Source organism: Kitasatospora sp. NPDC001175 (assembly GCF_053598215.1).
The window spans coordinates 1-57671 of sequence record NZ_JBSFJU010000026.1; the positions used below are offsets into that span (position 1 = coordinate 1).

A 57671-nucleotide genomic window follows, 5' to 3' on the forward strand; every position below is an offset into this window, starting at 1 on the left:
CACGAACCACAAGGATCCGAGGCCGGGGATGTCAACATATCTGGCGTTGACTTTTGGCACGCTGTTGAGTTCTCAAGGAACGGACGCTTCCTTCGGACCGCCTTCCAGCGGAACCTCCGGGCGCTTCGTTCTTTCGTGTTTCCAGCTTATCAGATGTTTTCCGCTCCGTTTTCCAAAGCCTCATTCATCCGATTTGCTTTCCTTCGACCTTTCGGCGCTTCCGACTCTATCAGATCCCTCTGACTCGTCTTTCACGCTTCCCAGCTTTCAGGAGGCTTTTCACCGGACCCGGCCTGACGGCCCGTCCGACGTTTCAAACCTTAGCCGATCCCCGCTCCACGAAGCGAATCCCGGCCGCAATCCAGAAAAACACAACAACAATTCGCACCGAGCCTCGACAAGGCACGACCCAGCCCGAACAGAAGAAGTGGTGTTTCAGAGGATTGGCCGCCTCGGGACCGTCCGCGCCGATGCGTGTCCGGTGCTCCCTGCCAGGCAGCTCGAAGAACTTTAGACCTCTGCTTCGGTCGAGTCAAGGAGCGGCTCGGGGCTCGCGGCCGGCGGAACGTGGAAGGCGAGGACCGCGACGTCGTCGTCGTGCTCCGAGGTGACACCCATGGCTCGGAGCAGGCGGGCGCACACGATCTCCGGGTCCCCGATGGCGCCGCCGAGAGTGCGGGCCAGCAGGTCGAGGCCCTGGTCGATGTCCTCGTCGCGGCGTTCGACCAGGCCGTCCGTGTAGAGGACACCGGTCGTACCGGGGAGGAGGCGGAGGGTGTGGGAGTGGTGGGTGCCACCGCCGGTGCCCAGTGGTGGGCCGTTCTGCTCCTCGCCGCGCAGGACGGTGCCGTCGGGGCAGCGCAGCAGTAGGGGGAGGTGGCCGGCGGAGGCGTAGAGGAGGGTGCCGGGGGCCGGGTCCCAGACGGCGTAGGTGCAGGTGGCGATCTGGTTGGCGTCGATCTCCATGGCGAGGCCGTCGAGCAGGGTCATGACCTCGTGCGGCGGCAGGTCGAGCCGGGCGTAGGCGCGGACCGCCGTACGCAGCTGGCCCATGACCGCGGCGGCGCGCAGGCCCCGGCCCATGACGTCACCGATGACGAGTGCGGTCCGACCGCCTCCGAGGCCGATGACGTCGTACCAGTCGCCGCCGACCGCGGCGTCGGCTCCACCGGGCTGGTAGGTGGCGGCGACGCGGAGGTCGGCGGGCTGTTCGAGTTTCTGCGGGAGCAGGCTGCGCTGCAGGGTGACCGCGGCCGCCCGCTGACGGTGTTCGGCCTCGCGGACGCGGCTGGCGGCCTGGACCTGGTCGGTGACTTCAGCGGCGAAGACCAGGACGCCGACCGGGGCCGGCCGCTGTTCCAAAGATGCCTTCGGCTGAGATGTCCTCGCCGGGGACGCCTTCTCCTCTCCGCCGCCCAACGGTACGCAGGAGATGTTGTAGTAGCGGTTGCCGCTGAGGCCGAGGATGCAGCGGGCCTTGACGCTGCGCGGCCGACGGCTGCGGATGACCTGGTCCAGAAGGGGGAGCACCCCGAGCGCGGCGAGCTCGGGAAGGGCTTCGCAGGCCGGGAGTCCGTTGGCGCGCTCGCCGAAGAGCTCACGGTAGGCGCGGTTGGCGTAGCCGAGCTGGTGCTGCGGACCGTAGGTGACGGCGACCGGCGCGGGGAGCCGGGCGAGTACGTCCCGGAGGTCGTACAGGTCCTGGATGTCGCGCGGATCCAGCAGGCCGGGTGTCGCACTGGGGTCGCGGGGTGCCGGGACGGTGACCGGGTCGCCGGGCGGGATGGTGGGAGCGGCACGCCACGGGGCTCCGGTGAGCCGGGCGCTCCAGCGCATGAGGTTCAACTCGGCCGCTTCCTCGGTCAGTTTCCAGATGGACAATCACACTTCGTGTGTACATCGACACGCGTCGTGATGACGCGGTTGGGCAGATCCTGTCAGGCCGGGACCCGGTTTCGGAAGTCGTATGACCATTGCGGCGCGTACGGCCCGCCACGGGGCCGCCGCACGAGAAGGGTGGTGCAGATCAACAGACCGGTTCCGCCGCCGGTCACTCGCCGGCTTCGCCGACAGCGCGGCCGGCAATGCAGACGACGGGCCGGTCCGACGGATCTACGGCCCGGTCCACGCCGGTCGACTCGCCCGGCCGGGACCGGGTACGGCGGAGCGGGTCCGACCGGTTTCAGTGCTCCCGGAAACCCGCCTCGAACTCCGCGCGCGGGTGCTCGATCGAACCGAGCGAAACCACTTCCCGGTTGAAGAGGCCACCGAGCAGCCAGTCGGTCAGCACCCGCACGCGCCGGTCCAGGCTGGGCAGCCGCTGGAGATGGCGGGCCCGGTGCAGCCACCAGGCCCGACGGCCGGTGAGGTGGCCGCGTTTGGTGCGCGCGACGCCCCGGCGCAGGCCGAGAGAGGTCGAGCAGTCCTGGCGGGCGGGCCGGTAGGGCTGCTGCGGACGGCCGGCGAGCGCGGCGGCGATGTTCGCGGCCAGCAGCTCGGCCTGCGCCGTCGCGTGCTGGGCGTTGGGGGCGCAGAGTTCCACGACCGCAGGGTCGGCGGTGCGGGCGACGGGGGTGCCGACGGCGGAAGCCGGCACGGCCGCGCAGTCGCCCGCGGCCCAGGCGTCCGGGAGCGGGGCGCCGTCGGAGCCGGCGATCTGGAGCGTGGGCAGGCAGCGGACCCGTCCCACGGCGTCCAGCGGGAGGTCGGTCTCGCGGAGGAACGGCGCCGGCCGGACGCCGGCCGTCCAGACCAGGGTGCGGGCGGCGAAGCGGCTGCCGTCGGAGAGGGTCATCACCCGGTCCGCGGCGGAGTCGAGGGTGGTGCCCAGGCGTACGTCGACGCTCCGGTCGCGCAGTTCGGCGAGGGTGTGGGCGGCCAGTTCCGGGGACTCCTCGGGGAGGATCCGGTCGGTCGCCTCGACCAGCACCCAACGCAGGTCCTCGACGGCCAGGTTGTGGTAGCCCTTGACGGCGTGGCGGGCCATGTCCTCCAGCTCGGCGGTCGCGCCGACGCCCGCGTACCCCGCGCCGACGAAGACGAAGGTGAGTGCCGCCTGACGGAGGGCCGGCTCCCGGGTGGAGGAGGCGAGGTCGAGCTGTTCCAGCACGTGGTTGCGCAGGCTGACGGCCTCGCCGACGGTGGCGAAGCCGAGGCCGTGCTCGGCCAGGCCCGGGACGGGTGCGGTGCGGGAGACCGCACCGGGCGCCAGCACCAGCAGGTCGTAGGCGAGTTCGGCGGGAGCGCTGTGCTCGCCGCGCGCGGCGGTGTCGATCCAGGCTCGGCGCGCTGCGTGTTCGATCCGGGTGACCCGGGCGGTGAGGACCCGGCAGTGCGGCAGCAGCCGACGGAGCGGTACGACCACGTGCCTCGGGTCGATGGAGCCGGCCGCGACCTCCGCCAGCAGCGGATGGTAGGTCAGATAGGGTTGCGGCTCGACCACGGTGATCTCGACCCGGCGGTCGTCGAGTTGGGGCCTGAGCAGCTGCTGGAGACGGAGTGCGGCGGACGTTCCGGCGCAGCCGCCGCCGGCGATCAGGATCCTGATGAGGGCACCTCCTGCCGATTGGCTGCCGATGTGACCTGCTTCCCGGATCCATGACGCCCTGTGGGAAGGGTTTTGTCCACAGGCCGTGCCGGAAGTGGTACGGAATGCTCCGTTACGGATGGGCGAGATCTGTCCTGGCATTCGGTTTTAGGGCCACTTCTCCCCCGAACTTCCTTGAACTATGGTCGGATTGTGCGCCAGCCCGGAATCGGCCGACGCCAACCACCGTGATGGCCGACTGCGTCAGGGCCAACCGGGGAAGGGTGATCCAGGAAGGCCGCCCTGTCCTGGGCGGCGGAACTGCGCGCACCGGGGGGTGCGAACTGGCCAGGCAGCGACGCCCGATGCCGGGCGCCTGCGGGGGGAGGTTTTGGGATGACGGATCAGGAACGAGTGCTCGGCCACCAGGTGGCACCGGGAACCGGGGACGGCAGCAGCGGTCTCGACGGCACCGGTGGTCTCGGCGGAATCTCTTCGGGCCGGGCCGGCCTGCACAGCGCCGGGCAGGACCCTGGCGGTAGCGGCGCACCGGACGGCCCCGGCGGTCTCGGCACGGCCGGCGGTGTCGTGCCCGAGCAGCGCGGGCCCGGCGCAGGCGAGTTGTACGGCTCCGCCACGCACGGCGTACAGGGCGCATACGGTACGCACGGCGCGTACAGCGCGCAGACCGGGCACGGCGCGCCAGGCAGTCAGAGCGCGTACGGCGCAAATGGCACCGCAAGCGCCCCGGGCGCACACGGCGGTTACGGCGCATCCGAGGACTCACCGCGCGCTGGCGCACCCTCCCGGCTACGGGTGGACGCCCGCCGGAACCTGGAGAGCGTGCTGCGCGCGGCCCGCCAGGTCTTCGGCGAACTCGGCTATGACGCCCCGATGGAGGAGGTCGCCCGGCGGGCGGGGGTCGGGGTCGGCACGGTGTACCGGCGGTTCCCGAGCAAGGAGGTGCTGGTCCAGCGGATCGCGGCCGAGGAGGTCACGTGGCTGACCGAGCAGGCGCGCGAGTCGCTTTACGGGAGCTCCGAGCCGTGGGAGGCGCTGGCCGGCTACCTGGCGCGAGCGGTCGGTTCGGGCGCCGGCCGGCTGCTGCCGCCCTCGGCGTTCCGCTACGCGGAGGAACTCGGCGAGTCACCCGTACCGCACGTGTCTGAGCAGCGGCTGCCCGAGCACACCGTGCCGGAGCAGCACTTCGCCGAACAGCGCCTCGGCACCCCGGGCTTCCCGCCCCCGCAGGGCATCGAGGCAGCGCACCTGGGACCGGACGGCTTCGGGGCGAAGGGCTTCGGTACGCAGAGCCCGGACCGGCCGGGCTTCGGTGTTCAGGGCGGCGGCGAGCGCCGTGTCGGGGAGTTCGGGTTCACGGAGCCGTGGGTGCCCGAGCAGCGCGCCGCGGAGGCCGATGCCCACCCGGCCTACGACGCCGACCCCCGGCTGCTGCTGCACCTGCTGGCGGCGCTGGTCGCACGGGCCGGTGCCGCGGGTGAACTGCGGCCCGGAGTCACGGTGTCGGACGTGGTGCTGGTGCTGACCGCAGCCGTACCGGTGCATGTGAGCCAGGGTCATCCGGCCCGGGGCACGGCGGCCGGCTCCGGCGGTCTCGGGTCCGCAGGTGAGCGCGGCACCGGCGCGTGGGAGCCGGACGGCCGGGCGGCCGGGGAGTTGACGGAGGGTTCCCCAGGTGACCGGCTGCTGCAAATCCTGTTGAACGGTCTACGGGCCCGCTGACACACCACAGTTCCTACCCGAACGCACCCGCCAAAGGCTGCCCGGAAGGGTGGGGCGCGGACGGTCGGCTACCAGTGGCCGCTGCACTATGCCATTCTTTGGCCGTGGTTGGAGCCATTGTCCCGTTGCGTACAGTTCGCCCGACTGTGGGTGACCAGGATGCGCCCTCGGATCGGCGCACCGTTCCCTGCGGTCGCGCCGGGGGGCACGGCTCGCCGAGCCATGGCGGCGTCCGCGCCCTGGGCCGTGCCGAGCGCTGGAGGCCGCGTTGAGCGCCGAGGAGCAGAACGACCACGGCTACGGCCGCGACCTGCCGGGGCAGCAGACCCCGCCCCAGTCGTCCCAGCCGCCCCAGGTACCGGGGCCGGCACCGGAGCAGACCCCGCATCAGCAGCCTGGCCGGGGGCCCGGCCATGGGGCCGGCGAGGTCCCGGACCAGGCCGGTGCGCCGATCCGGGAGTCGCTCTCCGGGCGAGTGCCCGGACAGGCACCGGCCGGGCAGGGCGGCGTCACCCCGGAAGCCTTCGTCGCCGGCGGCCGGGACCGGAGCACGTCCGGGGACGGTGTCGCCCGCGCCGTGGTACCGGCCCCCGCCGACCCGGTGGACGGTGAACGGCCGCCCTCCGACGCCGAATTGACCGCCCTGGTACGGGCCGGCGACGACGGCGCGTACGAGGAGATCTACCGGCGGCACGCCGACGCGGTGCGCCGCTACGCCCGGACCTGCTGCCGGGACAGCTTCACCGCCGAGGACCTGGCGGGCGAGGTCTTCGCCCGCACCCTGCAGGCCCTGCGCTCGGGCAAGGGCCCGGACTTCGCGGTCCGCGCCTACCTGCTGACGGCGGTCCGGAACGTCGCCACCGCCTGGACCCGCAGCGAGCGGCACGAGCAACTCGTCGACGACTTCGGCGCGTTCGCACAGACCTCCCCCGCCACCGTGGACCTCGACCTGGCCGACCCCGGCGCGGACGCCTGGGCGATGGCGATGGCCGACCAGCGGATGGTCATGCAGGCCTTCGTCGGACTCCCCGAGGACGACCGGGTGGTGCTCTGGCACACCGAGGTCGAGCGCGAGTCCCCGAAGACCGTCGCGGTGATGCTCGGCAAGACCGCCAACGCCACGGCGGTCCAGGCGCACCGGGCCCGCGACCGGCTGGCCGTCGCCTTCCTGCAGGCGCATGTGTCGGGCAGCCAGACCCGGGACTGCGAGACGTACGCCAGCCGGCTCGGCGCGTACGCCCGCGGCTCGCTGCGCAAGCGGGGCGCGGCGGAAGTGGGCAGGCACGTCCAGGAGTGCGACCGCTGCACGGCCGCCTACCTCGAACTGACCGAGATCAACACCGGGCTGCGGGCGATCCTGCCCGGCGGCGTACTGGTCTGGGTCGGGGCCGGGTACTTCACGGCGGCCGCGGCCGCGGTCGGCCTGGGCGCCGCCGGTACGGCGGCGGTGGCCGGCGGCGCCGCGGCCGGCACGGGGGCGGCGGGTACGCCGGGCGCGGCCGGAGCCGGTGGTGCCGCGGGTACCGCCGGTGCCGGCGGGACGGCGGGAGGCGGCGGGGCTGTCGGGGCTGCCGCCGGTGAGGGCCTCGGGGTGGTCGCCAAGGCGGGCATCGCCGCCGGGGTCGCGGTGGCCGCGGCCGCGGTGGCCGCCTACGCGCTGACCGACTCGCCCACGCCGAAGGAGCCCAAGGCCGCGCCGGCGGTCTCCTCGCCCGCGCGTCCGCCGGCGGCACCCAAGCCGAGCCCGGCGCCGTCCGGCACTCCCTCGGCCGCGCCGGCGCCGGAGCCCACGCCCACCCCCGTCCCCAGCCGGAGGGCAGCGGAACCCACGCCCCGGCCGAGCCGGGCCGCCGTCGCGACGCCGGTCCCCGGACCGAGCGTGGAGCGGTCGCCGAGCCCGCAGCGGACGGCGTCGCCCACCCCGGCACCGTCCGTCCAGCCGACCACACCCCCGGAGACACCGGAACCGACTCCGACTCCGACTCCGACCGTCGAGCCGTCACCGCCGCCGTCGACCGACTTCTGGGTGAACGACCTCCCGTTCGGCCAGGGTTCGGACCGCCTGCCGTCGGCCGGGCCGAGCATCCAGGGCAGCGCGACCGACTGGGTCTGGCAGCGCGACCAGGTCTGGATCGGCGGTCAGCGCTACTGGCACGGGCTGAGCATGCACCCGTTCTCGACGGTGACCGTGGACCTCAACCGCGGCTGCTCGTCCTTCCGGGCCGTCGCCGGTCTGGACGACCTCACCGCGCGGTTCGGGGAGGTCGTCTTCAGCGTCCAGGACCGGGACGGTACGACGCTGTGGCGCTCGGCCGAGTTCGCGCAGGGCGACGACCCCGTCCCGGTACGGGTCCCGCTGGACGGCCGGCGGACGATCCGGCTGGTGGTCGCCCCGGTGCACGGCGGCTGGGGGCTGCTCACCCTGGCGGACTGGGCCGACGCGCGGTTCAGCTGCGGCTGAGCGCCCGGTCGGCCGTCAGATCGCGCAGGTGCCGTCCGCGCAGGCGGCGGTCCCGGCGGCATCCGGCCGGGGCTGCGCGGCTTCGGCGACGGCCTGCTCGGCAGCCTGCCCGGCCATCTGCTCCGTGACCTGCTCCAGGACGCGGAGGAAGGTGGACGCCTCCTGGCCGCCCTGGACGGCCCACCTGCCCTCGAAGACGAAGGTGGGCACGGCGGTGATACCGAGTGCACGGGCCTCCGCGAGCTGGGCACGGACCTCGGCGGCGCCCTCGTCCCCCGCCAGGTAGGCGGACACCCGGGCGCCGTCCAGGCCGGTGGCGACTGCGATCTCGGTGAGCCGCTCCCGGTCACCGACGTCCACGCCGTCGCTGAAGTGCGCCTTCAGCAGGCTCTCCTTGAGCTCGACCTGCTTGCGGGCGCCGTACTCGGTCTCGGCCAGGTGCAGCAGCCGGTGGGCGAGGAAGGTGTTGACGTGCAGCGCGGCGTCGAAGTCGTAGTCGATGCCGTCCGCCTTGCCGAGCTCGGTGACCCGCGCGTCCATCGCGACCGACTGCGGGCCGTAGCGCTCGGCCAGCCAGGCGCGGTGCCCGGTCGCCTGCTCGGGAGCGTCCGGAACCAGCTGGTACGGGCGGAAGACCACCTCGACCTCGTCCCCGCCCGGGAAGCGGTCGAGGGCCTGCTCGAAACGGCGCTTGCCGATGAAACACCAGGGGCAGGCGATGTCCGAGTAGATCTCGACCTTCATGACGTACGGCTCCTGTCGCGGGGCGTGGCTTGACGGAACGGGTGAACCATCAGTGACCTGCGGGAATTCCCGCTCGCTCCGGGAGTGTCCGGGAACCAGCGGAGCGCGGGCGCCGGTGTCAGCGCGCCGGCGGCGCCGGAACCACCAGGACCGGGCAGGCCGCGTGGTGGACGGCCGCCGTACTGACCGATCCGAGCAGCAGCCGGGGGAAGCCGCCGTTCCCCCGGGCGCCGACCACCAGGGTGTGCTGGCCCGGGGTGCAGGACAGCAGGACCTCGATCACGCTGCCGAGCACCACGTGCAGCGAGAGCACGCCCGTGTAGGGCCAGGTACGGGCCGCCTGGACGGTGGCGACGGACCTGCGCAGCCCGTCGGCCGTGCTGGCGGTCAGCCGCGTGACGCTCTCCCGCACCAGGTCGGCCATGCCCGGCGGGTAGCCGCCCGGGGACGGGTCGGCCACCGCCAGGACGTACAGCGGCAGGCCGAACAGCTGCGCCTCCGTCATCGCGCGGTCCAGCGCCCAGAGCGAGCCGTCCGAGCCGTCGCAGGCGGCCAGCACACCGGGCGGATCGGCGGTGGGGGGCGCACCGAGTACCGGGAGGGGTTCGGGCACGTGGGGCTCCTCTGACGGGTCCCTCCATCATGCTCGACCGCCGCGAAGCTGGGCGGAAGCACCCCCGGGGACTCGAAGGGGCGTGCCGTCGAGCCGGGGGACCGGTGCCACGCTCCCGACGGCCCCCGCCTGCCGGGTGTGCCGCGCCGGTCAGGCCGGGCGCGGCAGGGCGGGCCGGTCGGGTTGGGGGAGGCCGGTCCAGCTGGAGCCGTGGCGACGGGCGTGCACGCGACGCAACCAGAGTTCGGTGGCCACCAGTTCGGCGAGGCCGGCCAGGGTGCCGGGCGGGAGGTCGGCCGACGGGTCGGCGGCGCGGGCGAGCGCGGCCCGGACGGCGGGCAGGTCGATCAGGCCGGCCTCGGCGAGCAGCGGGCTCCGGAAGAGTTCGCTGATCCCGTCGGCGGCCTGGCGCAGGCCGGTGCGGGCAGCGCCGGTTCGGTCCGGGCGCGGTCCCCGGCCCCAGTCGGCCGGCAGGTCGGTACGGCCCGCGCCGGCCAGGACGGACCGCAGCAGGGCGTGCCGTGCGCCGGGCTGCAGCCGTATCCGGTCGGGCAGCAGCCGGGCGGCCCGCACCACCTGGTTGTCCAGGAAGGGCGCGTGCAGCCGCTGCCCGTGCTGTTCGGCGGCCTGTAGCAGGGTGCGGTACCCGGCGGCGTGCCGGTGCAGGGCGAGCCTGGCACGGCGGGCGCCGGGCTGTTCGGTGGGCACCGGGCCCCGGGCGGCGAGCCGCAGGCGCTGCGCGACGGCGGAGAGGGCGTCGTCGGACAGGAAGCGTGCGGCCGGTCCGGGGACGCACCAGGCGAGGTCGGCGGCCGAGCTCTCGCCGGCCGTCCGGCCGCGCCGGGCGGGGCGGCGGGCGACCAGCCGGACCGCGATGTCGTCGAGGGCCTCGGCGTACTGGGCCCTGGCCAGCCGGTGCGCGGCGCGCAGCACGCCGACGGGTGTGCGGACGGCGCCGTCGAAGGCGCCCGCGGTGGCGAGGTCGGTCCCGGCCAGTGCGACCACCGGGGAGAGCAGTTCGCGGGAGCGGCCGTCCCTGACCAGGTCGGCGAGCCGGGCCGGGTGGCCGTCGAGGACGTGCCGGGCGCCGTAGCCGGTGAGGTGGTCGGCGCCGCCGAGGCTGAACCGGCCGTCCAGGCGGGCGGTGGCGATCAGGGCGGGCCCGGGTTCGTCGGTGAGCGGTCCCGGCGGCGGGTCGCCGGGACCGGCCGCTGCGGTGGAGCCCGCCGGCTCGGCACCGCCTTCCGTGGGCCCGGTGAGTCCGGCGTACGGGAGCACCGGGGGCAGCACGACATGGCGCAGGCGCGGGGCCTCCACCGCGAGCGCCACCTTGTGTTCGCCCACGCCGGTGCCTGCGCCCGCTCTCGCGCCGTCGGCTCCGTCGAGGCCGTCCTCGGCGACCGTGACGGCGGTGAGCGGTTCGCCACCGGGCTGCTCCCCGGCCTGCCGGCGGCTCACCGCGGCCGACGGGCGGGCCCAGGAGCCCTTGACCGCGCCGCTCCGCGCGGCGGCGGCCGGGTGGATGGGCCCCGGTCCGGCGGGGGCCGCCGAGGGCCCGATCGGCACGGCGGCGGCGAGCAGTGCGACGGTCGCGGAGGCGGTGCCGTACGAGAGGTCCACGCCGAGCCGGGGGCGGTCGCCGGGAGGTGTCGAGGTGCGTACCCGGCAGCGGACGGACTCCAGCAGCGTGCGGGTGAGTTCACGCACTGCCGGTGCCTCCTCGCGCCGTCCGGGGGCGGGTTCCGGCTCGTACGAGGCGGTGTGGGGTCGCCCGCCGCGGATGCCCAGCACGTGGCCGGGCGGGACGCGTTGCACGCCCAGGTACGGAGTGCTCGTACCGAGCGCCTCGGGCGACTCCGGGCAGGCCAACCGGGCGGCGAGGTGGCCGGTGTCGATCGGGGCGCCGATCAGGTCGGCGAGGGGGAGCGCGGCGGTGGCGTACGCCGTCCCGCCGTACCAGGGCGTGTGGAACACCGGGAGTGCGCCGGCGAGGTCGGTGAGCACCAGGGTGCTGCGGGTGCCGGTGCGCAGCACCACGGTGTAGCTGCCGGGCCAGCTGGTGAGGTGGCGGACCGCGCCGCCGCGGGCGGCGGCCAGGCCGGCGGCGAGTTCGGCGTCGGAGGCGGCGCAATGGCCGATGACCGCGAGGCGGGTGGTGGCCGGGGTGTCGTCCTCGGTGGCCTCGGGTGCGGTCGGAGCACTGGTGACCACGACCGGGGCGCCGGGCCTGAGGGTGACCAGGCGGATCTCCTCGGGGCGCCAGTCGCCAACCGCCCAGAGCGGGTTGGGCCCGGACCAGAGGGTGGTGGCGGCCAGCGGACGGACGGCACTCGGAGGCGCGGAGGCCGCGGGGTGCGCCGTGGTGGCACGCGGGAGAACGGGAGTTGAGGGTGTGCCCGTTCCTGATGCGCCAACAGGCGTGCGCGCCATGGAACGCGCCTGCGATCCGCTACCGGTTGCCTGGCGCACGCCACGTACCGCGGCAGCGCTCGCCGTGGACGCGCTCCCGCTCCAGCCCGTGAGCCACCGCATCGCGCCTCCGCCTGACGAGGAACCAGGTACGCCGTTCCACCGCCAGACGTCGACGCACCGCCTGGAGAACATGGTGCCACCGGATCCGCCCGGGTTGGCCGCTGTCGCCCGCAGAGCCCCCGGGAGCGGGACGTGGGGCCTTTCCGAGAGGGACGGGGAGCGGGCCGGGCCTCCCCCTCCGTGGCCCGGAACCGCCCTCGCGCGGCCTTCTGGCATGGACATCGACGGATGGCCGAAAGGCGTCGCACTGCCCGGGAGGGCATCCGCATGCCCTCCCGGACCCACCACCGCCCGCGGGGATGGAGGCGGCGGCGTCCCCCGGCCCGCCGGGTCCTCGACGACGGGCCGACCCACGGACACCAGCGAATCGCCCACCTGCCGCTCCGGCCAAGGGGCACAACCGGGCGCACGTCTGCACAGGACCGGAGCACGGCGATCCGCGGCGTGCGGCCTCCGGCGCCGGGCCTGCGGCGGGCCGCCCCGGAACCGCCGCCGACAGTGCGTGATCCCGCCATCCGGAATGCAGGCTCTTAACCCTCGGAACCCGGACGACTACTCTAGGTGCAAGCACCATCCAGGCTCAGTGCACCGCTTTTCCATACCCCGAGCGGACTTCCGTCAGCCGCATCGACCCCACCCGCCGCCGGGGCCGACGGAAGTCGCACCCGAGCCACCCCGGCACCGCGGCAGCCGCACCGCCGGGAGCACCATCGAAGAGTCGCCCGAGTACCGCCCGCACGGCGCCGGTTGACCGGCGGGGAGCACCGGGCACTACTGACGTACCACCGAAGCACACCGGGAAAAACCACCGAAGCCCAGCCGCCGCACGACGCCGCCAGGGGGTGCCGCCGCCACCATGACCATCAGCTCACGAGGGCCGAACGAACGGCTCGGCGCACTCCTCACCCTCGCCCAGATCAGCAACGCCGGCCTCGCGCGCCGGGTCAACGACCTCGGCGCACAACGCGGACTGACGCTTCGCTACGACAAGACATCGGTCGCCCGCTGGGTCGGCAAGGGCATGATCCCGCAGGGCCCGGTACCGCATCTGATCGCCTCCGCGATCGGCAGCAAGCTCGGCCGCCCCGTCCCGCTCGAGGAGATCGGCCTGGGCGACACCGACCCGACCCCCGAACTCGGCCTCGCCTTCCCGCGCGAGGTGCCGGAGGCGGTGCGCTCCGCCACGGACCTGTGGCGGGTCGATCTGGACCTGCGGCGCGGCCCCGGCGGCGGTCGGTGGAGCGACAGTCTGGCCGGCACCTTCTCGGTCGCCGCGTACGCCACCCCGGTCTCGCGCTGGCTGATCACCCCGGCCGACGGTTCGGTGGCCCGCGAGGCGCGGATCCCGGACCTGACCGGCTACCGGGTGGGCCACTCGGACGCCGCCAAACTGCGCGAGGCGGCCCAGGAGGCCCGCCGCTGGGACTCCAAGTACGGGGGCGGCGACTGGCGTTCCTCGATGGTGCCGGAGTGCCTGCGGGTGGAGGCGGCGCCGCTGCTGCTGGCCTCGTACAGTGACGCGGTCGGGCGGGCGCTGTTCGGCGCGACGGCCGAACTCACCCGGCTGGCCGGGTGGATGGCCTTCGACACCGGCCAGCACGAGGCCGCCCAGCGGTACTACATCCAGGCGCTGCGGCTCGCCCGCGCGGCGGCCGACGTCCCGCTCGGCGGCTACGTGCTGGCCTCGATGAGCCTGCAGGCCAGCTACCGGGGCTTCGCCGAGGAGGCGGTGGACCTGGCCCAGGCCGCGTTGGAGCGGAACCGGGGGCTGGCGACCGCCCGCACCATGAGCTTCTTCCATCTGGTGGAGGCACGGGCCCAGGCGAAGAGCCGCAACGCGCAGGCGTGTGCGACCGCGCTCGCAGCGGCGGAGGGCGCGCTCGAACGCTCGCGCGCCGGTGATCCCGATCCGGCGTGGATCGACTTCTACGCCTACGACCGGCTGGCCGCCGACGCCGCCGAGTGCTTCCGCGACCTCGGAATCCCTTCCAAGGTCCGGCAGTTCACCCGCGAGGCGCTGGCCCGTCCGACCGAGGGCTTCGTCCGCTCCCACGGCCTGCGGCTGGTCGTCTCGGCGATGGCCGAGGCCGAGGCGGGCGACCTGGACGCCGCCGTCGCCGCCGGCGAACGCGCGGTCGAGGTGGCCGGCCGGATCTCCTCGCAGCGCAGCCGCGACTACGTGGCGGAGCTGCTGCGCCGCCTCGAACCGTTCCAGGACGAGCGCAGGGTGCGGGAGTTGGCCGAGCGGGCGCGACTGGTGCTGGTGGCGCCGGCGTGACCTCGGCCGGATAAGACCGACCGGCATTAGGGAGCGTGGGAGAAGAAGGGGGCACCTCCCGGCCGAAGGCTGGGGGAGGGTCGAGAGCCGAGTCTGGGCCTGCATCGTGCGGGGGCACCTCCCGGCCGAAGGCTGGGGGAAGAGAGCGCAGCGGCGCTGCGCGCGACGAGGGATGTGCGTCCAGGCGAGAGCCTTCGGCACGCGACGCCGCGGGCCCTATTGCCGGTCGGTCTAAATCAGATGCGGGCCCGGCGGCCCGCTGGCTACCGTCGTACTCGTCCAGGTGCGCAGGTAGAGGTTACTTCCACTTCTAATGGGCGGGTCGCGGGTTCGAGTCCCGTCACCGGCTCGGGCCGGTGTAGCTCAGTCGGTAGAGCAGCTTGTCACCTCAACCGCTTCAGTCCTCTGGACACCCATACGTGAATAGTTCTGCCGCACCTCCCGGTGCGCAGGCGGCGGTTACTTCTCTGGTAGGTGCCCCCAGCGGGGCGCTGCGGTTCGAGCCCGCAAAAGACACCGCCACCGCTCTTGATCTCGGGAGGCACAGCACCGGGGCGCCCGGTGCGCAGGCGGGGGTTACTTCTGGATCGGGCGGTTCCGGGTTCGAGTCCCGGCCGGCCGGAGCCGCAGGCTCGGCCGGTAGCTCAATCGGTAGAGCACCTGACTGTCACCTCCACCGACGCCGGTTCGCCGGAACCGGCACCGATCTCGGGCGCCCCGTTCACCGTGCCCTCCCCTTCTCGCCGTTCAGCAGGGGGACTTCAGCATGTCGCGCTTCAACATCCGCAGGGCCAAGCCGGTTCCGTCCTCACCCGTGCGGACCACCGGCCGCACGGTGGCCAACCACCAGGGCGGCACCGGCTGGCTGCGCGACGAGAAGTCCGAGCTCTTCCTGCTCGCGGTCACCAACATGGTCGGGCAGAACACCTTCTACGAGCGCGGCGGCGACCGTGACGACCGCTTCACCGCGCTGGTCCGCCGGCTCGCCGTCAGCGAGCCCGACTGGACGCTCGGGCTGCTCCGCTGGCTGCGCGCCGACGCGCACCTGCGGACCGCGTCGCTGGTCGGAGCGGCCGAGTTCACCCGTGCCCGGCTGGACGCCGGGCTGCCGGGGCACTCCCGCCAGGTCATCGACGCGGTGCTGCAACGGCCCGACGAGCCGGGAGAGTTCCTCGCCTACTGGACCTCCCGCTACGGCCGCCGGCTGCCTCAGCCGGTCAAGCGCGGCGTCGCCGACGCCGTCCGCCGCCTCTACAACGGCCGGGCCCTGCTCAAGTACGACACCGCCGCCAAGGGGTACCGCTTCGGCGACGTACTGGAGCTGACCCACCCCGCGCCACACCCCGAGAAGCCGTGGCAGGGCGCCCTGTTCAAGTACGCCCTGGACCGGCGCCACCGCCCGGACGAGGCGCTGCCGCCCGCCGGCGACCGGCTGCTGACCGCCAACCGCGAACTGCTCGGCCTGCCCGTGGAACGGCGCCGCGCCGCCGTCACCGCCGAGGGCGGCGCCGAGCGGCTGGCCGCGGCCGGGTTCACCTGGGAGGCGCTGGCCGGCTGGCTGCAGGGCCCGCTGGACGCGGCCGCCTGGGAAGCGGTCATCCCGTCCATGGGGTCGATGGCTCTGGTGCGCAACCTGCGCAACTTCGACCAGGCCGGGGTCTCGGACGAGGTCGCCGCCGAGGTGGCCCGGCGGATCAGCGGCAAGGAGGAGGTCACCCGCTCCGGGCAGTTCCCGTTCCGCTACCTGGCCGCGCACCGCAACGCGCCGTCGCTGCGCTGGGGACACGCCCTGGAGCAGGCGCTCGGGCACTCGCTGGCCAACGTGCCCGCCCTGCCCGGCCGGACGCTGGTCCTGGTCGACCGCTCGGGTTCGATGTTCGACCGGCCGAGCGCCCAGACCCAGCTCAACCGGGCCGACTCGGCGGCGATCTTCGGCACCGCGCTCAAGATCCGGGCCGAGCGGGCCGACCTGGTGGAGTTCGGCAGCACCAGCCGACCGGTCGAGGTGCGGCGCGGCGAGCCGGTGCTCCGGGTGCTTGAGCGGTTCCACAGCCTCGGCGGCACCAACACCGCCGAAGCCGTCGCCGAGCACTACGCGGGCCACGACCGGGTGGTGGTGATCACCGATGAGCAGGCATACGGCAGTTGGGGCGGCGACCCGCTGGCTCCCGTGCCCGACGAAGTCCCGGTCTACACCTGGAACCTCGCCGGTTACGCCACCGGCCACGGCCCGTCCGGGACGGGCAACCGGCACACCTTCGGCGGGCTCAGCGACGCGGCGTTCCGGCTGATCCCGCTACTCGAGGCCGGCCGCGACGCCGACTGGCCGTGGCTCCAGGCCTAGGCGCATCGGGACGCTCCCCGGGCACACCCGGACGCTCCCCGAGGGCAGCGGGGGCGGGAGCCGCACGGCTCCCGCCCCCCTGGTGATCGCCCGACGCCCCTGGGAACATCGCTGGCACGGGCACCTGGGCGGCGGGTGCCGGGGGAGGAAGAAGGTGCTGCTGTGGCGTACGACTTCGATGTGACGGTGGTGGGCGGCGGGATCGTCGGACTGTCCACCGTGTACGCGCTCACCCGGCAACGGCCGGATCTGCGGGTACTGCTGCTGGAGAAGGAACCCGGCTTCGCCGCCCACCAGACCGGCCGCAACAGCGGAGTCATCCACAGCGGCGTGTACTACCGGCCCGGCTCGCTGAAGGCCAGGTACGCCACCCGGGGCGCCGCGGAGATGGTGGAGTTCTGCCGTGCGCAGGGCCTCCCCTACGAGGTCACCGGCAAGCTGATCGTGGCCACCGGGCGCGAGGAGCTGCCCCGGCTGCACGCCCTGGCGCGGCGCGGTCGGGAGAACGGCATCCCGGTCACCGAGCTGGACGCCGCCGGGATCACCGCGTACGAGCCCGAGGTGACCGGCATCGCGGCGCTGCACATCGGCACCACCGGCATCTGCGACTTCCCGGCGGTCGCCCGCCGGTGCGCGGCGCTCGCCGAGGAGGCGGGCGCGGTGCTGCGCACCGGCTGCGGTCTAGAGGGGGTCGAGCGGCGCACGGACGGGATCGCCGTACAGATCGAGGGCGGTGCGGAACTGCGCACCGCGGTACTGGTCAACTGCGCCGGGCTGCACAGCGACCGGATCGCGCGGATGGCCGGGGACGACCCCGGGGCGCGGATCATCCCGTTCCGCGGCGAGTACTACGAACTCACCAAGGAGCGGCGGGAGTTGGTCCGGGGACTGGTGTACCCGGTTCCCGATCCGGCGTTCCCCTTCCTCGGCGTGCACCTCACCAGGGGTGTGCACGGCGACGTCCACGTCGGCCCCAACGCCGTCCCCGCGCTGGCCCGCGAGGGTTACGACTGGCGGACGGTCCGGCCGCGCGACCTCGCCGAGACGGTCCGCTTCCCCGGCACCTGGCAGATCGCGCGCCGGCACTGGCGGTACGAGCTCGGCGAACTGCACCGCTCGCTCTCCAAGCGGGCGTTCACGGCCGCCGTACAGCGGCTGCTTCCGGCGGTCACGGCGTCCGACCTGGTGCCGACCACGGCCGGGGTGCGGGCACAGGCGGTGGCCGGGGACGGCTCACTGCTGGACGACTTCGCCTTCGCCGGCTTCGACCCGGACGACCCGTCCTCGCCTCGGCGCACCGTCCATGTGCTCAACGCGCCCTCGCCGGCCGCCACCGCCTCGCTGCCGATCGGCCGCGAGGTCGCCCGCCGGGCGCTCGCCGCCCTGGAGCGGGAGGGCTGAGCTCCCAGCAACGGGACGGGAGCAGGACCGAACCAAACCGAACCGGGACAGGAGCCGGGACAGGGACAGGAAAGGGGCGGGACGGGGGCTCTCAGGGGCCGTCGCTCTCCCCTGGGGATCCCGGGCGCACCCCCGTAGAATGGGGCGATTGTGACTGCCACCGCCTCCAGCACCCAGCCCTCCCCGTCCGCCCGGCTCTCCGCCGCTCCGGCCGCGTACCCCGCGCCGATGTACCCGCACAAGGCCACCGAGGCCCAGCACAGCGAGCGCCGGATCCGCAGCTTCCAGCCCCGCCGGGGCCGGATGACCAGCGCCCAGGCCAGTGCGCTGGACCGGGGCTGGGAACGGTACGGCCTGGCGATCGACGGCAGCCCGCTCGACCTCGGCAGCCTGTTCGGCGGCCTGCCGGTCACCCTGGAGATCGGCTTCGGCATGGGCGAGACCACCGCCGCGATGGCCGCCGCCGACCCGGCGACGGGCATCCTGGCCGCCGATGTGCACACCCCCGGCCACGGCAACCTGCTGCAGATGCTGGAGCGCAACGGCTCGGAGAACGTCCGCCTGGCCGCCGGCGACGCGGTGATCCTGCTGCGCGACATGCTGCCGGACGCCTCGCTGGCCGGCCTGCGGGTCTACTTCGCGGACCCGTGGCCCAAGCCCAAGCACCACAAGCGCCGCCTGGTCCAGCCGCACTTCCTCGACCTGGTGCTCCCCCGCCTGGCGCCCGGCGCGCTGGTGCACTGCGCCACCGACTGGGAGCCGTACGCCGAGCAGATGCTCGCCGTGCTCTCCGCCTCGCCGGAGCTGGAGAACCTGCACCCCGAGGGCGACGGCACCGGCTGGCTGGAGCCCGCCGACCACCCCGCGGGGAGCGTACCGGGTTACGCGCCGCGGCCCGAGTGGCGTCCGGTCACCAAGTTCGAGCGCGCCGGGATGGTCAAGGGCCACGTCGTACACGACCTGCTGTTCCGCCGCCGCTGAGACCGGCCCGACGACCGGCACCCGGCGGCGGGTACCAGCAGCGGATACCCGCCGCGGGTACCGATCGAGAGGTTCCCGCGGCAGGTTCCGACGAGGGGGCCGGCGATAGGGCCCGACCGCGGGCCCGACCGCGGGCCCGACGGCGACACCTGGCGGCAGGACCCGACGACGGGCTCCGGCCACGCGGAACTCCCGGACGGCGACGCCACGATCACGGCGACGGCACCCCGAGCAACCTGAAGCAGCGTCACCCGCGGTGACCCTCCCGACACCGATCGTGCCGCGAGGCTCCCCGGAATCGCGCCGTTCCCCTACCCTTTCCGGGTGAGCAGTCCGTCCAGCGACGGCCCATCCCCCGACGCAGCGCTCCCCGCCGCAGCCGCCTCCCCCACCCTGGCCGCCGCGCCGGACGCCGCCGAACCACCCGGGTCCGCCGCCAGCGCGTCCGCGCACTCCGCCGGCACCCGACCGATCCCGGGGCCCCGGGTGCGACGGGCCGACCGACTGCTGGCCTGGCCCCCGTACGTCCGGCTGGAGAGCCTGCTCCGGCGGGCCGCCGAGCTGCGCTATCCCGCGCTCTCGTCCGCACTGGCCGCCGTCGCGCTCGCCGCCTGCGGCGTGCTCATCCTGGACCTGGTGCACCGACAGACCGGCACCACCGGACTGCTGGTCGGTCTCGGGCTGGCGCTGCTGCCACTGCCCTTCGTGCTGGGCGCGCTCGCCTGGCTCAACCAAACCGCCCGGGTGCCGTTGCGGCACGCCCTGTTCTGCCTCGCCTGGGGCGCCTTCGCGGCGACCACCGTGGCGATCATGGCGAACGGCTGGGCCAGCGACTTCCTGATCGCCCACCAGGGCAGCGCGCGCGGCGAGACGATCGGCGCCGAGTTCGCCACCCCGCTGATCGAGGAGAGCGCCAAGGGTGCCGCCCTGGTCATCCTCCTGCTCCCGCTGCACCGGCGGCTGCGCTGCCGAGCCGAGCGCACCTGCACCGTCCTGGCCCGGCGGTCCCCGGCGCCGCTGCGCCGCTCGGTGCGCCGTCTGCGCAACGCCCCCCGGCTGCGCCGGTACCTGCGTCCGCTGCCGTACTTCCGCCCGGTCACCTACCACGGCCCGCACCCGCGCGACGGGCGGCGCCGGGCCCGCTCCAGTCCGCGCACCCTGGCCGCCGGGGTGGTCCTCGGCGGGGTCACCGCCTGCGGCTTCGGGTTCACCGAGAACGCCCTCTATCTGGGGCGGGCCTTCACCGACGACCAGCAGACCAGGCTGGACGGCATCGGCCTCGGCGAGCCGCCCAGCCTGCGGGACTTCGACACCACCGTGCACACCTTCGTCCTGCGCGGCCTGCTCTCCCCGTTCGCCCACCCGCTGTTCAGCGCCCTCACCGGGCTCGGCATCGCGATCGGCCTGACCACCGGCCGCCGCTGGGCGGCCCGGCTGGCCGCACCGGTCGGCCTGTTGCTGGCGATGGCCCTGCACGGCGCCTGGAACGCCGCCGCCGGTCTCGGCACCCACGGCTTCCTGCTGGTGTACGGGGCAGTGATGGTGCCCGCCTTCGTCGCCCTGGTCTGCTTCGCGGTCTGGGCCCGGGCCCGGAGCCTGCGGATCGGCCGACACCCGGACCACCCGGCCGGCAATCCGGCTGCCGGGCGCTCGGCCAGACGGAGGAAGGCTGCATGAGCCACCCGCGGCCGGGCCCGTGACGGAACCGATTTCCCTTATCGGCGACTCTCCCGTACTGTTGTGTTCACCGACGCGGGGTGGAGCAGCTCGGTAGCTCGCTGGGCTCATAACCCAGAGGTCGCAGGTTCAAATCCTGTCCCCGCTACTCAGTAGCCAGAAGGCCCGGCAGATTCGTCTGCCGGGCCTTCTGCGTTCCCGCTCCGCTTCTCAGCGCGCCCGCTCCGCACTCCCGCGCGGATAATCCGTTGCCTCTGGTCTTCGGCCTGCCTATCGTTGGGCTCAGAACACGGAAGGAGGTGATCCTGAGTTGAGTACACACGCTACTGCGCACGTATGCGCGTCTGACTCGCTCGGGCGCGCCTCCGTGGCGGCCGCCTACTAGGTTCGGCCCCCGCGGACGCGTTACCGCGCAGATGTTGTCGTTCCCCCGGGAGACCCTCAGAGCGAGGCCCCGGGGGTTCGGCATTTCCGGGCCTGGGTCGGATTCGATCCGGTGATCCCAATCTTTCGATCCAGTGATCCCAATCTGTGGAACGTTAGGATCACCCGAAGGTGAGCCGGGAAGACTGGTCGGCACTGTGATCCGCCATGCGCCACTGCCCGGGAGCCCCAGATGACCAGACACCTCCGCCGAGTGCTTCTGGTCGCCGGTCTCGCCCTGACGGTGGTGCTCTCCTGGGCGTCCGTCCGGATCGCGCACCAGAGCTGGGCCAGGAACACCCTGCTGATCACGGGCCCGTGGCTGCTCCTGCTGCTGCTCACCCAGCTGCGGACCTCGGCCCGGGAGGTCCGCCGACGCTTCAGGGACCGGCCGTACTCCCGGTCCGGCAAGCGTTAGACCGCCTCCTGAACCCCGCCACGCTCCAACTCCCTGTCCGGCTCCGGCGATGACCGCTACAGTCGCTGCGACTCACGGGTGAATCGGGGGAGGCCGTCAGTGATCGGTTCGGAGTCCGGATCAGTGTCAGGTGCGATGTCCAGGCCGAAGGCCGGTGCGCGCCGCAGGGCGGTCGGCCGCGGGCACGGAGGCTACGAGCACGGACTCGCCCCTCAGGTGCAGTACGGCCTGGGCGGCGTGGTCGCCGCCGGCCTGGCCGGGCTGGCGCTCTGCTCGGCGGCGAGCGGGCACTGGATGGGGATGCTCGGCGGGGGCCTGCTGGTGGCCGCGATGTCCACGGCCGTCGGCGGCGGACTGGGCTTCCTGTTCGGTATCCCGCGCCTGCTCAGCAGCGGCGCGGCCGCGCACCCCGGTGATCTGAGCGCCACCTCCACCGCGAGCTATGCGCCGAACACCAACCTGGAACGGGCCTCCGACTGGCTGACCAAGATCCTGCTGGGTGCCGGGCTGACCCAGCTCGGTGCGGTGCCGCACCGGCTGCGGCAGTTGGGCGACGCCCTGGCGCCGCTGGTCGGGGGCGGGAACAGCGCGTCCGTGTTCGTGGACGTGGTGGTGGTCTACTTCGGCGTGCTCGGGTTCCTGTCCGGGTGGTTGCTCACCCGGCTGCTGCTGGCCCGTGCGCTCTCCACCGCCGACCGGCAGACCCTGGCGGACTCGGTGGCCCAGACCTCCAACTCGGCGAGCAACCTCGACTACACCTCGACCGAGGTCCGGAAGATGTTCGACACCGGGGTCGAGGGTCTGCGCGTACAGGCTCTCGCCCTGCTCCAGGGCAAGCCCGACCCGGCCAACCTCGATCTGATCATCCGGGCGGTCGACCGCAACCTCTCACCGTTCGAGCTGCTGCAGGCGCTGCTCGCCGCCCGGGAGATCGCCACCGGCGGGACGCTGACGGACGAGCAGCGGGCGATGCTGCGGGAGGCGGTCGACTACAAGCTGCGCAACGTGCGGGCGGTGCCGCCGTACTCGCGGCGGCGCGTGGTCGGCGAGGAGATCCTGCGGCTGCTGGCCACACCCGAGGGGACCGGAACGGGAGCGGCCACCGTGCCCACACCCGCGACCGGAACCGGAACCGCCGGAGCGGGCACCCCCACCGTGCCCACACCCGCGACCGGAACCGGAACCGCCGGAGCGGGCACCCCCACCGTGCCCACACCCGCGACCGGAACCGGAGCGGGCCCGGACGAGACCGCGGCCGGGGCGCGGGCGACGGCACAGGCTTAGCCGGTCACGGCCGGCCCGCGCTCAGCGGTCGGAGAGCAGGCCCCGGATGGCCGCTCGGCTGACGCCGTTGAGCGTGCGGACCAGGCCCGCTGCGAGGTAGAGGAACGCGATGCCGAGGAGCGAGACGCCCGCGATCTGCCAGGCCGAGGTTATGTAGTACTCGTAGTGACCGCTCTCGGTGGTGAAGTCGACCAGCCGCATGCCCGGCCAGCCCACGTACTTGCGGAACACCCAGTGGTAGGCGGGATAGAGCGCGAGCGACCAGCCGACCGCCAGGAAGACCGTCGAGACCACGAAGCTCAGGATGCTCCAGGGGAACATCACCACCTGGTACAGCGCCGCCTTCCAGCCCGCCGGGTCGGCCAGCTGGGCGGTGATCCGGCCCCAGAGGCCGGGACGGCCGGGCCGGACCGGGGCCGGCTCCGCTATCTCGGCGCCGAGCAGCGTACGGGCCCGGAGGCGCTCCAGGGCCCCGAGCCCGCGGGCGCCGACGAGCAGCAGCGCGAGCACCGGCAGGCCCAGTGCGGTGACCGCCAGACCGACACCGGCGCTGAAGAAGGCGATGACGAAGCTGAAGCCCACCGCGGCGAGGGGCAGCGAGGTCAGCGCGAAGCCGGCCTGCCGCCAGGTGGCGGCGGTGACCGGGGCCAGCCAGAAGGACCCCCGCGGCCCGGCTCCGTCCCCCGAGGGGCGGCCGGCGGTGCGGTGGATGCTGTCGGTGGCGGTGCTGCTCATCGCGGTCCCCCTGGTGTCGTCCGTGCTCACACCTCAACGGTGTCAGTTCCGGGCCGCCGCCGTAATGCAGCCCGCTGCCGAGTCGGGGGTGGGGTTGTCCCTACCCCCGTCCTGCAGCGGGCGCCACCCACTCGTCCTCCAGCAGCGAGAACAGCAGTGAGTCGTACCAGGTGCCGCGCAGCCACAGGTCGTGCCGGATGCGACCCTCCCGTTGGAAGCCGGCCTTGGTGAGCACGCGGACGGAGGCGGTGTTCTCCGGGTCGACCCGGGCGGCGAGGCGGTGCAGTCCGAGGGTCCGGAAGCCGAACTCGCAGAGCAGCGCGGTGATTTCAGTCGCGTACCCGTTGCCCCAGGCGTCCCGGCGCAGCGCGTAGCCGAGGGTGGCGGAGCGGTGGTCGCCGAGGTCGAGGACGGCGGTGCCGATCGGCGTGGCGTACTCGGGTTCGTCGGCGGCGAGCACCGTGACGGCGAGCCGGTAGACGGTGCGCGGCTCGGCCTCGGCCTGTTCGACGTAGAGCTCGATCTTGGTGGAACTCGCGGAGGGCGAGGCGCGGGCCGGTCAGCAGCACGGCCCGCCCCGACCCGGCCGGTCCCGGTTCTGGCTCCATGCCGTCCGACCCTACAGCGGGCCCCGGCTACGGGTGCGGCACCCGCACGGAGGCCGTACCCCCTGGCACCGGCTACGGTACGTAGCGTGAACCACGATCTGCAGCTCACCCCGGGTACCCGCACCACCGATCTGCTCGCCTGGGCGGCCGAGCACGGGTACGAGCCGGTGCCCGAAGAGGCGCTGCGGACGGTGCTCACCCTGCTGGAGCTCGGCGGCGCGTCGATGCACGAGGGCTTCCCCGAGCTGAGTTCGCCGCTGCTGGAGCAGCTGCTGCACGAGCAGCTCCACCTGTACGTACAGCCCGTGGCCGAACCGGAGGCGTACGGGCGGGCGGTGCGGCTGCTGATCGACCATCAGCGGGCGACCCGGCGGCTGAACGCCAAGCGGCACGCCAGGCTGCACGCGGAGGCCGAGTGGCAGGGCGAGCTGCTCTGCGACCTGCTGCGCCGACCGCACCTGCTGACCTGGCCCCGGCTGTACACGCTGCTGCTGCGCGCGGACGGCGTGGACGTCAGCGACGCGGCGGCCGTACGGGCCTGGCTGGAGGAGTTCCGCGCACTGACGGAGGACCAGCGGATCGCGTGCTTCGTCTGGCTGGAGGAGCTGGGGCCGATGGAGCCGGTGCAGGGGGACGAGGGCTGGAACCGGGCGCGAGTGCTCTCGGTGGGGATGGCCACCGACGGGGCGCGGCTGCTGCTGGAGAACCGGCTGATGCGGCGCAGCTACCGCAATCTGGCCGGGCGGAACGCGCTGGGCCTGCCAATGCCCGACGAACTCGCCGGTGACTTCGAGGACTTCGAGGCGGCGGTGGCGGCGGAGGCGCTGCGGCTGTGCGGGGAGTGGACGGTACCGGGGCTGCCCGAGCTGCTGGTGGCGGAGTTCGCGGACCTGGCGCCCGAGCCGGAGACGGCGGAGATCGAGGAGTACCTGGCGGGCACGGACGCCTGACCGGCCGGCCGCCGTACGCCCGGCGACCCGCCGCACCGCGCCCCTGCACCAGGGTGTACCGGGCCCGGCCGGGCCGGCCGCCGGGGCGCGCCCGGCGGCCGAGGGCCGTTACGGCTGGAGGCCGTGGGAGTGGAACCAGGCCAGCGGGTCGACCGGGGCGCCCCCGGCGGGGCGGACCTCCAGGTGGACGTGGGGGCCGAGGGGCACGCCCGACGGCAGGACGCCGCGGGAGTGCCCGGTCGCGCCGACCCGGCCGAGCTGGGTGCCCGCGGTGACCTGTCCGGACACGGCGGAGATGGCGGAGAGGTGGCAGTACCAGATCTCGGTGCCGTCGGGCAGGGTCTGGACCACCCGGTAGCCGTACGCGCCGGACCAGCCGGCCGCGGTGACGGTGCCCGCGCCGACGGCGGTGACCGGGGCGCCGGTGCGAGCGGCGAAGTCCAGGCCGGTGTGCGGCTGGGACCAGTGCGAACCGGCCTGGTCGAACCGCGTCGCGAGCGTGTAGCCGTCGACCGGCGGCCGGAGGGTGCCGAGCCGGGCGCGTTCCCCGGCGGCCTGGGCCTCGGCCTGCTGGACGGCCCGCTTGGCCTCGGCCTCCTGGGCGGCGGCCAGCCGGGCGGCCTCCTCCGTGCTGGTGCGCTCTCCGTCGGCCTGCTGCTGGATCCGGGCGGTGAGGGTGAGTCCGGGGTCGGCGGCCAGGACGTGGTCCGAGGCCGTGTCGGGGACGGAGAACGCCGGCGCGGGAGCGGGCGGCTGGGTGGCGGTGGCCGCGGCGGCCGGTCCTGCGGTGGCGAAACCGGTGGCGCCGAGTCCGGCGGCCATCGCGGTCACGCCGAGCAGCGAGCCGCTGCGCGACTGGCGGGGCATCCGGTGCCGGGCCGCACCGTCGGCGTCGGCGGCCGGTTCCGGCGGAAGGTCGAGCAGCTGGGTGCCGACCCCGACGCTGCCGACCCCGAGGTTGGCAGGGCTGTGCGACAAGGACGCCACCGGGCGCGCTCCTTTCCTTCCTTCGCGCCGACCGGGTTAGCTGACGGGTTCGGAGCAGGAAGGTCTCCTACGAGTGGGCGGGCCCACCCGATTCACCCCAGGAACGTGGTTCCCCGGCTCCCGGACCCACCCACGGGGCAGATCTTGGGGATTGGGCGACAGCACGGTGCCGTTCGGGTACGGCGTTGCCGACCGCGCTGCGTTATCAAACGTTAATCCGAGAAGGCCATGATTCCAAGCTGCACGCCTAGTGAAGTCCTTGGCTCCTGAGGCGCAATGGGCGATTTGTGACTATTGACCAGCTCGCCCCATGACAGCCCGTTATCCACCAGGGGGATCAGCCCTGGGCCCGGCGGTCCCGCTCGGCGAAGGTCGCACCGGCGATCGCCCAGTTCTCGCGCGGCACCTCCTCGATCGCCACCCAGATGCTCTCCGGCTGCACGCCGGTCGCCCGGGCGTACGCCTCGGTGAGCTCGCGGGCGATCTCGGCCTTCTGCTCCTCGGTGCGGCCGGCCAGCTGCTTGACGTTGATGAACGGCATGACAGCCCCTCAGGTTCGGGTTCTGCGGTCAGCCGCACCGTATCGCACGACCCCGGAGCACCGACGCCCGGAAGACCCCGGGCGGCGAGCACCCCACCGGAGTCCGCGAGTGCAGTCACCGCAGACCCCTTGACGGCTAAAGCTATTAGCCATAGCTTTTGGGCTACAGGAAGCAGCCACACAACGGCGGAGGCTCACCATGCCCGGCACCCAGCACCCCGACACCCGGTTCCTCGACGTCCCCGGCGGCCGGATCGCGTTCGACGACAGCGGCACCACCGCCGGCGGCGCCCCCGTGGTGCTGCTGCCCGGCATGCTCGACTCCCGCGCCTCGTACCGGTACCTGCGGCCGCTGCTCGTCGCGGCCGGCCACCGGGTGATCACCATGGATCTGCGCGGCTTCGGCGAGTCCTCGATCGCCTGGGACGACTACTCGCCCGACGCCGTCGCGCACGACGTGTTCGCCCTGCTGGACCACCTGGGCATCGCGCGGGCCGTCCTGGTCGGCAACTCCTACACCGGCGCCACCGTGGTCAAGGCGGCCGGAACCGCTCCCGAGCGGGTTGCCGGGATCGCCCTGATCGACGCCTTCCTGGAGCACTCGCCGAACGCCTTCGGGCGGGCGCTGATGAAGGCGCTCGGCCCGCTGGTGCTGGCCTTCCCCGGAAGCTGGGGCGCCGCCCAGCGGTACTACTACCCCTCGCGCCGGCCCGCCGACTTCGGGGCCTACCGGGCCGGTCTGGTCGCCGCGCTGTGCGCCCCCGGCCGGAAGAACGCCACCCGGGGCCAGCTGGGCGGCGACTCCGTGGCCGCCGGGTCGGCGGCGGCGGTCCGCTGCCCGGCGTTGGTGATCATGGGCAGCAAGGACGTCGACTTTCCCGACCCGGCCGCGCTCGCCGACCGGCAGGCCGCCGCGCTGAAGGGCCGTAAGGTGATGATCGACGGTGCCGGACACTACCCGCAGGCGGAGTTCCCCGGAGCCACCGCCGACGCCCTGCTCCCCTTCCTGCACGAGGTCGCCTGATGCCCAGGGTCGGACTCACCCCCGCCGCCGTCGTGGGCCACGCCCTCGAACTGATCGACGAGGAGGGCCCCGAGGCCCTCACCCTGGCCGCCGTGGCCGCCCGCGCGGGCGTCGCCACCCCGTCCCTGTACAAGCACGTCAGCGGCGGCCTGGCCGAACTGCGCCGGCTGATCGCCGTCCGGGTCACCGAGGAACTGGCCGAGCAGCTGGCTGCGGCGGTGCTGGGGCGCAGCCAGGACGAGGCGGTCGAGGCCCTGCTGGCGGCCTACCTGGACTACGCGGGCCGCCACCCGCGCCGGTACGCCGCGCTGCCGCAAGCGCCCCAGGAGGACGAGGACCTGCAGTACGCGGCCGGCCGGCTGGTCGGGGTGATCCTGGCGGTGCTGCGCGGATACGGCCTGGAGGACTCGGAGGCGATCCACGCGGCGCGCACCGTGCGCTCGATGGCCCACGGCTTCGCCTCGCTCTGTGCCGGCGGGGCCTTCCAGCTGGCCGAGGACCTGGCGGTGACCCGGGAGCGGCTGATCCGGGTGCTGACCGAGGGGCTGCGGGCCTGGCCCGCCTGAAGGCGGCTTCAGGGAGGGCGGCGGCTTGACGCCGACCGTGCCCAGGGCACAGGGTGGCCCAACGGGGCGGAGCCGTGCGGCGGTTCAGCGGCGGGGGCCTGCCGGGGGGAGCCCGCAGCGGGTCGCGTACCGTGGCAGGGCCGATCCGGATGGACGCCGCGCACGTACCGGTGCGGACCCGGGGATTCGAGACCGAACTGTCGCATACCGCCGGTCGCACCGGGGGTGGGCCTGGGTAGGTACCGTCCGGGCGGCCCGCATCGCGCCGCCGGGGGCGTGGGCCGCGGAGCAGGCGGCCCCGAGGCACGATCACGAGGAGGAGGGCGGCATGACGCAGACCACGCGGACCACCCGTCCCGGTACCGGTCCCATCCCGGAGCAGCACCGCCCGGCCGCGGCCGTACGGCCACCCCTCGGCAGCGGACTGGCGGACACCGCGCGGCGCGCCTTCGCGATCGCCCGCGGCCTGCGCTCGCTGCGGCCGGTCCCCGCCCGCGCCCAGGAGCCGTACGGGGAGAGCGACGGCCATTGACGCGCTCTCCGGGCTGAAGCCCGGTGCGCTGCGGACAATCTCGGTAGCCGCGCCCCGACCGAAGGGACGCCCCTCGCGCCGACGCGGCATTCACCGGGATCCGGACCTGCGACGCTAGATTGACCTGAGCCAACGGATGGTCAGTGGCCTGGCCCGAGTCTCGGCGGAGGTCCTCGTGCCCGCAGTCACCACGGTGGCACGACAGCTCGCCGGAGCGCTGCGGCGCGGCCCCTACGGACGCTGGCTGAGCCGCCTGCTGGACGGCGACCCGCAGGCCGAGTGGCTCGCCCTCGTTCTGCTCACCATCAGCAGTGCGCTGCTGACCCTGCTCGCCATCGCCGCGCCGAACGACTGCCCGCCGTCGGCGCTGTCGCTGCCGCTGCTGGTCGGCGGCTTCCTCCTGCACATCCGCCTGCAGGCCATGCTGCTGGTCCCGGTCGGGCTCGGGCTGCTCGCCCAGCGGCTGCTGCGCGTGCCCCTCGGGGTGCGGCTCGGCTCGGCGCTGATGGTGGCGCTCGCCGCGGTGATCGGGCTGCTGATGTCCCGCCACCGCAGCCGGCTCGGACTGCGCGGCACCCGGGGCGACACCATGCTGCTGGAACTCGCCGAGCGCACCCGGGACCTCGGCCGCCTCCCCGACCGCCTGCTGGACTGGCGTTTCCACCGGGCCCTCTCCCCGGTCAGCGGCGCGTTCTTCGCCGGCGACTTCCTGCTCACCTCGCAGCGGCCCGACCGGGACCTGCTGGAGGTGGTCCTGGTCGACGTCTCGGGCAAGGGCAGCCGGGCCGCCGCGCGGTCGATGCACCTGTCCGGGGCGTTCGCGATGCTGCTCGGCTCGGTGCCGCCCGAGGCCTTCCTGCCCCGGGCCAACGACTACCTGGCCGCCGGCGACTGGGAGGACGAGTTCGCCACCGCCGTCCACCTCGCGCTCAGCCCATCGACCGGGCGCTACCGGCTGTTCAACGCCGGGCACCCGCCCGCCGCGCACTACCACCGCGCGAACGGCGGCCGCTGGGAGCTGCGCGGCGAGAGCGGACCCGCGCTGGGGATCTTCGCGGGGACGCGCTACCCCCCGACCGCCGGGCGGCTCGCGTACGGGGACTCGCTGCTGCTCTACAGCGACGGCCTGGTCGAGGTGCCCGGCGAGGACATCGACCAGGGCATCGGGCGACTGCTGGAGGCGGCCACACCGCTGCTCCGGTACGGCGGTGCGGCCGATCCGGCGGCGGAGCTGCTGCAGACGGTCGCCCGCAACGTCGCCGACGACCGGACGGTGGTGATCGTGCGCCGGCTGGGCGCGGGCAGCTGAACCGGCCGGGGCGGCCGGGCGGTGCCGCGATCCGGCGATCCCCCGTCCGCCGGCCCGGCACCGGATCGCCGGATCGCCGGATCGCCGGATCGCCGGATCGCCGGATCGCCGGATCGGACGAAATTACCGACAGGTAACCGGATTTGAGCTGTCTCGGGGGTGAACTGGAGCCCGATCCGGCCAACCTTGGTCCCAGTTGAGCTGTCCAGCAGCAGAAATGTCGCGATCGGGTCACTGAACGTCAGATACGTTCACACATACGTAGGATCATCCCCCTAGAATCCCCCGCGTGACGATGACTCAGTGGTGCGGTCCGGCTGCCGGCGTGCTCGCCGCCCTCTCCCTCCTGGCCGCCGCACGGTACCGCGCGGTCAGCCGTACCCTGAGGGCCCGGCTCCACACCCAGGAGCAGGAGTTCGCCGCCCTGCGCGCACAGTTGCAGAACGAGACCGAACTGCGCAGCAGCGAGCACGCCGCCATCGAGCGCGAGCAGGAGCTCAACGCCTCCACCCGCCGGGCCTTCCTCAGCGTCGCCCGGCGCATCCTGGTGATGGCCCACGACCAGCAGGCCGGCCTGGACGAGATGGAGCGCCGGCACGACGACCCGGCCCTGCTGGAGGGGCTGCTCAAGGCCGACCACGCGGCCGCCCAACAGGCCCGCCTGGCACAGACCCTGGCCGTGCTCTGCGGCGCCCGGGCCGGACGGCACTGGCCCGAACCGGTCGCGCTTGAGGACGTGGTGCGCGGCGCCCAGTCCCGGATCCTGCCGTTCCAGCGGGTGGTGATCCGCAGCCGGATCGAGACCGCCGTGGTCGGCGCCGCCGCCGAGGCGCTGATCCACGCCGTCGCCGAACTCCTCGACAACGCCACCCGGTACTCGCCGCCGAGCACCCAGGTCCACGTCACCCTGATGCCGGTGCACAACGGCACGGTGATCGAGATCGACGACGCCGGGGTCGGCATGTCCGAGCAGGCCGTCGAGAAGGCCGCGGCCGCACTCGCGGGCGGCGGCGCCATGGAGGTCTCCCGGCTCGGCGAGGTACCGCAGTTGGGGCTGGCGGCGGTCGGCCGGCTCGCCGAGCAGTACGGCTTCCGGGTCACCCTCAGCTCCGCCCCCTCGCCCTACGGCGGGGTGCGGGTGGTGGTACTGCTGCCCACCCCGCTGCTCACCGACCCGCTGCCCGGGCCCGCCACCGGACGGCGCACGGACGCCTTCGAGCGCCCGGCGGGAGCGGGGACCGGCCACCGGGAGCCGCCGGCGGACCGGGTTCCCCGGCAGCAGCGGCCCGCCCCGCAGGAGCAGGTACCCGCGCCCCCGCCCACCCCCGGCGGCCTGCCGCGCCGGGCCAACCGGCGGCACGCCGCCCCCGCGCCCGCCGACGGCCCGGACGAGACGACCCTCGAACTGCCCGTGCCGCCGCGTTCCGCACGCGACGCACAGACCTTCATGTCCCTCTTCCAGACCGGTACCGCCGACGGCCGCTCGGCGGCCCGCGAGCAGACCCGGCCCGACGGCCTCCCCGTTTCTCCCCCCGCTTCCCCTTCCCCCCAATCCCCCCAGCACTCCGGAGAGTTCCATGACCACCACTCCTGACCTCGGCTGGCTGCTGGCCGACATCATCAGCGTTCCCGAGGTGCAGCACGCCGTCGTGGTGTCCAGCGACGGCCTGGAGATCGGCCGCAGCGAGCGGATCGCCCGCGACGACGCCGAGCGGTTGGCCGCCGCCTGCTCCGGACTCCAGTCGCTGGCTCGCGGAGTGGCACAGGGCTTCGGCGGCCGGCAGAGCACCACCCGCCAGATCATCATCGAGTACGGCGGCGGCTACCTGTTCATCGTGGCCGCCGGAGCCGGCGCCCACCTGGCCGTGGTGACCAGCGAGGCCGTGGACGCCGGCCTGGTGGCGTACCAGATGCAGATGCTGGTGGAGCGGATCGGCACCCACCTGACCAGCCCGCCGCGGGTGGAGGCGGCCTTGGGGGACGCGCGTTGAGCGGCCCGGTCCGGCCGTATGTGATCACGGGCGGCCGGAGCCGGCCCAGCGGACCCGATCAGGAGCTGGCGCTGGAGAGCCTGATCAGCGTGGACCCGGCCGTCCTGATCGACGAACTCCTGCAGCGGCAGCCCGGGTTGAACCGCGAGCACCGGCGCATCCTGCTGCTCTGCCGGGAGTTGCTCTCGATCGCCGAGGTCGCTGCCCACCTCGGTCTGCCGCTGGCCGTGGTCAAGGTGCTGGTCGGCGACCTCCGGGACCTCGGCGCCGTCCAGGTCCTGCCCCCCGCAGTCCCACCCGTACCGCAGGCCAAGCGCCTGCCCGCAACCCTCCTGGAAGAGGTGCTCGTTGGCCTCCGCCAACTCCGCTGAGCCGGTCTACCTGCCGTCCACCGTGCAGGGCGCGGTGAAGATCCTGGTCACCGGTCCGTTCGGGGTGGGCAAGACCACCCTGGTCGGCTCGCTGAGCGAGATCACACCGCTGCGCACCGAGGAGACCATGACCGCCGCCGGCGTGGACGTGGACGACCTCACCGGCCGGCCCGAGAAGACCACCACCACGGTCGCGCTGGACTTCGGCCGGATCACGCTCAACCCCAGGCTCGCCCTCTACCTCTTCGGCACCCCCGGGCAGCAGCGGTTCTGGCCGCTGTGGGATGACCTCTCGCGCGGCGCGCTCGGCGCGATCGCGCTGGTCGACGCCCGGCGGATCGAGGAGAGCTTCGATGTGCTCGGGCAGCTGGAGGAGCGGCGGATCCCGTTCGCCGTCGCCGTCAACGCCTTCCCCGACACGCCCGCCTACCCCGAGGAGGAGCTGCGCGCCTCGCTCGACCTCCTGCCCGAGGTGCCGATCCTCAGGTGTGACGCCCGGGACCGCCGGGCCGCCTACGACGTCCTGATCGACTTCGTCGACCACCTGCACTCCACCGCGGCCCTGGAGCTGCAGCCATGACGACTCCCCAGCAGGACAGCCGGGTCCAGCCGCCGGAGCCGGCCGGCGCGCCGCCCGCGGCGGACGTGCCGGGCCACCCCGCGGGCGCCCCCGGCGGCCCGGAACAACCCGGGGCGGGCAGACCGACCGGCGCCCGGGTCCCGCTGCCCGGCTGCCCGATGCACGACAAGCTCGGTACCGCACCGCTGTACGGCGCCTCGGTCTCCGACGACCCGCACGGCCTCTACGCCAGGATGCGGGCGGAGCACGGCGCGGTCGCCCCGATCGAGCTGGAGCCCGGAGTCGAGGCGTGGCTGGTGCTTGGCTACGCCGAACTGCTCGAACTCACCCGCAACGAGCAGCTGTTCTCCAAGGACTCACGCCGCTGGCGGGTACCCCGGGAGGGCAGGCTCAAGCCCGAGTCGCCGCTGCTGCCGATGACCTCCTGGCGGCCCACCCTGCTCAACCTGGACGGAGCCGACCACCAGCGGCTGCGGGGCGCGGTCGCCGACACCCTGGCCCGGATCGACCACCGACAGCTGCGGCAGCTGACCGAGAACGCCGCCAACTCCCTGATCGACGGCCTGGGTCCGGACGGCACCGCCGACCTGATCGCCCAGTACGCGCGCCGCCTGCCGCTGCTGGTCTTCACCCAGCTGCTCGGCCTGCCCGCCGAGGCCGGACCGCACCTGATCGATCTGATCAGCCACTTCGTGGACAGCAGCGAGGAATCGGTCCGGGCGAACGCCGAGTTCCAGGCCATCCTGGTCGACCTGGTCCGCCGCTGCCGGGCCACGCCCGGAGCCGACCTGACCTCCTGGCTGCTGGCGCACGAAGCCGGGCTGAGCGACGAGGAAGCGCTCCACCACCTGGTGGTGATCCTGGTCGCGGGCAACGAGACCGCCATCAACTGGATCGGCAACACCCTGCGCCTGCTGCTCACCGACCGCCGCTTCAGAGCGACCCTCGCGGGCGGGCGGCTGACCGTCCCGGACGCCCTGGACGAGGTGCTCTGGCGCGACCCGCCCACCCAGAACTTCCCCGGCCGCTGGGCCACCGGCGACACCGTCCTCGGCGGCCAGTACATCAGCGCGGGCGACATGCTGGTGCTCGGCATCGCCGGTGCCAACGCCGACCCGGCCGTGCAGAGCCCCGACGGCATCGGCGGCAACCGCGCCCACCTGGCCTGGGGCGCCGGCCGGCACGTCTGCCCGGCCCAGCACCCGGCCCGGCTGATCGTGGAGACCGCGGTGGAGACCCTGCTGCACCGACTGCCGGACCTCCAACTCGCGGTACCCGCCCATGAGCTGGCCTGGCGGCCGTCACCGTGGTCGCGAGCGCTGGTGTCCCTGCCGGTGCTCTACAGCGCCTTCACCCCACCGCGCATCCCCGCACCCGAAAGGCCCGTATGGACACCTCCGACCCCCGTACCGCACCCGTCCGGCTCGACCCCTTCGGACGCGACCAGCACGCCGAGAACGCAAGGCTCCGGGCGGCGGGACCCGCGGTCGTGGTGGAACTCCCTGGCGGGGTGGTGGTCTGGGCGATAACCCGCCACGACACCCTCCAGCAGCTGCTCACCGACCCCCGGGTCGGGAAGAACCCGCAGCTCTGGGACACCTTCAGGGAAGGCCGCCTGCCCAAGGGCTGGCCGCTGCTCAACTTCGTCACCGTGCCCGGGATGACCACTGCCGACGGCGAGGACCACCGACGGCTGCGCGGCCTGGTCAGCCAGGCCTTCACCCCGCGCCGGGTCAGCGCGCTGCAGCCCGGGATCGAGCGCCTCACCGCCCGGCTGCTGGACGGAATCGCGCAGTTGGACGGCGAGTTCGACCTTCGGAAGCACTTCGCCTACCCGCTGCCGATGCAGGTGATCGGCGAACTGCTCGGACTCCCGCCCAAGCAGCAGGACGAGCTGCACGAGCTGTCCGACACCCTGGTGAGCAGCTCCGCCACGCCCGAGGAGGCCGTCGCCGCGCAGGCCTCGCTGTTCGCGCTGCTGGCGTCGCTGGTCGAGGCCAAGCGGGCCGAGCCGGGTGACGACCTGACCACCGACCTGATCGCCGCCCGCGAGGACGAGGACCGGCTCAGCGAGCAGGAGCTGGTCGGCACGCTGCTGCTGATGCTGATCGCCGGGCACGAGACCACGCTCAACCTGATCACCAACGCGGTGCGCGCGCTGCTCGCCCACCCCGAACAGCTGCGGCAGGTACTGGACGGCACGTACTCCTGGTCGGCGGTGGTCGAGGAGACCCTGCGCTACGACTCGCCGGTGGGGCAGTTCCCGCTGCGGTACGCGATCGAGGACATCGAGGTGGACGGGGGCGAGCTCGGCAGCGTGGTGATCCGGCGCGGGGAGGCGATGCTCGCCTCGTACGGTGCCGTCGGACGGGACGCGAGCCACTACCCCGACGCGGACCGCTTCGACCTCTCCCGGCAGCAGCCCCTCCGGCACCTCTCGCTCGGCCACGGCCCGCACTTCTGCCTCGGCTCGGGCCTGGCCCGGTTGGAGGCGGAGACCGCGCTGCGCGGCCTGTTCGAGCGCTTCCCCGGCCTTTCGCTCGCGGACGGGCCCGAGCCGGAGCCGATCGCGTCCTTCGTCAGCAACAGCGTCCGCGAGCTGCGGGTGCGGCTGAACGGTTGAGGAGGCGGTTGGAGGCCGTCGGGGTACGGGAACCGACGGCCTCCAACCACGGCCGGCCGAGCTTGTGAAGATTCGGTGACGACGGGCGGACCTCCGGCTGCGGGGACCGGCGCCCCGTGACGCCGGTAGTAGCCGCAGCCGGAGGACGACCTACTGATTCCCGGTCAGTCCTGGAACAGACCGTTGAGTTCCGGATAGCTCAGCCCGTCCGCGAGCCCGCCGAAGGTGCCGTCGGCGTAGACCTCGCGGGCGGCGCGCCGCACCGCCGCGTACGCGACCTCGGCGAGGCCGGGTCCGAGGCTGATCCGGCCCACGCCCAGGGCGGCGAGCTCGGCGACACCCGGCGCGGCGGCGTGGCCGGACACGTTGAGCGGGACCGGCAGGGCCTCGGCCAGCACCGCGATGACCGCCGGGTCGGCCGTGCCGGGGACGAACACGCCGCTCGCGCCCGCGTCGACATAGGCCAGTCCGCGGGCGAGGGCCGCGTCCAGACGGCTCTCGGGCTCGCCGACGCCACGCAGGAAGACGTCCGTCCTGGCATTGATGAACAACGGCACGCCGGCCGCGTCGGCCGCAGCGCGGGCGGCCGCGATCCGCTCGGCCTGCTCGGCGACCGGGCGCAGCTCGCGCGCCCCGCCGGCGGGGCCGTCCTCCAGGTTGACGCCGACCGCGCCGGTCGCGAGCAGGGCGGTGATGGTCTCACCCACCCCGGCGGCGGTCTCGGCGAAGCCGTCCTCCAGGTCGGCGGTGACGGGCAGGTCCACCGCACCGGTGATCAGTGCGGTCTGGGCCAGCGCCCGGTCCCGGTCGAGACCGCCGCCGTCCTTCGCGCCGAGCGTCCAGCACACGCTGGCGCTGGCGGTGGCGATCGCCCGCGCACCGGCGGCGGCGACCAGTCGCGCGCTCGCGGCGTCCCAGACGTTGGCCAGCACCAGCGGGTCGCCGGGGCGGTGCAGATCGGTGAAGAGCTTGGCCTTGTCGTGCTGAGTGGTCATGGTGTCAGCCTGTCAGTGAGACGCGACGGTGGACTGGCGGAGATCGGACCTGGACAGCCGAACCCCCACGGGGCGGGGTGGGCCCTCCGGGGCCCACCGATCGGCCCCGGAGGGCCCTGTTCACGCCTCCTTGGGCGCCGGGCTGAGCCGGGTGGAGATGGCGATGCGGTTCCAGGAGTTGATGGTGATGATCATCGCGAGCAGCTGGGCCAGTTCCTTCTCGTCGAAGACCTTGGCGGCCTCCTCGAAGACCGCGTCCGGCACATGCCCCTCGGTGACCTTGGTGACCGCCTCGGTCAGGGCCAGGGCGGCGCGCTCGCGGGCGGTGAACCACGGGGTCTCGCGCCAGGCCGGGAGGCTGAACAGCCGGTGGGCCTGCTCGCCGATCTTGCGGGCGTCGGTGGTGTGCATGTCTAGGCAGAAGGCGCAGCCGTTGATCATCGAGGCGTAGGTCTTGACCAGTTCGGCGATGATCGGGTCCAGCCCGGCGGAGGCGGCCCGGTCAAGGTCGATCATGGCCCGGTAGAACTCGGGGGCCTGCTGCGGGAGCGAGATGCGCTGGACGGGGGCGGGGGCGTAAGCGTTCTGGTTCGTCGTCACGTGGACAACCGTAGATGCCGAGTGGCCCGCCCATGTGGTTCATTTGGCGCATGGAATCCTGGGCCACTTTCGGCGGCGACCTGCTTATCGACCTGACCTCCGGGCGAGCGCGCGGACTCGGCCTGCGCGCGGCCCTGGAGGACGCGCTGCGCGCCGCGGTCCGCGACGGCCGCCTGCACCCCGGCACCCGGCTGCCGTCCTCCAGGGCCCTGGCCACCGACCTCGGCATCGCCAGGAACACCGTCGCCGAGGCGTACGCCCAGCTCGCCGCCGAGGGCTGGCTGGCCTCCCGGCAGGGCTCGGGCACCGTGGTGGCCGAGCGCGGCACACCGTCCGAGGCCGGCGCGCCGACGGTACGGCCGCGCCGCGCCGCGGTCCGCTACGACCTGCTCCCGGGGCGCCCCGACGTCTCGCTGTTCCCCCGCTCGGCCTGGCTGGCGGCCTCCCGGCGGGCGCTGACCGCCGCACCCAACGAAGTGTTCGGCTACTCCGACCCGCGCGGGCGGATCGAGCTGCGCCGCGCCCTCGCCGAGTACCTGGCCCGGGTCCGCGGGGTGCGTACCGACCCCGAGCGGATCCTGATCTGCGCCGGCTACACCCAGGGCCTCGGTCTGCTGTGCGGCGCGCTGCGCGAGCGCGGCGTCCGGGCGGTCGCGGTGGAGGAGTACGGGCTGCCGCCGCAGCAGCAGGTGATCACGGCGTCCGGTCTCGACACCGTGGCGCTTCCGCTGGACGAGGGCGGCGCGCGCACCGACCTGCTGGCCGGCTCGGGCGCCGGCGCGGTGGTGCTCACCTCGGCGCACCAGTTCCCGACCGGCGTATCGCTGAGGGCCGCGCGCCGGTCCGCCGCCGTCGCCTGGGCCCGGGAGACCGGCGGGATCATCATCGAGGACGACTACGACGGCGAGTTCCGCTACGACCGGCAGCCGGTCGGCGCGATGCAGGCGCTGGACCCGGAACGGGTGGTGTACGCGGGCACCGCCAGCAAGAGCCTCGCCCCCGGACTGCGGCTCGGCTGGCTCGCACTGCCCGGGGAACTGGTCGAACCGGTGGTCCGGCAGAAGGAGTTGGCCGACGGCCAGTCCGGCGCCCTGGAGCAGCTGACCCTCGCCGAGCTGATCACCTCGGGCGGCTTCGACCGGCACATCCGCCGCTGCCGGCTGCGCTACCAGCGCCGCCGCGACCAGTTGGTGGGCACGCTCGCCGAACGGGCCCCGGACGTCCACGTCACCGGCATCGCGGCCGGACTGCACGCGGTCCTGCAGCTGCCCCCGGGGTCGCTCAGCGAGGGCGAACTCCGGCACCAGGCCGCCTGGTTGGGCCTCGCGCTGCAGACCATGTCGGAGTGCCGCACCCAGGCCGCCGGGCCCGCACCCGACGCACCCTCGTCGCTGGTGATCGGGTACGGCACCCCGCCGGAGCACGCCTTCTCCGCCGCGCTGGACGCGCTGTGCACGCTGATCGGCCTGTCCGCACCGCGGGCCGACGCGACCTGAGCCCTACCGGTTCCGGTCTACCGCTTGCCGAGTTCGAAGAGCAGGAAGAGGAATGCGGCGAACACGTGGCCCGCTGCGGTGTAGAGGACTATGCGCACCCAGATTCCGCGGTTCGGGAGTCGACGGGCGTCGATGGGTTGCCTGGCCATGATGGGCCTCCCTTCAGAGGCGTACGTGGGGTGAACCCGGGATCCTGGGACCTCAGTGGCCCCCGCCCAGGCAGAGTTCGCCACCCGGGCTCTGCAGCAGGGTGTGCATGAAGAGCAGCTCGACGCCGTCGGTGGAGTCGGCCGCGATGCGGTGCGGAGTGAGCGAGTCGAAGTGCGCACAGTCGCCCACCTCCAGCAGGTGGATCTGCTCACCGAGGGTCAGCCTCAGCCGCCCCTGCAGGACGTACAGCCACTCCTCGCCGGGGTGCACCCGGACGACGGCGTCCTGCAGCCCCGGCGGCACGTGGACCCGCAGCGCCTGCATCGCCCGCCCCGGGGCACCGGCCCGCCGGTAACCCCAGCCGCCGGCCCGGCCGGGCTCGATCGCGCCACCCCTGATCACCGGATCCGGCTCGCCCGGCAGTTCACCGAGCAGCCCGGCCACCGTCGTGCCGTACGCCCGGGCCAACCCGAGCAGTACCGGCAGCGAGGGCTGCCGCTGCCCGGTCTCCAGGCGCGACAGATACGCTGGGGAGAGGCCCACCCGGGCCGCCGCCGCTTCGAGCGTGTGCCGGCTGCTCAGCCGGTGCTCCCGAAGTCTGGCGCCGAGGCCCTCGACCTCCTGGTCCGCACTCATGTGCCCAGTCCACACCCGGCCTGCCTCCTAGGCAAGAAATTTGCCTGCTTGGCAATCTCACTCCGGGTGCGGCATCGACGACGGACCGTCCCAAAGGCGATGCTGAGGGCCATGACGAAGTCGGACACCCTGGAGTACGGGCGGGTACTCGATCTGGTCGTGGCGGTTCTGGAGACCGACGAGCCGGAGAGCCTGTGGAACCTGCTTGCGGAGCACCTGCTCGACGTCTTCGCCAGCCGCACCGTGAGCATCACGGAACTGCACCCGGCCGACCGGACGGCCCGGGCCGAGGGATGGGCGCCGAAGCGGATCGGCACGGCGATCAGCAGGCACGTGGAACTGCAGGTGCGGCAGCAGCACCCCCTGATCGGGTACCTCACCACCGGAGGGTTCCGTCCCGTGACGGTGGCCGGGATCTGCGACGGGTGGCGGGGCTCGGCCTGCTACGACCAGGCCTACCGGGCGTTCGGCACCACCCAGCAGTTGGGCCTTCCGCTGGCCGCGGCGCACCACACCGCCCGGATCGTCGTCTTCAGCCGCCGCGGCACCGACTTCGGCCCGCGGCCGCTCGCCATGGCCGAGCGGATCCAGCCGCTGCTGATCGGTGCGGACCGCCAGCAGCGCAGGCTGCGGCAGCTCCGCGACGCCGCCGGCGCGGCCGGGGTCGACGACGTGGTGCACCGGGCCGCCGAGCACGGGCTGACGCCGCGTGAACTGGCGGTGCTGAGCCTGCTCGCCGAAGGTCTCACGGCCACGGCCATCGCGCGCCGCCTGGCCATCTCCCCGCACACGGTCAAACGCCATCTGGAGCGGATCTACCGCAAGCTCGACACCGACAACAAGGTCTCCGCCGGGCTGGCCGCCCGCCGGATGGGCCTGGTGTGCTGAGAGCGGCCGACACGCCCCGAAGGCGGCGGACAGCACCCTCGCGGGGCCGGCAGTAGGAAGTTCGTCCCATGGCACCGAGGCGGCGCGGTTGCCAGGATCTTGGTTCGGGGGCGGGAGTGACCTCCGCCGGCGGCCCGCCCCGACCACGCATCCGGCGGGACGGCACCTGAGCCTGCACTCCCTGGACCGCAGGGGAGTCCAGGGAGTGCGGGGACGGGTGCGGCACCCGATCGCACCTCAACGGCAGGGCGCTTCAAGGACACCGCGCCCCAGGGCCTTGCGCCTCAGGGGCGGGGAACGTTGCGCAGGTTGCTGCGGGCCAGGTCGACCATCTTGCCGACGCCGCCCGACAGCACGGTCCGGCCCGCGGCCAGGGCGAACCCCTTGACCTGGGCGGCGGTGATGCGCGGCGGGATGGAGAGCGCGTTGGGGTCGGTGACCACGTCCACCAGTACCGGGCCGGGCCTCTCCAGCGCCTCGGCCAGCACCTCCCGCACCCTGGCCGGTTCCGTCACCCGCTTCGCCTGGATGCCGATCGCGCGGGCGATGGCCGCGTAGTCCACGTCGCCGTTGTCGATCTCCCACTCGGGGTAGCCGGAGACCAGCATCTCCAGCTTGATCATGCCGAGCGCGCCGTTGTTGAACACCACGATCTTGACCGGCAGCCGGTGCTTGGCGACGGTGAGGAGTTCGCCGAGCAGCATGCCGAGCCCGCCGTCACCGGACATCGAGACCACCTGCCGTCCCGGGAAGGCGAGTTGGGCGCCGATCGCGTGCGGCAGCGCATTGGCCATCGAGCCGTGGAGGAACGAACCGATCACCCGGCGGCGGCCGTTGGGCGTCAGATAGCGGGCCGCCCAGACGTTGCACATCCCGGTGTCGACCGTGAACACCGCGTCGTCGGTCGCGAGTTCGTCCAGCACGGCGGCCACGTACTCGGGATGGATCGGCACCTGTTTCTCGATGTTCCTGGTGTAGGCGCCGACCACGTCCTCAAGTGCCTTGCAGTGCTTGGCCAGCAGGCCGTCGAGGAAGCGCCGGTCCTGCTTCTGCTCCAGCAGCGGCATCACGGCCCGCAGGGTGGCCGACACATCGCCGTGGACGGCGAGTTCGAGCGGGGTGCGGCGGCCGAGCCGGGTCGCGTCGTGGTCGACCTGGATGGTGCGGCCCTGCGGCAGGAAGGTGTCGTACGGGAAGTCGGTGCCCAGGAGCAGGACCAGATCGGCCTCGTGCAGCGCCTCGTGGCAGGCGCCGTAGCCGAGCAGGCCGCTCATCCCGACGTCGTACGGGTTGTCGTACTGGATCCACTCCTTGCCGCGCAGCGAGTGCCCGATCGGCGAGTTGAGCTTCCCCGCGAGCTCCATCACCCCGGCGTGGGCGTCCCGGACTCCGGCCCCGCAGAACAGGGTCACCCGGTCCGCCGAGTTCAGCGCCGCGGCAAGCGCCTGCACCTGCGACCACGGCGGGGCGGCCACCGCCTGCTCGTCGAGGAAGTGGCCGCTCCCGGTCGGCCCGGCGGCAGGCAGCGCGGCCACGTCGCCGGGGAACGCCAGGACCGAGACCCCGCGGGCGCCGATCGCGTGCTGGATGGCGACCCTCATCAGGCGCGGGAACTGGGCGGGGGCGCCGGCCAGCTCGCAGAAGCCGCTGCAGTCGGTGAACACCCGGTCCGGGTGGGTCTCCTGGAAGAACCCGGTGCCGATCTGGCCGGACGGGATGTGCGAGGCCAGCGCCAGCACGGGCACGCCACTGCGCTGGGCGTCGTACAGGCCCTGGATCAGATGGGTGTTGCCGGGGCCGCAGGAGCCCGCGCAGACCGCGAGCCGGCCGGTCAGCTCCGCCTCGGCCGCGGCGGCGAAGGCCCCCGCCTCCTCGTTGCGGACATGCACCCAGTGCACGTCCGGAGCCCGGCGGATGGCGTCCACCACGGGGTTGAGGCTGTCCCCGACCACACCGTAGACCCGCTCCACCCCGGCCTGCCGGAGTACCTCCACCATCTGCTCGGCCACGCTGCCCATCGGGCCACCTCGTCTCACCGGCTGGTCACGGGACGCCACCAGCCTGCGGGCAGGGCGTCCGCCGGGCACCCGGGGGTACGGCGAACGGGTCGCCCGGGAGAACGGCCCGCCCGGGAGAGTCGGACGGGTCGCCGAAGGGGCGCGGGGGACGGCGCGACCGGGTCGCTCCCGCCGTTCCCCGCGCCCCTCGTCCGCTCAGCCCGCGAAGGCGGTGAGGCCGTTCGGGGTGCCGAGACCGGTCGGGCCGTCGTAGCCGGTACCGGCCGTGCAGAGGTAGGACGGGGAGCAGCTGCCGTTGGAGCCCGTGGTCACGTCGTTCAGGGCCGAGGTGTGGGCGTACGGGAAGGACGCGGGGTAGCTGCCGGTGGACGGGGCCCCGGCCAGCGCGTAGACGCCCGCGATGATCGGGGAGGAGGCGCTGGTGCCGCCGTAGACCGCCCAGCCGCTGCCGCCGTAGGTCTGGTAGACCGCCACACCGGTGGCCGGGTCGGCGACCGCCGAGACGTCGGAGACGGTGCGCTTGCCGCAGCCGGTGTCCTTCTGCCAGGTGGGCTTGGCGTCATAGGCCGAGCAACCGGAACCGGTGCCCTCGGTGCTGCTGGTGGACCACACCGACTCGCTCCAACCGCGCGCCCCGGAACTGCGCTTGAGCGCCGTGCCGCCGACCGAGGTGACGTACCTGGAGGAGGCCGGGTACTGGGCGCCGTACGCCGAGTCGCCCGCGCTGACGGTGATGGCGACACCCGGGTGGTTGAAGTACGAGGTGTCGTACGAGGTGTCGGCGGAGGACTCCGAACCGCCGTAGCTGTTGGAGACGAACTTGGCGCCGAGCTTGACCGCGGTGTTCACCGAGGTGCCGAGGTTGGTCATGCCGGCGGTGTTCGCCTCCACCAGGATGATCTTCGCATTGGGGGCGATCGCGGAGACCATGTCGAGGTCGAGCGAGATCTCACCGGCCCAACCCGAGTTCTTGGACGGGTACTTGGTGCCGCCGGTCTGGTTGACCTTCTTGAAGCACCCGTTGGCAGTGGTGCAGGCCGGCAGGCCGTACTGGGCGCGGTAGACCGCCATGTCGGACTCGGCATTGGGGTCGTCGTAGGCGTCCACGATGGCGATGGTCTGGCCCGCACCGCCGCCCGCCGGCAGGTTGTACGCACTGAGCAGGTCACTCGGCCCGTAGCCGGACGGCGTCGCGTTCGGGGTGACGCCCATCGGGTGGACCCGCTGGACGGTGTTGGTGACGCGCAGCGCGTTGCAGGCCATGGTGTCGCCCTTGGCGAGCGTGTCACAGGCTCGCACCCATGACGCACCGCCCTTGCTGTGGACGGTGATTGGCGTGGCGCCGGCGGGAGCGGCGGTCGAGATCGCGGACACGGCGAGGGCCGCGGTGCCGGCGAGCGCCAGGACGAGCCGGCGGGTGGATGCGGGCATGGTGGGGGTGTGCACCGAACTGCCTCCTGTGGCTGGGCTGGTAGCCCTTCGAGGGCCGGGGGCTGTGCGTGGGGGACGGTCGCACGGAATCGGTGTGGCTCCGGCAACCGGGCAGGCGGAAGTGACGGCCGTTCAGGCCGTCGCTCACCACCGGAAACCGGCGCCGACGCTAGCCAGCCATGGGCAGGTCAAACAACGGGCGGTACAAGATTCGACCAGCCCTTTACCCCTCGGGGGGAAAGGGCTGGTCGAACTCACAGGAAGCCACGGGAACTCACAGCTCCCGGGCATTGCGCCAAGGGCACTCGGCCGCCCCGGCGGCGGCCGTCACCGGAGCCCGCCGAGCGGCGGGCTCCGGGCGGCGACGGGGTGTCACTCGGCCGGCAGGTGCTCCACCACGCCGATCGGCAGACCCGCCTGCGCCTGCCGCCTGGCCGGCTCGCGCCCCGGCGGCTGGATGCACAGCTCCGACGGGGTCACCGGCACGGTGGTCGGCCGGCTGACCGGCCTGCTGTGCTCCAGCTTCAACTGCTCCCCCTCGTGCAGCAGGGTCATCGGCGCACCCCGGCGCAGTGTGTAGGTGGTGCGCTGATGGGTGATCTCCACGTGCAGCAGCCGGTCCCGGACCACCATGGCGAAGGCCAGCCGCCGCAGCCCGGCGGGCAGCCGGGGCCGGAAGGAGAGTTCCTCGTCGCGGTCGCGCAGGCCGCCGAGCCCCGCCACCAGGGCGATGCACGCCCCGGCCAGGGAGGCCATGTGCAGGCCGTCCTTGGTGTTGCCGCCGAGGTCGTGCAGGTCCATCAGGGCCGCCTCGGCGGTGTAGTCGTACGCCAGGTCCAGGTGGCCGACCTCGGCCGCGATGACCGCCTGGGTGCAGGCGGAGAGCGAGGAGTCGCGGACGGTGAGCCGCTCGTAGTAGGCGAAGTTGCGGGCCTTCTGCTCCTCGGTGAAGGCATCGCCGCGCACCTGCATGGCCAGCACCAGGTCGGCCTGCTTGACCACCTGCTTGCGGTACAGGTCGAAGTACGGGTAGTGCAGCAGCAGCGGGTACTTCTCCGGCGGGGTGTTCTCGAAGTCCCAGAACTGGTGGTCGGTGAAGCCGTCGGCCTGCGGGTGGATGCCGATCTTCTCGTCGTACGGGATGTACATCGCCGCGGCGGCGTCCCGCCAGGTCGCGGCCTCCTCGGTGTCCACGCCCAGGGCGGACGCCTCGTGCATGTGGCGGGTGGCGGTCTCGGCGGCGACCCGCAGGTTGGTCTGCGCCATCAGGTTGGTGAAGACGTTGTTGTCCGCGATCGCGCTGTACTCGTCGGGTCCGGTGACGCCCTCGATCCGGAACCGGCCCTCGGAGTCGTGGTGGCCGAGCGAGCGCCACATCCGGGCGGTCTCCACCAGCAGTTCGAGGCCCAGGGTCTTCTCGAACTCGGTGTCTCCGGTGGCGCGGCAGTAGCGGGCGACGGCGACGGCGATGTCCGCACCGATGTGGAAGGCCGCGGTGCCGGCCGGCCAGTAGCCCGAGCACTCCTCGCCGTGGATCGTCCGCCAGGGGAACAGCGCGCCGGCCAGGCCGAGTTGGGCGGCGCGTTCGCGGGCCAGCGGCAGGGTGGCGTGCCGCCAGGTGAGCACCTGTTTGACCGCCGAGGGCATGGCGTAGGTGAGCACCGGCAGCACGAAGGTCTCGGTGTCCCAGAAGCTGTGCCCGTCGTAACCCGGGCCGGTCAGCCCCTTGGCGGGGATGGCCCGTTCCTCGCTCCGCGCGCCCGCCTGCAGCACGTGGAAGAGCGCGAAGCGGACGGCCTGCTGCAGCTCCACGTCGCCGTCCAGCTGGATGTCGCTGGTGTCCCAGAACTTCTTGAGGAACTGCTGCTGTTCGGCGAACAGCCCGTCCCAGCCGGTGAACCGGGCGGCGGTCAGCGCGGCCTCCACCTGGTCGCGGACGGCGGGCAGCGAGCGGGTCGCCGACCAGCCGTACGCGATGAACTTGACCAGCCGCAGCCGCTCGCCCGCCTTGAGCACGGTGGTGACGCTGAACCGGCCCTGGTTCTCGGTGTACTCGGCGGTGGCGTCGAAGTGCTCGGGCCCCTCGACCAGGTGGTCCATCCCGGCCGCCACCCGCAGGCCGCTGAAGCGGGTCCGGTGCACCAGGACGGCCTTCGTCCCGTCGGCGTGCGCCGCCTCACTGAGCAGCGGCGCCTCCAGGGCGGCGGCGGCGCGGGGGTCGCCCGTGCTCTCCGGCAGCTGCTCGTTGGCCACCAGCTCGGACTGGAGCACGATCCGCACCGGGCCGTCCACCGCGGTGACCTGGTAGTCGATCGCGGCGATCGCCCGCTGGGTCAGCGAGACCAGCCGGCTGGAGGTGACCCGCACCGTCCGCCCGGCGGGTGAGGTCCACTCGGCCTCGCGCCGCAGGACCCCCTCGCGGAAGTCCAACTGCCGCTGGTGACTCAGGAGTTTGCCGTAGCGGAGGTCGAAGGGCTCGTCGTCGACCAGCAGCCGGATGATCTTCCCGTTGGTGACGTTGATGACGCTCTGCCCGGACTCCGGGAAGCCGTAGCCGCCCTCGGCGTACGGCAGCGGCCGCAGCTCGTACACGCCGTTGAGGTAGGTGCCGGGCAGGCCGTGCGGTTCGCCCTCGTCCAGGTTGGCGCGCAGGCCGACGTGGCCGTTGGAGAGCGCGAACACCGACTCGGCGCGGGCGAGTCCCGGGATGTCCAGGCCGTGTTCGGCCACCCCCCAGGGATCGATGGTGAAGACGTTGGTCGCGGCCATGGCTAACTCCCCTCGTCCGTTCCCGTGTCGGGCCCGATCAGTTCGGCGAGGTCCTTGACCACGATGGTCGCACCGTGTTCGCGCAGTGCGTCGGCCTGTCCGACCCGGTCCACGCCGACCACCGCGCCGAAGCCGCCGGCCCGCCCGGAGGCCACCCCTGCGAGGGCGTCCTCGAAGACGGCGGCGTGCTCGGGCGGGACCCTCAGGGCCCGGGCGGCGGCCAGGTAGGTGTCGGGCGCGGGCTTGCCCGGCAGGTTCTCGCGCTTGGCGACCACCCCGTCGATCACCACGTCGAACAGCCCGTCGATGCCCGCGGCCCGCAGGACGTCCCGGCAGTTGGCGCTGGAGGAGACCACCGCGCGCGGCAGGCCGAGCACCCGCAGCCGGTGCAGGTAGTCCACCGAGCCCGGGTACGGCTGCACGCCCTGCTCCTGGATCATGCGCAGCACGGTGAGGTTCTTGACGGCGCTCAGCCCCTGGACGGTACGGGTGCCCGGCGGGTCGGCCGGGGTGCCCTCGGGCAGCCGGATGCCCCGGGAGGCGAGGAATTCCCGGGTGCCGTCCAGCCTGGGCCGGCCGTCGACGTAGGCGTCGTAGTCCTCGACCGGGTCGAACGGGACGAACTCCTCGCCGGTGCGCTCGGCCTCGGCCCGCAGGAAGGAGTCAAACATGTCCTTCCAGGCCGCCGCGTGCACCTTCGCGGTCTGTGTCAGCACTCCGTCGAGGTCGAAGAGGAATGCTCGGATGTGGTCCGGAAGTCCCAACATGCTTGCCAGTGTGGCGCGAAGCGGCGCTCGAAGCCGCCCATTTGCGCCATCTCTGCGCGTCGCGAACGGGCGGCTCCGGCGGCTTGCCGAGGGGGTCCTTGGACCGACCGGTCCTACTGCATCGGCTTCGGCTTGATCATCGCGAAGATGGCGCCCTGCGGGTCGGAGACCACCGTCATCCGCCCGGCCCCCATGTCGAACGGCGGGGCCAGCACATCGCCGCCGCGCTTCACCAGCGCGTCCACCGTGCTGTCCACGTCGTCCACCGAGAAGTAGGTCAGCCAGTGCGCGGGCATGCCGGGCGGGTCGTTGGCCAGGTTGGCGACGCCGCCGACCGGACGGTCACCCACCTTGATCACGTGGTAGTCGCCCGCCTCCGGCATGCCCATCGGCTCGATCTCGGCGCCGAAGACCGCCCGGTAGAAGGTCTTCGCCTTGGCCAGGTCCCCGGTGTGCAGCTCGTTCCAGGTGAGCGCACCGGGCTCGTTGACCACGTGCGCGCCGAAGAAGTCCACCGGCTGCCAGACACCGAACACCGCGCCGGTCGGGTCGCTCGCGATCAGCATCCGGCCGACCGTGCCGACGTCCATCACCGGCACCATCACACTGCCGCCGTTGGCGGTGATGGCCGCCTGGGTGGCGTCCGCGTCGTCGGTCGAGAGGTACGTGGTCCAGACGGTGGGCGGGGCCGGCTGCCCGGGGGGAGCCATCGCGGGGCCGATGCCGCAGACCGGCTTCCCGTTCAGCGTGCACATCGCGTAGCCGCCGAACTCCGCCGGGCCGGCCTCGCCCTGCCAGCCGAACAGGTCCCGGTACAGATCGAGCGCGGCCTGCTGCTCGGGCGCCATCAGGTCCACCCAACACGGGGTACCGGGCGCGTACTTCTCGGTAACTTCGGGCATCTCGTCTCCCTCGTGGTGACCCCCGTCGCCCACCCTGACCGCAGCCGCCCGATCCTGCCACCGGAGGGGCGCTTCCGCGCGGCGACGCGGCGGAGACGGGGTCAGGCGCGGACCGTACGCCCCCGGTGGAGCCGCGGGCCGACGTCCGCGAACACGAGGTCCAGACCCTCCCCGTGGCGCTCGGCATGGAGGTGCAGATGGGGCTCACTGCTGTTGCCGGAGTTCCCGACCTGCCCGAGCGGCTGCCCCGCCCTGACCTGCTCGCCGACGGCCACCCGTACGGTGCCGGGACGCAGATGGGCGAGCTTGACGGTCTCCGTACCGGTGTCGATGAAGACGTGGTTGCCGTACAGCGGCCCGTACCGGATGACACCGGGGACCTGGTCCGGCAGCCCGTCGACCGCCGCGACGACCAGCCCGTCGCACGGGGCGAACACCTCTGCCCCGTAGGCGTGGTAGGAGGTGAGCAGCCGGGGGTCGCCCCGGTAGGTGCCGCTTCGGCCCAGCTGGACCAGGTCGACGGCACCGCGCTGCTCGTCCACGTCGACGTGGTGGTTCAGCCCCCGACCCCCGCCCTGGCCGACGTACCAGCTGCCGCGCAGCGGGAACCGGGCCAGCGGCACCGCCGGACCCGTCCCCCAGCTGTGCCGGCGGGACCTGACCAGCGCGACCCCGCTCACCGCGAGCGGCACCGCGGCGGACGCGAGCTGCAGCCAGTGGCCGCCCAGGGGCAGTCCGGGCAGCCGACAGGCCGAGCCCAGCGCCACCAGGGCGCCGGCCTGGACCGGCCGGCGGACCCACCACGGCTCCATCGCCGCGTTGCCGAAGCCCTCGATCAGGACGCCCCCGCAGGCGAGCGCGAACACCGCGCCGGTCCAGCCGAGGACGTCCGGCGCGGTCCAGCACCAGAAGACCAGGAAGCCGGCCAGCAGGAAGCAGGCGACCCGGCCGCCACTGCGGCCCACCGCCAGTGGAAGCCTCCTGCGCCGCTGCTGCACCGGGGAGATCAGCAGACCGGTGATCAGACCGTCCCGGCCGACGTGCACCCACGCGAGGACCCGGCCGCCCGGCCCCTCGACCACCAGCCCCTCCGGGCTGTCGGACACCTCGTGGAAGCCGCCCAGCCGCTCCCGGGTGGCCGCCACGATCCGCTCCAGCCGATCGGCACCCACCTGCTCCACCAGCCGCGGCGCCAACTCCGCCCACCGCTCGGGAGAGGCCCGCAGGAACTCCCGGAGCGCCTCGATCTCGGCACGGCGATCACTCTCGTACGCAACGGACGGCATCCGGGCAACCTACCGGACGGGCACCGCCGGCCTGTCGCCCTGTCAGATCGGGGGCCGAGGCCCCGGGTCCACGCCGCACCGCCGACTGCGGAGAGAGCGGAGCCTCAGGGCGATCCGGGAGCCTCACGGCGATCGCGCGCCCGGGAAATGGAGCAGCCGGGTCGAACGCGCTCCGACCCGGCCCTCGAAATGGTGGGCCGCCAGGGGCTCGAACCCTGAACCTACGGATTAAAAGTCCGCAGCTCTGCCAATTGAGCTAGCGGCCCGCCAGCTCGCGCTCCACCGCGGTGGTAGAGCACCTGCCAGGGTGATCCTACCCGGAGATCACCGGCGGTTGGCCAGTGGTTTGCCCGGGCCGGCCCGGTTTTCCTGCCGGGTGCGGGCGTTCGGGGCGGTCAGGCGGGGGAGGGCAGGTGGGCCAGGCGGACGCGGCGGAGCCAGGATTCGGCGGGTCCCTCGTCGGGCGCGGCCGGAAGGACGCCGGAGCGGTCGAACCGGGACTCCGCGTCGGCGAGCAGGCCGGCGGCCAGCTCCGGGCGGTCCGCGCAGCGTTCGCCGAGTTCGCGGACCCGCTCGGGGTCGGTGAGCCGGATCCGCAGTTCGCCGGTCTCGTGCAGTGCCAGTCCCTGCCGGACCAGCCTGACCAGATGCCTGGCGTGCTTGGCGGCCCGCCGCCGGGACGTCTCGTCGGACGGGTCGCGGCTGCTCAGTTTCCTGAACTGCTGGGTGGCGTAGCCGAGATAGGAGTTCCGTACCGCGCGCTCGCTCAGGAAGGAGCGCCGGATCCCGATCAGTTCCTCGCCGAGCGGCGTCCGCACCTCGTACAGCTCGGCGGGCAGCCAGGCCAGTTCGGCGGCGGTCGGGTTGCAGCTCAGGGCGAGCCGGCACCACTTCGCCGCCTCGTGCAGGGTGCGGTCGGGGGCGGTGGTGACCTGTGACTCCGTCGGGCGGTGCAGACCGTGGAACTGCTCGGTGGGCGCGGCGAACAGGCCGAGCCGGTCGATGTCCGAACCGGCGTGCGCGAGGCCGTAGGCGGTGGAGCCGACGATGCCGGAGAGCAGTATGTGCACGGGTGGACCGCCCCCTCGGCGCGGTGACGGATGTCGGGATGTCGGCAGTCTCCCCGCTCGGCGCGCCAAGTGCGAACGAATTCCCGGTGCCGGGCCACGGGAGTGCGCTCGCCCGGCACGTCGATCCGGCCCGTCGGCCCCGGCACGTCGGTCCCCGAACCCCCGCCGTCCCGCGCCGATACTGGACCGCATGGCGAACAGCGAGATCCCGGCAGCCGCACTCCGTGCCTGGTGGGCGCATCGGCAGTGGCTGGACGGCACGCACCAGGACGCCTCGGCCGCCGAGGTGCTGGCCGCCACCGGCTGGGCCCGCTCGGTCGGCGGCGCCGCCCCGTACCTCGGGCTGTTCGCCCGGGCCGGCCTGGGCCGGGAGGCCGTCGACGCCGCCGTCGCCGCGCTGCAGGTGCACGAACTCCCGTCCGCCCGGGGCTGCACCTACGTCCTTCCGGCGGCCGACTTCGCGCTCGGCCTGGCCGTCGGCGCCGCCGCGCCCGAGGGCGAGCTCGCCGCGGCGGTCAAGCACCTGGGGGTGAGCCGGGACGAGATCGAGAAGCTCTGCCTGCGGATCGGCCAACTCCTGGACGGGTCAGTGCCGTTGCCACCGGCCGCGATCCGCGAGGCCGCCGGGGGCGCCGTCCGCGGCCTCGGCGAGGCGGGCAAGAAGCGCGGGCTGACCACCACCCTGCCGCTGGCCCTCGGGCTGATGCAGGCCCGCGGCCGGATCCGCCGGGTACCGGTCAACGGGCGCCTGGACCAGCAGCGTTACGGCTACGTCAGCTGGGACCAGACGGTCAAGGGGTCCGCCGCCGAGCTCGCACAGCGGTACTTCTCCTGGGCGGCCCCCGCCTCGCTGAAGAACTTCCGCTGGTTCTCCGGCTTCCCCGCGGCCACCGCGAAGCAGGCCGTCGCCACCCTCGGCCTGACCCCCCTGCCCGGCACCGACCTCCTGATCAGCCCCGAACTCGCCGATGAGCTCACCGCCTTCACCGTACCCGCCACGCCGTCCTACGCGCTGCTCGCCGGCATCGACGGCCTGCACCTGCTGCACCGGGACCTGTCCCGGCTGGTCGACGAGGCCGACGCCGACCGCCCGGCGCCCGGGGCCGAGGCCGGACGGAGCTTCGGCAGCGAGGCCGACCCGCAGACGCACATCGTGGTGGACCGCGGCCGGATCATCGGCTTCTGGGAGTACGACACCGAACAGCGCGAGATCGTGCACCAGTTGTTCGTCCCGGCCGACACCCAGCTGCGCGACACCATCGCCCGCACCGAGGCCTTCGTCCGCGACCAGCTGGGCGACGCCCGGGGGTTCAGCCTCGACTCGCCCAAGAGCCGCGCTCCGAAGATCGCCGCGCTCCGGGCCGCCAGCGGCCGGGATCTGCCTGAGAGTTCCGACGACGGGTAGTCGCACTCGGGCGCGCCCGGCCGCGCCCACGCACGCCCGGCCCGGCGATCGATCCGGTGTGAGACTCGGCGATCGATCCCGTGCGGGGTTCGGCGTTCACGGCGGCACGACCGCCCCAAGTCCCCTCCTCGGTCGGACACTTCCGCCATGTGGACTACGGTGGCCCGAGCAGTGCACCCAGCCGGTATCGAAAGGCTCCAGCATGTCCGAGGTCGTACTGGTCACCGGCGGCAGCCGCGGTATCGGCGCCGCCACCTCCAAGCTCGCCGCCGCCCGTGGGTACCACGTGTGCGTCAACTACCGTGCGGACGAGGCCGCGGCGGCCGCCGTGGTGGCCGGGATCCGCGAGGCCGGCGGTACCGCGCTCGCCGTCCGGGCCGACGTCAGCCGAAGTGCCGAGGTGGAGCGGCTGTTCCGCACCGTGGACGACGAACTCGGGCCGCTGACCGGCCTGGTCAACAACGCGGGCACGCTGGAGACGCAGTGCCGCCTGGACGAGTTGGACGGGGAGCGGCTGGCCAGGACCTGGTCGGCCAACATCACCGGGCCGTTCCTGTGCGCGGGTGCGGCCGTCCGCCGGATGTCCACCCGGTACGGCGGCAGCGGCGGTGCGATCGTCAACGTCTCCTCCGCCGCCGCCCGCCTCGGCGCGCCGAACGAGTACGTGGACTACGCCGCCGCCAAGGGCGCCCTCGACACCATGACCCGCGGACTGGCCCTGGAGGTCGCCCGCGAGGGCATCCGGGTCAACTGCGTCCGGCCGGGCCTGATCCACACCGGCATCCATGCGCTCGGCGGCGAAGCGGGCCGGGTGGACCGGATCGCCCCCAGCCTGCCGATGGGCCGCGGCGGCCGGCCCGAGGAGGTCGCCGAGGCCATCCTCTGGCTGCTCTCCCCCGCCGCCTCGTACGCCACCGGCACCTTCCTCGACCTCTCCGGCGGGCGCTGAACACCGGGCGGCGGCACCGGCGGACACTGCCGGCAGCGGTCCCCGACGGCACCGACGCCCACCGTTCATCCCGAACGCCCCGCGCTGGACACCCCGGCGGGCTACCGTGGCGGGCATGAGCCTGTGCGACTCCGACGCAGCGTCACCCTTCCTCGACATCCCCGGCGTCCGGAACCTCCGCGACGCGGCCATCGGACCGATCCGCCCGGGACGGCTCTACCGTTCCGGCTCGCTCAACCAGCTGACCCCGGAAGGCGCACAGCGCCTCAAGGCCCTGGGCATCCGATCCGTCGTGGACCTCCGCGGCGCCGTGGAGCTGGCGCACTGGCCGGACGAGCTCCACGGTCTCGACCTGACCACCCTCAACCTGCCGACCCTCCCGGAGCGCCACGGCGACGAGCGGCCCTGGCCGGACGACCAGGCCGCGCTCTACCTCTACATGGCCGAGACCGCCGGTCCCTCGATCGCCGCCCTCGTCCGGCACCTGGCTTCCCCGGGCGCGCTCCCGGCCCTGGTCCACTGCGCGGTCGGCAAGGACCGCACCGGCCTCACCACCGCCGTCCTGCAGCGCCTGCTCGGTGCCGCCGAGGCCGACATCACCGCCGGCTTCCTCCGCTCCAACGCGGGCCTGGGCCTGCTCGACGGGCCCGTCCCGTACACCGACGAGACCGGTGCGGAACGCCTCTCCCGTCCCGTCACCGCCGAGTGTCTGCTCGACGCCCTGGACCGGCTGCACGAGCTGCACGGCTCCGTGGAGTCCTTCCTCCGCGCCCATGGTGTGACCACCGGCGAACTCACCGCCCTCCGCACGGCCCTGACCGGATAGGACCGGCCGAGCGACGCTGACCGGGTGAGCGGCCCTGACCGGCTGAGCCGCGGCACTCCCCACGCCGGGCGCGCGTTAGGTTCATCGGAAATCCGAGGAACAGCGCACCTGAGGAGTTGGACGATGGCGAAGATCCCGACAGCGGCGGTGGCGGCGGCCGGTCTCATCGGCGGGTACGGGACCGCACGCTGGAGTGGCCGGCGCGAGCTGGGCGGGGCGGTCCTGGCGGCGGCGGGAGCCGCCTCGGCGTACCAGTGGCAGCGGCAGGCCGGCACCGGTACGGCCGCTGCCCTGACCGGTCTCTACGTCGCCGCCTTCGGCGGTTCGCACCCGCTCGCGAAGAAGATCGGCGCCTGGCCCTCCGTCTTCGCGGTCACCGGCGTCGTCGTGGCCGCCTCGGTGATCGCCACCCGTCGCTGAGCGCCCCGGTGCCCGGGATCCGTCCGAGCGGCCGAGCGCCCCGGCAGGGGAGCTCAGCCGGCCGACCTGCCGAAGCGCCGCTCGAAGGCCGTACGGTTCACGGACACCGCGGCCCGGTCCCACACCGCGAACACCACCCGCGTGAACGCCGCGCCGTACGCCCCCAGCGCATGCTCGAACGCCGCCGCGACCTCCGCCGGGTCGTTGCGGAAGACCCCGCAGCCCCAGGCGCCGAGCACCAGCTCCCGCACCCCGTGGCGCGCCGCCACCGCGAGCACCCGCTCGGCCCGTTCGGCCAGCACTCCCCGCACGTCCACCGGAGTACCGCCCGCGCGCAGGGCCAGCTGACCGGCATTGGGCGCCGGCGAGGTGAGGAAGGAGACCGTGTGGGGCCGCGCCAGCAGCGCGCCGTTGCCCTGCCGGATCACCGGTACCCGCGGGGAGAAGATCACCCGGTGGCTGTAGCGGAGGTCCGCTGAGGCCCGGTGCGCCTCGTAGTAGTCGGGGGCGGCGAGCAGGCAGTGGTACAGCAGCGCGCTGCGGCAGAGGTCCTCCTCCTGCGCGCGGGCGCCCCGCAGGTACCCGCCGCCCGGGTTCCGCGCGGAGGCGAAGTTGAGCACGCCGACGTGCTCGCCGCCCTCCTCCACCAGCCGCCGGGCCGCCTGCATGCTCCCCTCGGCGGTGACCTCGGGCGCCCCGGTGAACGGACCCCGGCCGATGCCCCCGACCACCTCCGCAGGCCCGTACGAGACCGTCCCGGCCCGGGCGGCGGCCAGCAGCCCGCCGATCTCCACGACTGCTCCGGTGCCGTCCGCCCGGTAGCTGCCGCGCTCCGCGATCTCCTCGTTCACGACCGCGATCTGGTGCAACCTACTGCTCATGTCGGCGACCGTAGTTGAGCCGGCGCCGCGCCACCACGGAGTTTCGGGCGCAACGCGGCCGGGCCCGCCCCACCGAAGTGGAGCGGGCCCGGCCGGAGCTCAGCGCGGTGCGTCAGTTCTTCCAACGCGGCTTGCGGTCACCGCCGTTGTAGCTGCCGCCACGCGAGTCGCGGTCGCCGAAGGAGCGGCCGCCGCGGTCGTCGCGGTTGAAGCCGCCCTGCGGACGGCCACCGGAGCGGTGGTCGTCACGGCGGGCGAACGGACGGGTGTTGCCGCCGCGGTCGCGGTCGAAGGCCGGACGGTCGCCGAAGGAACGGGCCGGACGGTCACCGAAGGAACGGCCACCACGCTCATCGCGGTCACGGCCGAAGCCACGGTCACCGCGGTCCCGGTCGCCGAAGGAACGGCCGCCACGGTCGTCGCGGTTGAACCCGCCCTGCGGACGGCCACCGCGGTCACCGCGGTCGCGGTCGAAGGACGGGCGGTCGCCGAACGAACGGGCCGGACGGTCACCGAAGGAACGGCCACCACGCTCATCGCGGTCACGGCCGAAGCCACGCTCACCGCGGTCCCGGTCGCCGAAGGAACGGCCACCACGGTCGTCGCGGTTGAACCCGCCCTGCGGACGGCCACCGCGCTCGTCCCGGTCCCGGCCGAAGCCGCGGTCACCGCGGTCGCGGCCGAAGGACGGACGCTCCCGGTCGCGGTCCCGGCCGAAGCCGCGGTCCTCACGCCCACGGTCGCGGTCGCCGTAGGAGGCACGCTCGCCGCGCGCCTCGCGGTACGACGGGGTACGGGTGGCCTCGGCCGCCGGAGCGGCGGTCTCGGTCTCGGTCTCGGCAGCGTCGGCCTTGGCCTCCTCGGCGGCGGCCTCGACCTCGTCCTCGATGCCCAGCTCGGCCCGCTCGCGGGCGGCCCGGGCAGCCAGCCGGTCGGCCTCCTCGCGCAGCTCGGCAGCGCGCTTCTGGGCCCGCTCCAGCTGGCGTGTCATCTCGGCGACCTCACGCTCGGCGGCACCGGCGATGCCCGAGGCGGACTCGGCCTGGACCTCGATCAGCGAACGGGCGCCGGTGATCTTGGCGACCTCGGGGTCGAAGGCGTGGTCCAGGATGTGGCGGCCGGCGTCGACGCCGGCGTCCTCCATCAGGCGGAAGACGCTGCGGCGCTGGTGCGGCAGCACCAGGGTGACGACGGTGCCGGAGCGGCCCGCGCGGGCGGTACGACCGGAGCGGTGCAGGTAGTCCTTGTGGTCGCCGGCCGGGTCCACGTTGAGGACCAGGTCGATGCCGTCCACGTGGATACCGCGGGCGGCGACGTCGGTGGCGACCACGACGTTGACGTAGCCGTCCTTGAAGTCGCCCAGAACCCGGGTACGGGCGCCCTGGGTCATACCGCCGTGCAGCGCGTCCGCCTTCACGCCGGCCTCGATCAGCTGCTCGGCGACCCGGTCAGCACCCATCTGGGTGCGCACGAAGATGATCGTGCGGCCCTTGCGGGCGGCGATCGCGTTGGTGATCGGCGCCTTGTCCTTGGGCTTCACCACGAGGATGTGGTGGGTCATGGTGGTGACGGCACCGGCCGACGGGTCGACCTCGTGGGTGACCGGGTCGTTCAGGTAGCGCTTGACCAGGGTGTCGATCTCGTTCTCCAGGGTGGCGGAGAACAGCAGGCGCTGGCCCCCGGCCGGAACCTGGTCGAGGATCTCGGTGACCTCGGGCAGGAAGCCCATGTCGGCCATCTGGTCGGCCTCGTCGAGCACGGCCACCTGGACGTCGTCCAGCTTGGCGCTGCCGCGGTTGATCAGGTCGCGCAGGCGGCCCGGGGTGGCGACCAGGACGTCGACACCGCGCTCCAGCGCGTAGATCTGGTTGGACATCGAGGTGCCGCCGCAGACGACCTTGAGCCGCAGGCCGAGCACCGAGCCGAACGGCTCCAGGGCGTCGGCGACCTGCATCGCCAGCTCGCGGGTCGGCACCAGGATCAGGCCGCGCGGGTGCTTGGGCTTGGTGCGCTCGCCGTCGGCCAGGCGGGTCAGCAGCGGCAGACCGAAGCTCAGGGTCTTGCCGGAGCCGGTACGGCCGCGGCCCAGCACGTCCTTGCCGGCCAGGGCGTCCGGGATGGTCGCGGCCTGGATCGGGAACGGGGTGGTGACGCCGCGCTTGGCGAGGGCGCGCACGACCTCGTCCGGCAGGCCCAGGTCACCGAAGGTGACGGTGGGCTCGGCGGTCTCCGCGTCGGTGGTCTCGGCGATCTCGGTGGAGTCGGCGGCGGCAGGAACATCGGCGTCCGAACCGTTCGCGGGCATGGCGAAGCGGTCGTCGTCAATGAGAGACATTCAAAACCTTCCGGAAGTGGCACGCGCCTAAGTCCGGGGTTCTGTTCACAACCGCCTCTATGCGGTCAGCCACGGATCGCCGGAACGCGCCAAGGGCGCCAGATGGGAACAGGGCGCCAGTCAAATGGATCAAACGAACGATCTACCACCATAGAGGAACCTCCGGATCCAAGGCAAATGCGCTGGCCACAGCGCTAGTGGCCAGTGGATCCGCCGGTCGGGGCCACCGTTTGGCTGCCGCTCGGCGAAGGGTCCGGCGTCTTCGTGGGTGGCGGCCCGGGCGTGCTCGGGGCGGTACTGGGCGGGGCGGCCGAGGAGGCGGACGCAGACGCGCTCGGCGGGCCCGGAGGCTTCGGCGCACTCGGACGGGTCTCCGGGCTCCCGCTCGGGGCACCGCCCGGCTCCGTGCCGGGCGTCGACCCCGGCTGCCCGGCGGCCGGCGGCGGGGTGGCCCCGGGCGCCAGCGCTCCCGGCGCGCCCCCGGCACCCCCGGCGGCCGGCGCCTCGCCGGACGCACCGTGCTCACCAGGACGCTCCACCCGCAGGCCGCTGCCGGCCTTGACCGGCGCGCCGCTGGCTCCGGCCTTCCCGATCACATCGGTCTG

General features: G+C 73.5%; 47 protein-coding genes, 3 tRNA genes, 1 pseudogene and 1 riboswitch. Of the genes and pseudogenes, 28 read left to right on the plus strand and 23 right to left on the minus strand.

The features are described from left to right. Positions 1–552 precede the first annotated feature (552 nt). Positions 553–1845 (minus strand): annotated as a pseudogene (locus ACWDAK_RS19965) (PP2C family protein-serine/threonine phosphatase); the annotation flags it as partial. Positions 1846–2182: 337 nt separating this feature from the next. Continuing rightward, positions 2183–3541 carry an NAD(P)/FAD-dependent oxidoreductase gene (locus tag ACWDAK_RS19970; protein ID WP_427394342.1) on the minus strand — a complete coding sequence of 453 codons (1359 nt, stop codon included), beginning with the start codon at positions 3539–3541 and terminating at the stop codon, positions 2183–2185. Positions 3542–3922: 381 nt separating this feature from the next. Between ACWDAK_RS19970 and ACWDAK_RS19975 the strand changes: the two genes are divergently transcribed. Both ACWDAK_RS19975 and ACWDAK_RS19980 read left to right on the plus strand, forming a co-directional pair. Further along, positions 3923–5269 (plus strand): TetR/AcrR family transcriptional regulator, encoded by a 1347-nt coding sequence (locus tag ACWDAK_RS19975; RefSeq protein WP_427394336.1) that lies wholly within the window; start codon positions 3923–3925, stop codon positions 5267–5269. 268 nt (positions 5270–5537) lie between these two features. Further along, a complete protein-coding gene (locus tag ACWDAK_RS19980) occupies positions 5538–7730 on the plus strand; it encodes a sigma-70 family RNA polymerase sigma factor (RefSeq protein WP_344637290.1) in 2193 nt (730 codons plus the stop codon). Positions 7731–7745: 15 nt separating this feature from the next. Here the strand turns inward: ACWDAK_RS19980 and ACWDAK_RS19985 are convergent, their stop codons facing one another. The 3 genes from ACWDAK_RS19985 to ACWDAK_RS19995 form a co-directional block, all read right to left on the minus strand. Further along, complete coding sequence (locus ACWDAK_RS19985) at positions 7746–8474, minus strand: DsbA family oxidoreductase (RefSeq protein ID WP_427394335.1); 729 nt, start codon at positions 8472–8474, stop codon at positions 7746–7748. 118 nt (positions 8475–8592) lie between these two features. Beyond that, positions 8593–9087, minus strand: coding sequence for a universal stress protein (locus ACWDAK_RS19990; RefSeq protein ID WP_427394334.1), 495 nt, complete (start codon positions 9085–9087; stop codon positions 8593–8595). Between the two features lie 150 nt (positions 9088–9237). After that, a complete protein-coding gene (locus ACWDAK_RS19995) occupies positions 9238–11517 on the minus strand; it encodes an asparagine synthase-related protein (RefSeq protein WP_427394333.1) in 2280 nt (759 codons plus the stop codon). A gap of 958 nt (positions 11518–12475) precedes the next feature. Between ACWDAK_RS19995 and ACWDAK_RS20000 the strand changes: the two genes are divergently transcribed. The 9 genes from ACWDAK_RS20000 (at position 12476) to ACWDAK_RS20040 (ending at position 22425) form a co-directional block, all read left to right on the plus strand. Continuing rightward, entirely contained in the window at positions 12476–13897 is a 1422-nt protein-coding gene (locus ACWDAK_RS20000; RefSeq protein ID WP_344637294.1) for an MFS transporter, read from the plus strand. 287 nt (positions 13898–14184) lie between these two features. After that, a tRNA-Ser gene (locus ACWDAK_RS20005) sits at positions 14185–14246 on the plus strand. A 417-nt stretch (positions 14247–14663) separates the two neighbouring features. Further along, positions 14664–16241 (plus strand): TROVE domain-containing protein, encoded by a 1578-nt coding sequence (locus tag ACWDAK_RS20010; RefSeq protein WP_344637295.1) that lies wholly within the window; start codon positions 14664–14666, stop codon positions 16239–16241. A gap of 162 nt (positions 16242–16403) precedes the next feature. Then, complete coding sequence (gene lhgO, locus ACWDAK_RS20015; protein WP_344637296.1) at positions 16404–17642, plus strand: L-2-hydroxyglutarate oxidase; 1239 nt, start codon at positions 16404–16406, stop codon at positions 17640–17642. A gap of 150 nt (positions 17643–17792) precedes the next feature. Further along, on the plus strand, positions 17793–18623 hold the full coding sequence (gene trmB / locus ACWDAK_RS20020) for a tRNA (guanosine(46)-N7)-methyltransferase TrmB (RefSeq protein WP_344637297.1): 831 nt from the start codon (positions 17793–17795) through the stop codon (positions 18621–18623). 324 nt (positions 18624–18947) lie between these two features. Then, positions 18948–20300 (plus strand): PrsW family intramembrane metalloprotease, encoded by a 1353-nt coding sequence (locus tag ACWDAK_RS20025; RefSeq protein WP_427394332.1) that lies wholly within the window; start codon positions 18948–18950, stop codon positions 20298–20300. Between the two features lie 74 nt (positions 20301–20374). Then, a tRNA-Met gene (locus tag ACWDAK_RS20030) sits at positions 20375–20448 on the plus strand. A 468-nt stretch (positions 20449–20916) separates the two neighbouring features. Then, on the plus strand, positions 20917–21141 hold the full coding sequence (locus tag ACWDAK_RS20035) for a hypothetical protein (RefSeq protein WP_344637299.1): 225 nt from the start codon (positions 20917–20919) through the stop codon (positions 21139–21141). Between the two features lie 135 nt (positions 21142–21276). Beyond that, entirely contained in the window at positions 21277–22425 is a 1149-nt protein-coding gene (locus ACWDAK_RS20040) for a hypothetical protein (protein ID WP_344637300.1), read from the plus strand. 21 nt (positions 22426–22446) lie between these two features. On the opposite strand, the gene ACWDAK_RS20045 is transcribed toward ACWDAK_RS20040, so the two are convergent. Both ACWDAK_RS20045 and ACWDAK_RS20050 read right to left on the minus strand, forming a co-directional pair. Further along, positions 22447–23190 (minus strand): sensor domain-containing protein, encoded by a 744-nt coding sequence (locus ACWDAK_RS20045; protein ID WP_344637301.1) that lies wholly within the window; start codon positions 23188–23190, stop codon positions 22447–22449. 70 nt (positions 23191–23260) lie between these two features. Continuing rightward, on the minus strand, positions 23261–23683 hold the full coding sequence (locus ACWDAK_RS20050) for a GNAT family N-acetyltransferase (RefSeq protein WP_427394341.1): 423 nt from the start codon (positions 23681–23683) through the stop codon (positions 23261–23263). A gap of 171 nt (positions 23684–23854) precedes the next feature. On the opposite strand from ACWDAK_RS20050, the gene ACWDAK_RS20055 reads away from it, so the two are divergent. Continuing rightward, positions 23855–24718 (plus strand): hypothetical protein, encoded by an 864-nt coding sequence (locus ACWDAK_RS20055; RefSeq protein ID WP_344637303.1) that lies wholly within the window; start codon positions 23855–23857, stop codon positions 24716–24718. A 108-nt stretch (positions 24719–24826) separates the two neighbouring features. Here ACWDAK_RS20055 and ACWDAK_RS20060 read toward each other — a convergent pair whose 3' ends face one another. Both ACWDAK_RS20060 and ACWDAK_RS20065 read right to left on the minus strand, forming a co-directional pair. After that, entirely contained in the window at positions 24827–25705 is an 879-nt protein-coding gene (locus ACWDAK_RS20060) for a M23 family metallopeptidase (RefSeq protein WP_344637304.1), read from the minus strand. Between the two features lie 11 nt (positions 25706–25716). Next, a riboswitch (cyclic di-AMP (ydaO/yuaA leader) is annotated at positions 25717–25873 on the minus strand. A 169-nt stretch (positions 25874–26042) separates the two neighbouring features. Further along, positions 26043–26246, minus strand: a complete 204-nt coding sequence (locus tag ACWDAK_RS20065; protein ID WP_344637305.1) for a tautomerase family protein — start codon at positions 26244–26246, stop codon at positions 26043–26045. 199 nt (positions 26247–26445) lie between these two features. On the opposite strand from ACWDAK_RS20065, the gene ACWDAK_RS20070 reads away from it, so the two are divergent. From ACWDAK_RS20070 to ACWDAK_RS20115, 10 genes are all read left to right on the plus strand, one after another. After that, positions 26446–27270 (plus strand): alpha/beta fold hydrolase, encoded by an 825-nt coding sequence (locus ACWDAK_RS20070; protein WP_427394331.1) that lies wholly within the window; start codon positions 26446–26448, stop codon positions 27268–27270. Beyond that, the gene (locus tag ACWDAK_RS20075; protein WP_344637307.1) at positions 27270–27836 is read left to right on the plus strand and encodes a TetR/AcrR family transcriptional regulator; all 567 of its coding nucleotides are present in this window, start codon (positions 27270–27272) and stop codon (positions 27834–27836) included. Before ACWDAK_RS20070 ends, ACWDAK_RS20075 begins: the two co-directional genes overlap by 1 nt. 328 nt (positions 27837–28164) lie before the next feature. Then, entirely contained in the window at positions 28165–28368 is a 204-nt protein-coding gene (locus ACWDAK_RS20080) for a hypothetical protein (protein ID WP_344637308.1), read from the plus strand. 175 nt (positions 28369–28543) lie between these two features. After that, complete coding sequence (locus tag ACWDAK_RS20085) at positions 28544–29677, plus strand: PP2C family protein-serine/threonine phosphatase (protein WP_344637309.1); 1134 nt, start codon at positions 28544–28546, stop codon at positions 29675–29677. 295 nt (positions 29678–29972) lie between these two features. Then, positions 29973–31271, plus strand: coding sequence for a sensor histidine kinase (locus ACWDAK_RS20090; RefSeq protein WP_427394340.1), 1299 nt, complete (start codon positions 29973–29975; stop codon positions 31269–31271). Continuing rightward, entirely contained in the window at positions 31255–31668 is a 414-nt protein-coding gene (locus tag ACWDAK_RS20095) for a roadblock/LC7 domain-containing protein (protein WP_344637310.1), read from the plus strand. Before ACWDAK_RS20090 ends, ACWDAK_RS20095 begins: the two co-directional genes overlap by 17 nt. Next, positions 31665–32039 carry a DUF742 domain-containing protein gene (locus ACWDAK_RS20100; protein ID WP_344637311.1) on the plus strand — a complete coding sequence of 125 codons (375 nt, stop codon included), beginning with the start codon at positions 31665–31667 and terminating at the stop codon, positions 32037–32039. The genes ACWDAK_RS20095 and ACWDAK_RS20100 overlap by 4 nt, the downstream gene beginning before the upstream one ends. Then, positions 32017–32619 carry a GTP-binding protein gene (locus ACWDAK_RS20105; RefSeq protein ID WP_344637312.1) on the plus strand — a complete coding sequence of 201 codons (603 nt, stop codon included), beginning with the start codon at positions 32017–32019 and terminating at the stop codon, positions 32617–32619. The genes ACWDAK_RS20100 and ACWDAK_RS20105 overlap by 23 nt, the downstream gene beginning before the upstream one ends. Beyond that, positions 32616–34148 (plus strand): cytochrome P450, encoded by a 1533-nt coding sequence (locus ACWDAK_RS20110; RefSeq protein WP_344637313.1) that lies wholly within the window; start codon positions 32616–32618, stop codon positions 34146–34148. The genes ACWDAK_RS20105 and ACWDAK_RS20110 overlap by 4 nt, the downstream gene beginning before the upstream one ends. Then, a complete protein-coding gene (locus ACWDAK_RS20115; RefSeq protein ID WP_344637314.1) occupies positions 34109–35242 on the plus strand; it encodes a cytochrome P450 family protein in 1134 nt (377 codons plus the stop codon). Before ACWDAK_RS20110 ends, ACWDAK_RS20115 begins: the two co-directional genes overlap by 40 nt. A 164-nt stretch (positions 35243–35406) precedes the next feature. Here the strand turns inward: ACWDAK_RS20115 and ACWDAK_RS20120 are convergent, their stop codons facing one another. Together ACWDAK_RS20120 and ACWDAK_RS20125 are read right to left on the minus strand one after the other, a co-directional pair. After that, complete coding sequence (locus ACWDAK_RS20120) at positions 35407–36237, minus strand: isocitrate lyase/PEP mutase family protein (RefSeq protein WP_427394330.1); 831 nt, start codon at positions 36235–36237, stop codon at positions 35407–35409. A 120-nt stretch (positions 36238–36357) separates the two neighbouring features. After that, a complete protein-coding gene (locus ACWDAK_RS20125; protein ID WP_344637316.1) occupies positions 36358–36837 on the minus strand; it encodes a carboxymuconolactone decarboxylase family protein in 480 nt (159 codons plus the stop codon). A gap of 50 nt (positions 36838–36887) precedes the next feature. Between ACWDAK_RS20125 and pdxR the strand changes: the two genes are divergently transcribed. Beyond that, positions 36888–38333, plus strand: a complete 1446-nt coding sequence (gene pdxR / locus ACWDAK_RS20130; protein ID WP_344637317.1) for a MocR-like pyridoxine biosynthesis transcription factor PdxR — start codon at positions 36888–36890, stop codon at positions 38331–38333. Between the two features lie 17 nt (positions 38334–38350). On the opposite strand, the gene ACWDAK_RS20135 is transcribed toward pdxR, so the two are convergent. Together ACWDAK_RS20135 and ACWDAK_RS20140 are read right to left on the minus strand one after the other, a co-directional pair. Beyond that, positions 38351–38482: a DUF6126 family protein gene (locus tag ACWDAK_RS20135; protein WP_344637318.1), complete on the minus strand. Its 132-nt coding sequence runs from the start codon at positions 38480–38482 to the stop codon at positions 38351–38353. Between the two features lie 52 nt (positions 38483–38534). Beyond that, positions 38535–39119 carry a helix-turn-helix domain-containing protein gene (locus ACWDAK_RS20140; protein WP_344637319.1) on the minus strand — a complete coding sequence of 195 codons (585 nt, stop codon included), beginning with the start codon at positions 39117–39119 and terminating at the stop codon, positions 38535–38537. 111 nt (positions 39120–39230) lie between these two features. Here ACWDAK_RS20140 and ACWDAK_RS20145 point away from each other — a divergent pair, with 111 nt between their 5' ends. Then, complete coding sequence (locus ACWDAK_RS20145) at positions 39231–40007, plus strand: helix-turn-helix transcriptional regulator (protein WP_344637320.1); 777 nt, start codon at positions 39231–39233, stop codon at positions 40005–40007. Positions 40008–40291: 284 nt separating this feature from the next. Here the strand turns inward: ACWDAK_RS20145 and ACWDAK_RS20150 are convergent, their stop codons facing one another. The 8 genes from ACWDAK_RS20150 to ACWDAK_RS20185 form a co-directional block, all read right to left on the minus strand. Then, positions 40292–42025, minus strand: coding sequence for a pyruvate dehydrogenase (locus ACWDAK_RS20150; protein ID WP_344637321.1), 1734 nt, complete (start codon positions 42023–42025; stop codon positions 40292–40294). A 195-nt stretch (positions 42026–42220) separates the two neighbouring features. Continuing rightward, positions 42221–43456, minus strand: a complete 1236-nt coding sequence (locus ACWDAK_RS20155; RefSeq protein WP_427394339.1) for a S53 family peptidase — start codon at positions 43454–43456, stop codon at positions 42221–42223. 372 nt (positions 43457–43828) lie between these two features. Then, complete coding sequence (locus tag ACWDAK_RS20160; RefSeq protein ID WP_344637322.1) at positions 43829–46225, minus strand: glycoside hydrolase family 65 protein; 2397 nt, start codon at positions 46223–46225, stop codon at positions 43829–43831. A gap of 2 nt (positions 46226–46227) precedes the next feature. Further along, positions 46228–46992, minus strand: coding sequence for an HAD family hydrolase (locus ACWDAK_RS20165; protein ID WP_344637323.1), 765 nt, complete (start codon positions 46990–46992; stop codon positions 46228–46230). A 113-nt stretch (positions 46993–47105) separates the two neighbouring features. Next, positions 47106–47894: a VOC family protein gene (locus tag ACWDAK_RS20170; RefSeq protein WP_344637324.1), complete on the minus strand. Its 789-nt coding sequence runs from the start codon at positions 47892–47894 to the stop codon at positions 47106–47108. Between the two features lie 101 nt (positions 47895–47995). After that, entirely contained in the window at positions 47996–49180 is a 1185-nt protein-coding gene (locus tag ACWDAK_RS20175; RefSeq protein ID WP_427394329.1) for a M23 family metallopeptidase, read from the minus strand. A 190-nt stretch (positions 49181–49370) separates the two neighbouring features. Beyond that, positions 49371–49446, minus strand: a tRNA-Lys gene (locus ACWDAK_RS20180). A 129-nt stretch (positions 49447–49575) separates the two neighbouring features. Further along, positions 49576–50250, minus strand: coding sequence for a nucleotidyltransferase domain-containing protein (locus tag ACWDAK_RS20185; protein ID WP_344637341.1), 675 nt, complete (start codon positions 50248–50250; stop codon positions 49576–49578). Between the two features lie 190 nt (positions 50251–50440). Between ACWDAK_RS20185 and ACWDAK_RS20190 the strand changes: the two genes are divergently transcribed. The 4 genes from ACWDAK_RS20190 to ACWDAK_RS20205 all read left to right on the plus strand — a co-directional run bounded on the left by ACWDAK_RS20190 (position 50441) and on the right by ACWDAK_RS20205 (position 53850). Beyond that, positions 50441–51655 carry a DNA glycosylase AlkZ-like family protein gene (locus tag ACWDAK_RS20190; protein WP_427394328.1) on the plus strand — a complete coding sequence of 405 codons (1215 nt, stop codon included), beginning with the start codon at positions 50441–50443 and terminating at the stop codon, positions 51653–51655. 202 nt (positions 51656–51857) lie between these two features. Next, complete coding sequence (locus tag ACWDAK_RS20195; protein WP_427394327.1) at positions 51858–52604, plus strand: SDR family oxidoreductase; 747 nt, start codon at positions 51858–51860, stop codon at positions 52602–52604. A 115-nt stretch (positions 52605–52719) separates the two neighbouring features. After that, the gene (locus ACWDAK_RS20200; RefSeq protein WP_427394326.1) at positions 52720–53430 is read left to right on the plus strand and encodes a tyrosine-protein phosphatase; all 711 of its coding nucleotides are present in this window, start codon (positions 52720–52722) and stop codon (positions 53428–53430) included. A gap of 123 nt (positions 53431–53553) precedes the next feature. Then, positions 53554–53850 (plus strand): hypothetical protein, encoded by a 297-nt coding sequence (locus tag ACWDAK_RS20205; protein WP_344637345.1) that lies wholly within the window; start codon positions 53554–53556, stop codon positions 53848–53850. Between the two features lie 53 nt (positions 53851–53903). Here the strand turns inward: ACWDAK_RS20205 and ACWDAK_RS20210 are convergent, their stop codons facing one another. Beyond that, a complete protein-coding gene (locus ACWDAK_RS20210) occupies positions 53904–54731 on the minus strand; it encodes a TIGR02452 family protein (protein WP_427394325.1) in 828 nt (275 codons plus the stop codon). Between the two features lie 112 nt (positions 54732–54843). Then, positions 54844–57066, minus strand: coding sequence for a DEAD/DEAH box helicase (locus tag ACWDAK_RS20215; RefSeq protein WP_427394324.1), 2223 nt, complete (start codon positions 57064–57066; stop codon positions 54844–54846). Positions 57067–57671 lie beyond the last annotated feature (605 nt).

Coding starts and splice junctions, on each gene's coding strand:
- ACWDAK_RS19975 (WP_427394336.1), top strand. CDS start 3,923: ATGACGGATCAGGAACGAGTGCTCGGCCACCAGGTGGCACCGGGAACC.
- ACWDAK_RS19985 (WP_427394335.1), bottom strand. CDS start 8,474: ATGAAGGTCGAGATCTACTCGGACATCGCCTGCCCCTGGTGTTTCATC.
- ACWDAK_RS19995 (WP_427394333.1), bottom strand. CDS start 11,517: ATGGCGCGCACGCCTGTTGGCGCATCAGGAACGGGCACACCCTCAACT.
- ACWDAK_RS20000 (WP_344637294.1), top strand. CDS start 12,476: ATGACCATCAGCTCACGAGGGCCGAACGAACGGCTCGGCGCACTCCTC.
- ACWDAK_RS20010 (WP_344637295.1), top strand. CDS start 14,664: ATGTCGCGCTTCAACATCCGCAGGGCCAAGCCGGTTCCGTCCTCACCC.
- ACWDAK_RS20035 (WP_344637299.1), top strand. CDS start 20,917: ATGACCAGACACCTCCGCCGAGTGCTTCTGGTCGCCGGTCTCGCCCTG.
- ACWDAK_RS20040 (WP_344637300.1), top strand. CDS start 21,277: ATGTCCAGGCCGAAGGCCGGTGCGCGCCGCAGGGCGGTCGGCCGCGGG.
- ACWDAK_RS20065 (WP_344637305.1), bottom strand. CDS start 26,246: ATGCCGTTCATCAACGTCAAGCAGCTGGCCGGCCGCACCGAGGAGCAG.
- ACWDAK_RS20070 (WP_427394331.1), top strand. CDS start 26,446: ATGCCCGGCACCCAGCACCCCGACACCCGGTTCCTCGACGTCCCCGGC.
- ACWDAK_RS20075 (WP_344637307.1), top strand. CDS start 27,270: ATGCCCAGGGTCGGACTCACCCCCGCCGCCGTCGTGGGCCACGCCCTC.
- ACWDAK_RS20080 (WP_344637308.1), top strand. CDS start 28,165: ATGACGCAGACCACGCGGACCACCCGTCCCGGTACCGGTCCCATCCCG.
- ACWDAK_RS20090 (WP_427394340.1), top strand. CDS start 29,973: ATGACTCAGTGGTGCGGTCCGGCTGCCGGCGTGCTCGCCGCCCTCTCC.
- ACWDAK_RS20095 (WP_344637310.1), top strand. CDS start 31,255: ATGACCACCACTCCTGACCTCGGCTGGCTGCTGGCCGACATCATCAGC.
- ACWDAK_RS20110 (WP_344637313.1), top strand. CDS start 32,616: ATGACGACTCCCCAGCAGGACAGCCGGGTCCAGCCGCCGGAGCCGGCC.
- ACWDAK_RS20120 (WP_427394330.1), bottom strand. CDS start 36,237: ATGACCACTCAGCACGACAAGGCCAAGCTCTTCACCGATCTGCACCGC.
- pdxR (WP_344637317.1), top strand. CDS start 36,888: ATGGAATCCTGGGCCACTTTCGGCGGCGACCTGCTTATCGACCTGACC.
- ACWDAK_RS20135 (WP_344637318.1), bottom strand. CDS start 38,482: ATGGCCAGGCAACCCATCGACGCCCGTCGACTCCCGAACCGCGGAATC.
- ACWDAK_RS20140 (WP_344637319.1), bottom strand. CDS start 39,119: ATGAGTGCGGACCAGGAGGTCGAGGGCCTCGGCGCCAGACTTCGGGAG.
- ACWDAK_RS20145 (WP_344637320.1), top strand. CDS start 39,231: ATGACGAAGTCGGACACCCTGGAGTACGGGCGGGTACTCGATCTGGTC.
- ACWDAK_RS20150 (WP_344637321.1), bottom strand. CDS start 42,025: ATGGGCAGCGTGGCCGAGCAGATGGTGGAGGTACTCCGGCAGGCCGGG.
- ACWDAK_RS20155 (WP_427394339.1), bottom strand. CDS start 43,456: ATGCCCGCATCCACCCGCCGGCTCGTCCTGGCGCTCGCCGGCACCGCG.
- ACWDAK_RS20160 (WP_344637322.1), bottom strand. CDS start 46,225: ATGGCCGCGACCAACGTCTTCACCATCGATCCCTGGGGGGTGGCCGAA.
- ACWDAK_RS20165 (WP_344637323.1), bottom strand. CDS start 46,992: ATGTTGGGACTTCCGGACCACATCCGAGCATTCCTCTTCGACCTCGAC.
- ACWDAK_RS20170 (WP_344637324.1), bottom strand. CDS start 47,894: ATGCCCGAAGTTACCGAGAAGTACGCGCCCGGTACCCCGTGTTGGGTG.
- ACWDAK_RS20175 (WP_427394329.1), bottom strand. CDS start 49,180: ATGCCGTCCGTTGCGTACGAGAGTGATCGCCGTGCCGAGATCGAGGCG.
- ACWDAK_RS20190 (WP_427394328.1), top strand. CDS start 50,441: ATGGCGAACAGCGAGATCCCGGCAGCCGCACTCCGTGCCTGGTGGGCG.
- ACWDAK_RS20195 (WP_427394327.1), top strand. CDS start 51,858: ATGTCCGAGGTCGTACTGGTCACCGGCGGCAGCCGCGGTATCGGCGCC.
- ACWDAK_RS20200 (WP_427394326.1), top strand. CDS start 52,720: ATGAGCCTGTGCGACTCCGACGCAGCGTCACCCTTCCTCGACATCCCC.
- ACWDAK_RS20205 (WP_344637345.1), top strand. CDS start 53,554: ATGGCGAAGATCCCGACAGCGGCGGTGGCGGCGGCCGGTCTCATCGGC.
- ACWDAK_RS20210 (WP_427394325.1), bottom strand. CDS start 54,731: ATGAGCAGTAGGTTGCACCAGATCGCGGTCGTGAACGAGGAGATCGCG.
- ACWDAK_RS20215 (WP_427394324.1), bottom strand. CDS start 57,066: ATGTCTCTCATTGACGACGACCGCTTCGCCATGCCCGCGAACGGTTCG.